The 56,830-nt window shown below is 57.0% G+C and carries 51 protein-coding genes, 1 other RNA gene, 1 pseudogene and 1 other annotated feature (1 of these 54 cut by a window edge); of the genes and pseudogenes, 30 read left to right on the top strand and 23 right to left on the bottom strand.

What is annotated here, in order from left to right:
* The 5 genes from IB212_RS05155 to amtB form a co-directional block, all read left to right on the top strand.
* Window positions 1-163 carry the end of an Lrp/AsnC family transcriptional regulator gene (locus IB212_RS05155; protein WP_008503307.1) on the top strand. The gene continues 296 nt to the left of window position 1, outside the view, so 163 of the gene's 459 nt are visible here — the last part of the coding sequence; its start codon lies off the left edge, out of view; the stop codon is at window positions 161-163.
* A gap of 30 nt (window positions 164-193) precedes the next feature.
* A complete protein-coding gene (locus tag IB212_RS05160) occupies window positions 194-1,966 on the top strand; it encodes a SmdA family multidrug ABC transporter permease/ATP-binding protein (protein WP_188245854.1) in 1,773 nt (590 codons plus the stop codon).
* The gene (locus tag IB212_RS05165; RefSeq protein ID WP_188245855.1) at window positions 1,959-3,740 is read left to right on the top strand and encodes a SmdB family multidrug efflux ABC transporter permease/ATP-binding protein; all 1,782 of its coding nucleotides are present in this window, start codon (window positions 1,959-1,961) and stop codon (window positions 3,738-3,740) included. The genes IB212_RS05160 and IB212_RS05165 overlap by 8 nt, the downstream gene beginning before the upstream one ends.
* A 221-nt stretch (window positions 3,741-3,961) precedes the next feature.
* Entirely contained in the window at window positions 3,962-4,300 is a 339-nt protein-coding gene (gene glnK / locus IB212_RS05170) for a P-II family nitrogen regulator (RefSeq protein WP_008503304.1), read from the top strand.
* A gap of 35 nt (window positions 4,301-4,335) precedes the next feature.
* Window positions 4,336-5,622, top strand: a complete 1,287-nt coding sequence (gene amtB / locus IB212_RS05175; protein WP_014882787.1) for an ammonium transporter AmtB — start codon at window positions 4,336-4,338, stop codon at window positions 5,620-5,622.
* Window positions 5,623-5,662: 40 nt separating this feature from the next.
* Here amtB and IB212_RS05180 read toward each other — a convergent pair whose 3' ends face one another.
* Together IB212_RS05180 and tesB are read right to left on the bottom strand one after the other, a co-directional pair.
* Window positions 5,663-6,655, bottom strand: a complete 993-nt coding sequence (locus IB212_RS05180; RefSeq protein ID WP_409033781.1) for an IS4 family transposase — start codon at window positions 6,653-6,655, stop codon at window positions 5,663-5,665.
* 162 nt (window positions 6,656-6,817) lie between these two features.
* Window positions 6,818-7,678 (bottom strand): acyl-CoA thioesterase II, encoded by an 861-nt coding sequence (tesB, locus tag IB212_RS05185; RefSeq protein ID WP_041911073.1) that lies wholly within the window; start codon window positions 7,676-7,678, stop codon window positions 6,818-6,820.
* A gap of 203 nt (window positions 7,679-7,881) precedes the next feature.
* Between tesB and IB212_RS05190 the strand changes: the two genes are divergently transcribed.
* Window positions 7,882-8,409 (top strand): YbaY family lipoprotein, encoded by a 528-nt coding sequence (locus IB212_RS05190; RefSeq protein WP_028012173.1) that lies wholly within the window; start codon window positions 7,882-7,884, stop codon window positions 8,407-8,409.
* Window positions 8,410-8,442: 33 nt separating this feature from the next.
* Here IB212_RS05190 and IB212_RS05195 read toward each other — a convergent pair.
* A pseudogene (locus tag IB212_RS05195) lies at window positions 8,443-8,839 on the bottom strand (MGMT family protein).
* Window positions 8,840-8,923: 84 nt separating this feature from the next.
* Here IB212_RS05195 and ffs point away from each other — a divergent pair.
* From ffs to IB212_RS05210, 3 genes are all read left to right on the top strand, one after another.
* An RNA gene (gene ffs / locus IB212_RS05200) (signal recognition particle sRNA small type) lies at window positions 8,924-9,020 on the top strand.
* Between the two features lie 258 nt (window positions 9,021-9,278).
* A complete protein-coding gene (locus tag IB212_RS05205; RefSeq protein ID WP_041911071.1) occupies window positions 9,279-9,530 on the top strand; it encodes a hypothetical protein in 252 nt (83 codons plus the stop codon).
* Window positions 9,527-9,742, top strand: a complete 216-nt coding sequence (locus IB212_RS05210) for a hypothetical protein (protein WP_028012176.1) — start codon at window positions 9,527-9,529, stop codon at window positions 9,740-9,742. Before IB212_RS05205 ends, IB212_RS05210 begins: the two co-directional genes overlap by 4 nt.
* Before the next feature lie 80 nt (window positions 9,743-9,822).
* Here IB212_RS05210 and IB212_RS05215 read toward each other — a convergent pair whose 3' ends face one another.
* Window positions 9,823-11,244 carry a PLP-dependent aminotransferase family protein gene (locus tag IB212_RS05215; RefSeq protein WP_041911070.1) on the bottom strand — a complete coding sequence of 474 codons (1,422 nt, stop codon included), beginning with the start codon at window positions 11,242-11,244 and terminating at the stop codon, window positions 9,823-9,825.
* Between the two features lie 86 nt (window positions 11,245-11,330).
* Between IB212_RS05215 and IB212_RS05220 the strand changes: the two genes are divergently transcribed.
* The 3 genes from IB212_RS05220 to IB212_RS05230 all read left to right on the top strand — a co-directional run bounded on the left by IB212_RS05220 (window position 11,331) and on the right by IB212_RS05230 (window position 16,284).
* Window positions 11,331-11,942, top strand: coding sequence for a YitT family protein (locus IB212_RS05220; RefSeq protein ID WP_028012178.1), 612 nt, complete (start codon window positions 11,331-11,333; stop codon window positions 11,940-11,942).
* Window positions 11,943-12,018: 76 nt separating this feature from the next.
* Window positions 12,019-13,089 (top strand): LacI family DNA-binding transcriptional regulator, encoded by a 1,071-nt coding sequence (locus tag IB212_RS05225; protein ID WP_041912056.1) that lies wholly within the window; start codon window positions 12,019-12,021, stop codon window positions 13,087-13,089.
* 102 nt (window positions 13,090-13,191) lie between these two features.
* Window positions 13,192-16,284, top strand: coding sequence for a beta-galactosidase (locus IB212_RS05230; protein WP_188246076.1), 3,093 nt, complete (start codon window positions 13,192-13,194; stop codon window positions 16,282-16,284).
* 33 nt (window positions 16,285-16,317) lie between these two features.
* Here IB212_RS05230 and IB212_RS05235 read toward each other — a convergent pair whose 3' ends face one another.
* On the bottom strand, window positions 16,318-17,142 hold the full coding sequence (locus IB212_RS05235) for a nickel/cobalt efflux protein RcnA (RefSeq protein WP_150142955.1): 825 nt from the start codon (window positions 17,140-17,142) through the stop codon (window positions 16,318-16,320).
* Between the two features lie 133 nt (window positions 17,143-17,275).
* On the opposite strand from IB212_RS05235, the gene IB212_RS05240 reads away from it, so the two are divergent.
* Complete coding sequence (locus tag IB212_RS05240; RefSeq protein WP_028012182.1) at window positions 17,276-17,548, top strand: metal/formaldehyde-sensitive transcriptional repressor; 273 nt, start codon at window positions 17,276-17,278, stop codon at window positions 17,546-17,548.
* Here IB212_RS05240 and IB212_RS05245 read toward each other — a convergent pair.
* Window positions 17,541-19,106, bottom strand: coding sequence for an EAL domain-containing protein (locus tag IB212_RS05245; protein ID WP_188246077.1), 1,566 nt, complete (start codon window positions 19,104-19,106; stop codon window positions 17,541-17,543). The genes IB212_RS05240 and IB212_RS05245 overlap by 8 nt on opposite strands.
* A 219-nt stretch (window positions 19,107-19,325) precedes the next feature.
* On the opposite strand from IB212_RS05245, the gene IB212_RS05250 reads away from it, so the two are divergent.
* Together IB212_RS05250 and ykgO are read left to right on the top strand one after the other, a co-directional pair.
* Window positions 19,326-19,586 carry a type B 50S ribosomal protein L31 gene (locus IB212_RS05250; RefSeq protein ID WP_006176933.1) on the top strand — a complete coding sequence of 87 codons (261 nt, stop codon included), beginning with the start codon at window positions 19,326-19,328 and terminating at the stop codon, window positions 19,584-19,586.
* A gap of 2 nt (window positions 19,587-19,588) precedes the next feature.
* Entirely contained in the window at window positions 19,589-19,729 is a 141-nt protein-coding gene (gene ykgO / locus IB212_RS05255; RefSeq protein WP_003859006.1) for a type B 50S ribosomal protein L36, read from the top strand.
* Here ykgO and IB212_RS05260 read toward each other — a convergent pair.
* Complete coding sequence (locus tag IB212_RS05260) at window positions 19,726-20,436, bottom strand: GNAT family N-acetyltransferase (RefSeq protein WP_041911065.1); 711 nt, start codon at window positions 20,434-20,436, stop codon at window positions 19,726-19,728. The genes ykgO and IB212_RS05260 overlap by 4 nt on opposite strands.
* 101 nt (window positions 20,437-20,537) lie before the next feature.
* On the opposite strand from IB212_RS05260, the gene IB212_RS05265 reads away from it, so the two are divergent.
* Complete coding sequence (locus IB212_RS05265; protein WP_041911064.1) at window positions 20,538-21,998, top strand: PLP-dependent aminotransferase family protein; 1,461 nt, start codon at window positions 20,538-20,540, stop codon at window positions 21,996-21,998.
* Here the strand turns inward: IB212_RS05265 and IB212_RS05270 are convergent.
* The 6 genes from IB212_RS05270 to acrA form a co-directional block, all read right to left on the bottom strand.
* Window positions 21,970-22,437, bottom strand: coding sequence for a YlaC family protein (locus IB212_RS05270; protein WP_041911063.1), 468 nt, complete (start codon window positions 22,435-22,437; stop codon window positions 21,970-21,972). The genes IB212_RS05265 and IB212_RS05270 overlap by 29 nt on opposite strands.
* A gap of 116 nt (window positions 22,438-22,553) precedes the next feature.
* A complete protein-coding gene (gene maa / locus IB212_RS05275; protein WP_041911062.1) occupies window positions 22,554-23,105 on the bottom strand; it encodes a maltose O-acetyltransferase in 552 nt (183 codons plus the stop codon).
* Between the two features lie 209 nt (window positions 23,106-23,314).
* Window positions 23,315-23,533 (bottom strand): HHA domain-containing protein, encoded by a 219-nt coding sequence (locus IB212_RS05280; RefSeq protein ID WP_008499287.1) that lies wholly within the window; start codon window positions 23,531-23,533, stop codon window positions 23,315-23,317.
* A 27-nt stretch (window positions 23,534-23,560) separates the two neighbouring features.
* A complete protein-coding gene (gene tomB / locus IB212_RS05285; protein WP_028012188.1) occupies window positions 23,561-23,935 on the bottom strand; it encodes an Hha toxicity modulator TomB in 375 nt (124 codons plus the stop codon).
* 509 nt (window positions 23,936-24,444) lie between these two features.
* Entirely contained in the window at window positions 24,445-27,591 is a 3,147-nt protein-coding gene (acrB, locus tag IB212_RS05290; RefSeq protein ID WP_041911061.1) for a multidrug efflux RND transporter permease subunit AcrB, read from the bottom strand.
* 22 nt (window positions 27,592-27,613) lie between these two features.
* The gene (gene acrA, locus IB212_RS05295; protein WP_041911060.1) at window positions 27,614-28,807 is read right to left on the bottom strand and encodes a multidrug efflux RND transporter periplasmic adaptor subunit AcrA; all 1,194 of its coding nucleotides are present in this window, start codon (window positions 28,805-28,807) and stop codon (window positions 27,614-27,616) included.
* Between the two features lie 141 nt (window positions 28,808-28,948).
* On the opposite strand from acrA, the gene acrR reads away from it, so the two are divergent.
* Together acrR and mscK are read left to right on the top strand one after the other, a co-directional pair.
* The gene (acrR, locus tag IB212_RS05300; RefSeq protein ID WP_023310602.1) at window positions 28,949-29,602 is read left to right on the top strand and encodes a multidrug efflux transporter transcriptional repressor AcrR; all 654 of its coding nucleotides are present in this window, start codon (window positions 28,949-28,951) and stop codon (window positions 29,600-29,602) included.
* 112 nt (window positions 29,603-29,714) lie between these two features.
* Window positions 29,715-33,062, top strand: coding sequence for a mechanosensitive channel MscK (gene mscK, locus IB212_RS05305; protein WP_188246078.1), 3,348 nt, complete (start codon window positions 29,715-29,717; stop codon window positions 33,060-33,062).
* A 1-nt stretch (window position 33,063) separates the two neighbouring features.
* Here mscK and rsmS read toward each other — a convergent pair whose 3' ends face one another.
* Window positions 33,064-33,240, bottom strand: coding sequence for a pleiotropic regulatory protein RsmS (gene rsmS, locus IB212_RS05310; RefSeq protein WP_045631461.1), 177 nt, complete (start codon window positions 33,238-33,240; stop codon window positions 33,064-33,066).
* Window positions 33,241-33,254: 14 nt separating this feature from the next.
* A complete protein-coding gene (gene priC, locus IB212_RS05315) occupies window positions 33,255-33,782 on the bottom strand; it encodes a primosomal replication protein N'' (protein ID WP_041911058.1) in 528 nt (175 codons plus the stop codon).
* A 50-nt stretch (window positions 33,783-33,832) separates the two neighbouring features.
* Here priC and IB212_RS05320 point away from each other — a divergent pair, with 50 nt between their 5' ends.
* From IB212_RS05320 to IB212_RS05365, 10 genes are all read left to right on the top strand, one after another.
* Window positions 33,833-34,210, top strand: a complete 378-nt coding sequence (locus IB212_RS05320; RefSeq protein ID WP_041911057.1) for a DUF454 family protein — start codon at window positions 33,833-33,835, stop codon at window positions 34,208-34,210.
* Between the two features lie 151 nt (window positions 34,211-34,361).
* Window positions 34,362-34,913 carry an adenine phosphoribosyltransferase gene (gene apt / locus IB212_RS05325; RefSeq protein ID WP_000127359.1) on the top strand — a complete coding sequence of 184 codons (552 nt, stop codon included), beginning with the start codon at window positions 34,362-34,364 and terminating at the stop codon, window positions 34,911-34,913.
* Between the two features lie 88 nt (window positions 34,914-35,001).
* Window positions 35,002-36,930, top strand: coding sequence for a DNA polymerase III subunit gamma/tau (dnaX, locus tag IB212_RS05330; RefSeq protein ID WP_163333618.1), 1,929 nt, complete (start codon window positions 35,002-35,004; stop codon window positions 36,928-36,930).
* Window positions 36,260-36,324 (top strand) — a sequence feature (DnaX frameshifting element). It overlaps the preceding gene by 65 nt.
* A gap of 54 nt (window positions 36,931-36,984) precedes the next feature.
* A complete protein-coding gene (locus IB212_RS05335; protein WP_003858972.1) occupies window positions 36,985-37,317 on the top strand; it encodes a YbaB/EbfC family nucleoid-associated protein in 333 nt (110 codons plus the stop codon).
* The gene (gene recR / locus IB212_RS05340) at window positions 37,317-37,922 is read left to right on the top strand and encodes a recombination mediator RecR (RefSeq protein WP_006809843.1); all 606 of its coding nucleotides are present in this window, start codon (window positions 37,317-37,319) and stop codon (window positions 37,920-37,922) included. The genes IB212_RS05335 and recR overlap by 1 nt, the downstream gene beginning before the upstream one ends.
* A 110-nt stretch (window positions 37,923-38,032) precedes the next feature.
* The gene (gene htpG, locus IB212_RS05345) at window positions 38,033-39,907 is read left to right on the top strand and encodes a molecular chaperone HtpG (RefSeq protein ID WP_041911055.1); all 1,875 of its coding nucleotides are present in this window, start codon (window positions 38,033-38,035) and stop codon (window positions 39,905-39,907) included.
* 195 nt (window positions 39,908-40,102) lie between these two features.
* Window positions 40,103-40,747, top strand: a complete 645-nt coding sequence (adk, locus tag IB212_RS05350; protein WP_006809841.1) for an adenylate kinase — start codon at window positions 40,103-40,105, stop codon at window positions 40,745-40,747.
* Window positions 40,748-40,871: 124 nt separating this feature from the next.
* Window positions 40,872-41,834 (top strand): ferrochelatase, encoded by a 963-nt coding sequence (gene hemH, locus IB212_RS05355; protein WP_041911054.1) that lies wholly within the window; start codon window positions 40,872-40,874, stop codon window positions 41,832-41,834.
* Window positions 41,835-41,896: 62 nt separating this feature from the next.
* Window positions 41,897-43,201 carry an inosine/guanosine kinase gene (gene gsk, locus IB212_RS05360; protein WP_041911053.1) on the top strand — a complete coding sequence of 435 codons (1,305 nt, stop codon included), beginning with the start codon at window positions 41,897-41,899 and terminating at the stop codon, window positions 43,199-43,201.
* Window positions 43,202-43,309: 108 nt separating this feature from the next.
* Window positions 43,310-44,638 (top strand): IS4 family transposase, encoded by a 1,329-nt coding sequence (locus IB212_RS05365; protein WP_409033779.1) that lies wholly within the window; start codon window positions 43,310-43,312, stop codon window positions 44,636-44,638.
* A 94-nt stretch (window positions 44,639-44,732) separates the two neighbouring features.
* Here IB212_RS05365 and ybaL read toward each other — a convergent pair whose 3' ends face one another.
* Together ybaL and IB212_RS05375 are read right to left on the bottom strand one after the other, a co-directional pair.
* Window positions 44,733-46,409 (bottom strand): YbaL family putative K(+) efflux transporter, encoded by a 1,677-nt coding sequence (gene ybaL, locus IB212_RS05370; protein WP_041911052.1) that lies wholly within the window; start codon window positions 46,407-46,409, stop codon window positions 44,733-44,735.
* A 232-nt stretch (window positions 46,410-46,641) separates the two neighbouring features.
* On the bottom strand, window positions 46,642-47,850 hold the full coding sequence (locus IB212_RS05375; RefSeq protein ID WP_028012201.1) for an MFS transporter: 1,209 nt from the start codon (window positions 47,848-47,850) through the stop codon (window positions 46,642-46,644).
* 164 nt (window positions 47,851-48,014) lie between these two features.
* Between IB212_RS05375 and ushA the strand changes: the two genes are divergently transcribed.
* The gene (ushA, locus tag IB212_RS05380; protein WP_041911051.1) at window positions 48,015-49,667 is read left to right on the top strand and encodes a bifunctional UDP-sugar hydrolase/5'-nucleotidase UshA; all 1,653 of its coding nucleotides are present in this window, start codon (window positions 48,015-48,017) and stop codon (window positions 49,665-49,667) included.
* A 118-nt stretch (window positions 49,668-49,785) separates the two neighbouring features.
* Here ushA and ybaK read toward each other — a convergent pair whose 3' ends face one another.
* From ybaK to copA, 3 genes are all read right to left on the bottom strand, one after another.
* Window positions 49,786-50,265 (bottom strand): Cys-tRNA(Pro)/Cys-tRNA(Cys) deacylase YbaK, encoded by a 480-nt coding sequence (gene ybaK / locus IB212_RS05385; RefSeq protein WP_008499307.1) that lies wholly within the window; start codon window positions 50,263-50,265, stop codon window positions 49,786-49,788.
* Between the two features lie 198 nt (window positions 50,266-50,463).
* Window positions 50,464-51,258 carry a TraB/GumN family protein gene (locus IB212_RS05390; protein ID WP_041911050.1) on the bottom strand — a complete coding sequence of 265 codons (795 nt, stop codon included), beginning with the start codon at window positions 51,256-51,258 and terminating at the stop codon, window positions 50,464-50,466.
* A gap of 50 nt (window positions 51,259-51,308) precedes the next feature.
* Window positions 51,309-53,807 carry a copper-exporting P-type ATPase CopA gene (gene copA / locus IB212_RS05395; protein WP_041911049.1) on the bottom strand — a complete coding sequence of 833 codons (2,499 nt, stop codon included), beginning with the start codon at window positions 53,805-53,807 and terminating at the stop codon, window positions 51,309-51,311.
* 108 nt (window positions 53,808-53,915) lie between these two features.
* On the opposite strand from copA, the gene cueR reads away from it, so the two are divergent.
* Window positions 53,916-54,326 carry a Cu(I)-responsive transcriptional regulator gene (gene cueR / locus IB212_RS05400; RefSeq protein ID WP_028012206.1) on the top strand — a complete coding sequence of 137 codons (411 nt, stop codon included), beginning with the start codon at window positions 53,916-53,918 and terminating at the stop codon, window positions 54,324-54,326.
* On the opposite strand, the gene IB212_RS05405 is transcribed toward cueR, so the two are convergent.
* From IB212_RS05405 to IB212_RS05415, 3 genes are all read right to left on the bottom strand, one after another.
* On the bottom strand, window positions 54,323-54,775 hold the full coding sequence (locus IB212_RS05405; protein WP_028012207.1) for an NfeD family protein: 453 nt from the start codon (window positions 54,773-54,775) through the stop codon (window positions 54,323-54,325). The genes cueR and IB212_RS05405 overlap by 4 nt on opposite strands.
* The gene (locus IB212_RS05410; RefSeq protein WP_008499312.1) at window positions 54,772-55,686 is read right to left on the bottom strand and encodes an SPFH domain-containing protein; all 915 of its coding nucleotides are present in this window, start codon (window positions 55,684-55,686) and stop codon (window positions 54,772-54,774) included. Before IB212_RS05410 ends, IB212_RS05405 begins: the two co-directional genes overlap by 4 nt.
* A gap of 110 nt (window positions 55,687-55,796) precedes the next feature.
* Window positions 55,797-56,654 (bottom strand): hypothetical protein, encoded by an 858-nt coding sequence (locus tag IB212_RS05415; protein ID WP_041911048.1) that lies wholly within the window; start codon window positions 56,652-56,654, stop codon window positions 55,797-55,799.
* Window positions 56,655-56,830: the final 176 nt, after the last annotated feature.

Here is a 56,830-nt window from a genome sequence, read left to right on the forward strand (position 1 = left end):
GGCCGGCGAGTACGATTACCTGATGCGCGTCCAGGTGGCTGACATGAAGCGCTATGATGATTTCTACAAGCGGCTGGTGAACAGCGTCCCGGGCTTGTCGGACGTCACCTCAAGCTTCGCCATGGAACAGATTAAGTACACCACAGCCTTACCCATTGAATAACTTCGTAAAATACCTTCAGGAACAAACCGCGTGCGATTATTTGCCCAATTAAGCTGGTACTTTCGTCGGGAGTGGCAACGCTACCTCGGTGCAGTCGCCCTGCTTATTATCATTGCCATTTTGCAGCTGATCCCGCCGAAGGTGGTGGGCTACGTCGTGGATGGCGTCACTGAACAGCATTACACCACCGCACGGGTGTTGATGTGGGTTGGCACACTGGTGCTGACGGCGGTCATTGTTTATCTCCTGCGCTACGTCTGGCGCGTGCTGCTGTTTGGTGCGTCCTATCAGCTGGCCGTTGAGCTGCGTGAAGATTTTTACCGCCAGCTGAGCCGACAGCATCCCGAATTTTATCTGCGTCATCGCACCGGGGATCTCATTGCCCGCGCGACGAACGACGTCGATCGCGTGGTCTTTGCCGCCGGGGAAGGGGTGCTGACGCTGGTGGATTCGCTGGTGATGGGCTGTGCGGTGCTGATCGTCATGTCCACGCAGATCAGCTGGCAATTAACCCTGCTCGCCCTGCTGCCGATGCCGATCATGGCGCTGGCGATCAATCGCTACGGCGAACAGCTGCACGAGCGCTTCAAGCTGGCGCAGGCGGCGTTTTCTTCTCTGAACGATCGCACCCAGGAGAGCATGACCAGCATCCGCATGATCAAAGCGTTTGGCCTCGAAGATCGGCAGTCCGCGCTGTTTGCGGCCGATGCGGCAGACACGGGGGCGAAAAACATGCGCGTCGCGCGTATTGATGCGCGATTTGATCCAACGATTTATGTCGCAATCGGCATGGCAAACCTGCTGGCGATTGGCGGCGGGAGCTGGATGGTGGTGCAGGGCACATTGACCCTGGGGCAATTGACCAGCTTTGCGATGTATCTGGGGCTGATGATCTGGCCGATGCTGGCGCTGGCCTGGATGTTTAATATCGTAGAGCGCGGCAGCGCCGCCTACAGCCGCATCCGCGCCATGCTGGCCGAAGCGCCGGTGGTCAATGACGGCAGCGAAGCGGTGCCGGAAGGGCGCGGTGTTATGAACGTCGACGTTCGCAAATTTGTCTATCCGCAAACGGAACATCCGGTGCTGGAGAACGTTAGCTTTACGCTGCGGCCGGGCCAGATGCTGGGCATCTGCGGCCCGACGGGGTCCGGAAAAAGTACCGTGCTCTCTCTGCTTCAGCGCCACTTTGACGTCACCGAGGGCGATATCCGTTTCCATGATATCCCCCTGGCGAACCTGCTGCTGGACGAGTGGCGTGGCCGTCTGGCGGTAGTCAGCCAGACGCCGTTTTTATTTTCGGACACCGTGGCGAATAACATTGCGCTTGGTCACCCGTCGGCGACGCAGGAAGAGATCGAACACGTGGCGCGCTTAGCCAGCGTACATGACGATATTTTGCGTCTGCCGCAGGGCTACGAAACGGAAGTCGGGGAACGTGGCGTCATGCTGTCCGGCGGGCAGAAACAGCGAATCTCGATTGCCCGCGCGCTGCTGCTGAATGCTGAAATCCTCATTCTGGATGATGCGCTCTCCGCCGTGGATGGTCGTACCGAGCATCAGATTCTGCATAACCTGCGCCAGTGGGGCGACGGACGCACGGTGATTATCAGCGCCCACCGTTTGTCAGCGCTCACCGAGGCCAGCGAAATTCTGGTCTTACAGCACGGACACATTGCCCAGCGCGGGCAGCATGAAATGCTTGCCGAGCAGCCGGGCTGGTATCGCGATATGTACCGCTATCAACAGCTTGAGGCGGCGCTGGACGATGCGCCGGAACAGGATCAGGAGGCCACCAATGCGTAAGCTCGGAACGATGTGGCCGACGCTCAAACGTCTGCTGGCCTACGGCGCGCCGTGGCGCAAACCGCTCTCCGTGGCCGTGCTTTTACTCTGGATAGCGGCGATTGCTGAGGTGAGCGGGCCGCTGCTCATCAGCTACTTCATCGACAATATGGTCGCCAAAAGCGACCTGCCGCTGGGGCTGGTGGCGGGCTTAGGCGTGGCCTACGTTGGGTTGCAGCTGGCGGCGGCAGGGCTGCACTATGCGCAGTCGCTGCTGTTTAACCGTGCCGCCGTGGGCGTGGTTCAGCAGCTGCGCACGGATGTAATGGACGCGGCGCTTCGCCAGCCGCTCAGCGAGTTTGATATCCAGCCGGTCGGGCAGGTGATTTCGCGCGTGACCAACGATACCGAAGTGATCCGCGACCTGTACGTCACCGTGGTCGCGACGGTGTTACGCAGTGCGGCGCTGATCGGCGCGATGCTGGTGGCGATGTTCAGCCTCGACTGGCGCATGGCGCTGGTGGCGATTACCATCTTCCCGGCGGTGCTGATCGTGATGATCATCTACCAGCGCTACAGCACGCCAATCGTGCGTCGGGTGCGCGCCTATCTGGCCGACATTAACGATGGCTTCAACGAAGTGATTAACGGCATGAGCGTCATCCAGCAGTTCCGCCAGCAGGCGCGCTTTGGCGAGCGGATGGGCGAAGCCAGCCGATCGCACTATATGGCGCGTATGCAGACGCTGCGCCTTGACGGCTTCCTGCTGCGTCCGCTGCTCAGCCTTTTCTCTGCGCTGGTGCTTTGCGGTTTACTGATGCTCTTTGGCCTGAGCTCAAGCGGTACGATTGAAGTGGGCGTGCTGTACGCTTTTATTAGCTATCTGGGGCGCCTTAACGAGCCGCTGATCGAGCTCACGACCCAGCAATCGATGCTGCAGCAGGCGGTCGTCGCCGGCGAGCGCGTGTTTGAGCTGATGGACAGGCCGCGCCAGGCCTACGGTCATGACGAGCGACCTCTGCAAAGCGGCGCCATTGCCTTTGATAACGTCTCGTTTGCCTATCGCGAAGACCGGCTGGTGTTGCAGGACATTACGCTGGATGTCCCGTCGCGCGGTTTCGTGGCGCTGGTGGGACATACGGGAAGCGGCAAGAGCACGCTCGCCAGCCTGTTGATGGGCTACTACCCGGTCACGCAAGGCGAAATCCGCCTCGACGGACGCCCGCTCGCGTCTCTCAGCCACAACGTGTTGCGTAAAGGCGTCGCGATGGTGCAGCAGGATCCGGTCGTCCTGGCCGATACCTTCTACGCCAACGTGACCCTGGGGCGAGACTACTCTCAGGAGCAGGTATGGGAGGTGCTGGAAAAAGTGCAGCTGGCAGACCTTGCGCGCGGGTTTAGCGACGGGATTAATACCCGGCTGGGCGAGCAGGGAAACAACCTCTCCGTTGGGCAAAAGCAGCTTCTCGCGCTGGCGCGGGTGCTGATTGAAACCCCGCAGGTGCTGATTCTGGATGAAGCGACGGCCAGCATTGACTCCGGCACCGAGCAGGCCATCCAGCAGGCGCTGGCCGCGGTACGCGACCATACGACGCTGGTGGTGATTGCCCATCGCCTTTCCACCATTGTCGATGCCGATACCATTCTGGTGCTGCATCGCGGACAAGCCGTGGAGCGCGGGACGCACCGTAAACTGCTGGAAGCCAAAGGGCGCTACTGGCAGATGTATCAGCTTCAACTGGCGGGTGAAGAGCTCGCGGCCAGCGTGCGCGAGGAAGAGTCGTTCAGCGCCTGATGCACCAAAACAAAGCAACGCGCTAACAGTCATTCCTGTTGGTGCAATACTGAAACGCACCGTGCACCGACATGGTGCGTTTTTTTTTCGCCGGTTCGTTAAGGAAGACGGCATAACGCTCGTCGCACCGCTTTTCTCCCTCCATTTCATTTCTGGCACACCCCTTGCAATACCTTCTGCGTGAGCTGAGGCCATTACCGAATTCTGACTGGAGGGGATCTATGAAGCTGGTTACGGTGGTAATCAAACCATTCAAACTGGAAGACGTGCGTGAAGCATTGTCCTCAATGGGTATTCAGGGACTGACTGTCACCGAAGTGAAAGGCTTTGGTCGTCAGAAGGGTCATGCCGAGCTTTATCGCGGGGCGGAATACAGCGTTAACTTTCTGCCAAAAGTAAAAATTGATGTCGCGATTGCTGACGATCAGCTTGATGAAGTGATTGATGTGATTAGCAAAGCGGCCTACACCGGCAAAATTGGCGACGGCAAAATTTTCGTTGCCGAACTGCAGCGCGTCATTCGCATTCGTACCGGCGAATCTGACGAAGCGGCACTGTAAATAACGCCTGGCACACAGTGATAGGGATCGAGAAAATGAAGATAGCAACACTTAAAACGGGTCTGGGTTCGCTGGCACTGCTGCCGGGCCTGGCGCTGGCTGCTCCTGCCGTGGCAGACAAAGCCGATAACGCCTTTATGATGATCAGCACCGCGCTGGTGCTGTTCATGTCTATCCCGGGCATTGCGCTGTTCTACGGCGGCCTGATCCGCGGCAAAAACGTTCTCTCCATGCTGACGCAGGTTGCCGTGACGTTCGCGCTGGTCTGCGTGCTGTGGGTGGTTTACGGTTACTCGCTGGCCTTCGGTACCGGCAACGCCTTCTTTGGTAACTTCGACTGGGTAATGCTGAAAAATATTGAACTGACCGCGCTGATGGGCAGCTTCTACCAGTACATCCACGTCGCGTTCCAGGGCTCGTTCGCCTGCATTACCGTCGGGCTGATTGTGGGCGCGCTGGCGGAGCGCATCCGTTTCTCTGCCGTTCTGATCTTCGTGGTGGTCTGGCTGACCCTCTCCTATGTGCCGATTGCGCACATGGTCTGGGGCGGTGGTCTGCTGGCAACGCACGGCGCGCTGGACTTTGCGGGCGGTACTGTTGTACATATCAACGCCGCGGTAGCGGGTCTGGTGGGCGCATACCTGATTGGCAAACGCGTGGGCTTCGGTAAAGAGGCGTTCAAACCGCATAACCTGCCGATGGTGTTTACCGGTACGGCTATCCTCTACTTTGGCTGGTTCGGCTTCAACGCCGGCTCCGCAAGTGCCGCAAACGAAATCGCCGCGCTGGCCTTCGTGAACACCGTTGTGGCGACGGCGGGTGCAATTCTCTCCTGGGTATTCGGCGAGTGGGCGGTACGCGGTAAACCTTCCCTGCTGGGTGCCTGTTCAGGGGCGATTGCCGGTCTGGTCGGTATCACCCCGGCGTGTGGCTATGTGGGTGTCGGTGGTGCGCTGCTGGTGGGACTGGTCGCGGGTCTGGCAGGTCTGTGGGGCGTCACCGCACTGAAACGCGTGCTGCGCGTGGATGACCCTTGCGATGTGTTCGGCGTCCACGGCGTGTGCGGCATCGTCGGCTGTATCATGACCGGCATCTTCGCCGCGAAATCACTGGGTGGCGTGGGCTACGCAGAAGGTGTCACCATGGTTCATCAGGTGCTGGTGCAGCTGGAAAGTATCGCTATCACCGTGGTGTGGTCTGCCGTTGTCGCCTTCATTGGCTATAAGCTGGCGGATATGACCGTTGGGCTGCGCGTACCGGAAGAGCAGGAGCGCGAAGGTCTGGACGTCAACAGCCACGGCGAGAATGCGTATAACGCCTAATAAAAAGCAAAACGGCAACTTCGGTTGTAATGCCAGTCAGTTAAGCAACTGACTGGCTTTTTTTCGGGGCTGTGGAGTATCTCCAGGGCCTTTCCTTTACCACCCTCGGGAAGGCCCTTTCCCTTCTTGTCGGCAACTTTACCAGTTGCGCCATGCTTTCAAGATCACGCATCAGCTCCGGGATACGCCCTGGTGAAGCGCCCTGCAGCGTCATCAGCATTCTCATGACCATGCCGCATGATTCTGAGAAGCTCAGCTGATTCGGCCAGTATCCTTTCAGATGGCCCGCCATTTTAATCATCTGATATCGCACCAGATTATACGCCAATAACACGCCCCATAACTCCTGCTCCACAAGCTCCGGCTTTTTACTCCTCAGCGTCAGCCTGCTCAGTTGCATCGTTTGTTTTATCTCCCTGTACCCCAGCTCTATTTCCCAGCGATGGCTGTACAGGTCTGCCATTTCTCCTCCGGGATAGCGCATGGCGTCCGTCATCGACGTCAGCAGATGGCTGGTCAGTTCCATCTGGCAGACCATTTTTACCTGCGGGTAGAGTGCCGGGTTTCCGCCATGCGTCTGGCGGGGAAAGGCGCTATCGTTTTCCGGCGTATCCGGTGTGCGCCAGAACACACCATCGATGGCCAGCAGGGTCAGGCCGCACCAGTGCGGATGCGGTGTGGCGTTATGCCAGAGCTGCGCTGTTTGCGTGAACACGCGGCGGACGGCTTCGCTTCCCAGCCGCTGACGGGCCTGGATCACGGCACTGGGGGCAACGAACGGACGGTTGCCGGGTAACATGATATCCAGCCGGTTAACTATCTGATGAAGCGGCTCCTTACGCTCAAGGGCCATACCGATAATGCACCAGACCATCATTTCCAGAGGAAGGCGCCGTTTGCGTAACGTGACGGTGCCGGATTCTTCAAGGCAGCGGGAAATCAGTTCCGGGTCAAGATAGTCGCCCAGAGAAGTCAGAGGGTTACGCAGAGAATCGTAACGTGATACCAGCTCAAGAGCCTGTCCAATGTGCATAAAAAATCCGGAAACGGGTAAACATTTCCGGATTCTTACACAGCCACTGGATCGGTCAACCGATCCTTAACTGATCGGCATTACTACTTCGGTTGCCGTTTTTAATGTTTATTCCCTCTCCCACTGGAGAGGGTCAGGGTGAGGGCATCAGGCCGCACACCATCACCCGCGATTACGCATTACCCCTTCCTGCACCGTAGAAGCGACCAGCACGCCGTCCTGGGTGTAAAACTCTCCACGCACAAAACCGCGAGCGCTCGACGCTGACGTACTCTCCACGCTGTAAAGCAGCCACTCGTTCATATTGAACGGACGGTGGAACCACATGGAGTGATCGATGGTTGCGACCTGCATCCCTTTTTCAAGGAAACCAACGCCGTGCGGCTGTAGCGCAACCGGCAGAAAGTTAAAGTCTGACGCGTAGCCCAGCAGATACTGATGCACGCGGAAATCTTCCGGCACGGTGCCATTGGCGCGGATCCAGACCTGACGCTTCGGCTCGGCGATGTGGCCTTTCATGGGGTTGTGGAACTCAACCGGGCGGATCTCCAGCGGTTTATCGCAGAGAAACTTCTCTTTGACCTGCGGCGGAAGCAGATGCGCCAGCGCGCGGGCGATATCGGTCTCTGATTTGAGTTCGTCCGGCGACGGTGCTGGCGGCATCACTTTCTGATGTTCATACCCCGGTTCCGGTGCCTGGAAAGAGGCGGTCATATAAAAGATAGGCTTACCGTTCTGAACGGCCGCCACGCGGCGTGCGCTGAAGCTGTTACCGTCTCTCAGGACTTCAACGTCATACACGATCGGTTTTGCGCTGTCGCCAGGACGTAAGAAATAGCTGTGGAATGAGTGTACCAGACGGTCTGCAGGGACGGTCTCCTTTGCAGCGTACAGCGCTTGTCCAACGACCTGGCCGCCGAAAACCTGACGTAAGCCGAGGTCTTCGCTCTGCCCGCGATAGAGTCCTTCCTCAATTTTTTCCAGATTCAGTAATGTCAGCAGATTGTTCAGTGCCTGACTCATAATTGTCCTCAATAAACGCCGTAGCGAAAGATAGGCAGAGTATAACGCAGAAATGAAAGTGGTCCGATGGGTAGAATAATCTGAATGTCGGCACGTTTTTAGGCATTAATCGGTGATCTGTGCCACACTTAAAAACGTTATGTGATTGAAACGACATCGGATGGGATCGATCCCGCTGGTGCATTGATGATAAGGAGACTTCAATGAAACTCGTGCCCATGCTAAGTGGTGTAGCTATTGCGGTGGCGTTGTCCGCCTGTGCCGGTAAGAGCGCCCAGGTGCCGGTACCAGCTGCAGATCCGAACGGGATTAATACCCTTTCACAGCAATCCATTCAGCAGCCTAACGTTTCCGGTACAATCTGGATTAAACAGAGAGTCGCTCTGCCGCCGGATGCGGTATTAACGGTCACGCTGTCTGATGCTTCCCTGGCGGACGCGCCGTCGAAGGTGCTGGCTCAGCGCGCGGTCCGTACTGAAGGTAAGCAGGCTCCGTTTAGCTTCGTGTTGCCGTATAACCCGTCAGACGTGCAGCCGAATGCCCGTATTCTGCTGAGCGCAGCGGTAACCATCAACGGCAAGCTGGTCTTTATCACCGATACGGTCCAGGAAGCGATTAACCACGGTGGAACCAAAATCGACCTGAATCTGGTGCCGGTGCAGCAAACCGAAGTCCCGGTTGCTCCACAGACCAATCAGCCGTCCCTGCCAACCCCACCGACCCAGATGTAACTGTTGCTCTTACCCTCTCCTTCGGGGGAGGGTTTAGTACACCCAGCGGTATTTCTGCAAATCTATCTGTCCTGCGCCCGACACCTGCACACCCTCTGAAAGCAATGCTTGACGCTGACGCTGGAGATCCGGCCCGGTCAGCGAGATAGCGCCATGACGGTTTACCACCCGATGCCAGGGCAGCGTACTGCCTTCCGGCAGCCGCTTCAGGACGCCACCGACCTGTCGCGCCGCGCGTGGAGAGCCTGCCAGCCTTGCCACATCACCGTAGGTGGTGACATAGCCTTCCGGAATCGAGGCCACGATTTGCCATACGCGCTGGGGAAAGGAGTCGCTTTCGTCCATACCTTCACCTGTGGGGATGTTTGGACCGTCATGGTAAACGAAGATCGTCCTGATTGCTGCGCCTGTTTGCGCAAGAAACCAGCATCCGGTTCCTGGTCGCTTGCAATTGGCTCTTCGCACAGGGATAATGCGCCAGCGCGTTGGTTATCAACGCTCTCAATGGGGGCTCTGTTGGTTCTCCCGCAACGCTACTCTGTTCACCAGGTCAGGTCCGGAAGGAAGCAGCCAGGGCAGACGACGTGGGTGCCGGGATGTAGCTGGCAGGGCCCCCACCCATTTGTGGCCTCATCCATCTTTCCTGTTTCCATCTCTTTTTAGCCTTTATTCCACAATAATATAATGCCTATACCGTGTAATATATATTTCATCGCTCTGAAATATTACTGTCATAAACCTGTAATAATAGACTGGCATTTTATAATTGGACGTCTATTTTCGTCAAAATTCAAAAAAATATAGATCTGGATAACAGTGATAACTTCGTGTATTAAATAAAGTACTTATTCCGAAGGGAAGTGATAAACATGGCTACTGCAGTTTTAAATGTTAAAATTGACGAAGCGCTAAAAGAAAGACTCCGCCACTATGCGGAAGTAAATAACGAAAATTTAAGCGTGACCACAGAGAAACTGCTGCTGCTGGCGTTTGAAGCAGTAGAAGAGGCGGGAGTATCGGAAGAGGATATTGATAATCAGCATACGGAAGAAGAGAGTGTTTCTCCTTTTACCCCTAAAGAAATCAAGGCCATACGTAAACTTCTGAAGAAGAGAAAATGAAACAACAACTGTCAACTGCCAGTGACTACAACGAGGCCTGCGCTCTGTTGCGTTCAGGCTACGTGAAGCATGTACGTCTTGGCTGGAATGTTGGAAGCGATGAGTTCTTTCGTATTGCGTCTGACTGGTGTGATACCGGTGCAAAAATAAAGAAAGACGGTGATAATTTCGTTATTTCCCTGAAAGGTTTCCCCATTCCTCCTCAGCACTAAATCCTGACCAGTGAAAACTGCTGACTGCATATATTACAGTCAGCAGTTTTTATTTTATGATCCAGTTCAAAATTTTAATATTAAACCAGGCGGCGTTTGACTGCTGGCGTATTTGAATTTAGCGCGAGCCATAACGGTTTAATCCGCAGCAATGCCGCTTCCAGCTCCGCTGGCTCCAGCGAAAAGGGCATACGTAAAAAGCGGTCAAACGACCCCGATAAGCCAAACCGCGTCCCGGTTCCCAGGTTAATCCCGATGATTTCTGCCCGTGCGGCAAGCTGTGTCGCCAGCATGCCAGGAAGTTCGATCCAGTAAGAGAGCCCACCCTCCGCCTCATGAAACGTCCACTCCGGGAAATGTTCTCGCAGCAGGTTACTGCATCGATCGCGCCGTTCCGCCAGCATCTTGCGGCGAGCGGGCAGAAAACGCTCGCTATTGTCGATAAGCCACAGCGTTGCCAGCTGCTCTAGCAGCGGCGAGCCTAAATCCAGCGTATCGCGCGTCTGGGCGAGCGTGGCGATAGTCCGCGAGGAGGCGCGGATCCAGCCGAGACGCAGCCCGCCCCAGAAGCTTTTTCCGGCAGAGCCTAGCGTAATCACGCTGGCCTGCGGGTTAAACGATGCCAGCGGTGGCGGCGGTGGCGAATCAAACCAGAGATCGACCATCGTTTCATCCACGACCAGCGCCGTGCGGGTCTGGGCTGCCATATCAGCGATTGCCTGACGGGTGGCGATATCCATGCATCGACCGGTTGGGTTGTGAAAATCGGGCATCAGGTAGGCCAGGCGCGGCGCGGTCTGGGCAAGCGTAGCCGCAAAGCCATCCGTATCCCAGCCCGTTTCCGGTAACGACACTCCTACTGGCCGACACTGTGCTCCCTGAATAGCGGCAATCGCCAGCGGATAGGTGGGGTGATCGACCACGACGCGATCCCCCGGTCCGGCCATCATCCGCAGCACCAGCGCGAACCCGCTGACGGCACCGTTGACCACCATCACCTCGTCTGCCCGGGTTGGAAGACCTCGCGCGGTATAGCGCGCAGCGATGGCCTCCCGTAGCGCCGGCAGCCCAAGCTGCTCGTAGCCCGTCAGCGAGAGGTGTTGAGTAATAGCCGTAAGTGCATGGGTGTAAGCCTGGTGGATCTCCGGCCCGGCGCTGAGGGCGGCAGTGGAAAGATCCAGGGCGACGCTCGCTGCGGAAAGGGTGGGAACGGCGCGTGCATCCGGGAGGATGACGCGCGACCCGCTGCCGTGGCGGCTTTCAAGATAACCCTCTTCACGCAGGTGGGCGAGGGCGCTGCTGACGGTGGTTCGGCTGACGTTCAGCGCCGTCGCCAGCTCACGCTCACCCGGCAGGCGCGTATGCAGTGCCAGCCGGCCATCAAGGATTAATAAGCGCAGCGCGTCGGCCAGCTGGCGCCAGAGCGGAGTGCGGGATGAAGTTTGCTGCCAGTGCCCTAAAAGGCGTACCAAAGACTGGCTTCTGAAGCGGCGTGATGACATAAGCAGTCCACTATTTAAAAACTGGACATTAATCTTAGTGCCATTTTAGGTCAGGATGAAAGTCGGGTTCACTGGAGAAGATAAAAATGGTACGTCGTCTGCTACAACTTTATGTCGGTTTAGGGCTGTATGGGCTTTCCACCGCGATGTTTATTCGTGCGGATCTGGGGGTCGATCCGTGGGATGTGTTTCACCTTGGCGTGGGAATACAGCTGGGGATGAGCATCGGGACGGTGATCATTTTGACCGGTGCTGCGGTGCTCTTACTGTGGATCCCACTGCGTCAGATGCCCGGTCTTGGCACGATCAGCAACGTGATTTGTATCGGTCTGGCGGCGGACGCCAGCATGGCGCTTATCCCCGAACTGAGTTCGTTATCCGTGCGCATCGCTTTCCTGGTGTCGGGCATCGTGATGAACGCGATCGCCACCAGCATGTACATCGGGGCCGGTTTCGGGCCTGGTCCGCGCGACGGCCTGATGACCGGCATTCACGCCCGGCTGGGGTGGTCCATTCGCAGCGTGCGTACCTCCATCGAAGTGTCCGTCCTGCTGATTGGGTGCGTGCTGGGTGGCTCGTTTGGGGTGGGAACCGTGGCGTATGCTCTGACCATTGGCCCGCTTATTCAGCTCTGTTTGCCCTGGTTCCGCCAGAAGCCGCGCGGTGAGAAAATGACGCAGCCGGAGCGCGTTGTTTAATTTGCGAAGCGCTCACATGTTTTAACGGCGTCGCTGTGCCAGAATAGACGCTTCGAAAATCGCGATGCCAGAACGCATGAAAGCAATCACTCTTTATGATGTCGCCCTCCTTGCGGGGGTTTCTTATCAGACCGTTTCCCGCGTGATTAACAACGCGGAGCACGTCTCTGCCCGCACGCGTGAAAAGGTGCAGCAGGCAATGGCGGAGCTGCATTACGTTCCCAACCTGCGGGCGCAGCAGCTGGCGGGGAAACGCACCCGTACGCTGGGGCTCATCACCACCGATCTGGCGCTGCACGCGCCTTCGCAAATTGTCTCGGCGGTAAAATCCCGGGCTGCAGGGCAGGGGGCGAGCGTCCTGATTTCCATGGTGGAGCAGCCGCAGCAGTGTCAGGCGGCGCTTCAGGCGCTGCTGGGGCAGCGGGTAGACGCGCTGCTGGTCAATGTGCCGCTTGACGATCCGCACGCCGAAGCGCTCAGGTCGCTGGCGATGCCCGTCCCGGTGCTGTTCCTCGACGTGTCACCGTCAGCGCAGGTAAATAGCCTCGTGTTCAACGCCGAGGAGGGGGCACGCCTGGGCGTTGAGCATCTGCTTTCGCTGGGGCATCAGCATATTGCCCTGCTGAGCGGGCCGGAAAGCTCTGTCTCTGCGCGCGCGCGTCTGGCGGGATGGAAAGCGACGCTGGCGCAGGCGGGTCTCGACGCGGCTGCGGTGGCCTACGGCGACTGGAGCGCGGCCAGCGGCTATGAGAAGGGACATGTGCTGCTCTCGGGGGCGGTACTGCCGGATGCCATTCTGGTGGCGAACGATCAGATGGCGCTTGGGGTAATGCGCGCCTGTGCGGAAAAAGGGATAGCTGTTCCTGGCCAGATATCGGTGGTCGGGTTTGACGATACGGCCGACAGCGCCTGGTTTTCTCCGCCGCTGACGACCATTCGTCAGGCGTTTCGCGAGGCTGGCGAGCGCAGCGTGGAGTGGCTTCTGTCCCCCAGCGGGGGGGAGGAATGCTGGCAGGTTCAGCTGCCGGTAACGCTGGTGACCCGCCATTCCAGCGCGCGCCGTACCCCGCAGCAGGCCGAACGCGAGGATCTGGCGCAGCAGCTCAGAAGCCTGGCCCTCCTTGCCGGGCAGCTTGCCCGCAAATAAAACTTTGTGATCGGACTCGCTACCCCGCGATTGCGTGCTTTACCGTCGCCGGGTGCCAGGGCATGTTAACCAAAATTGTGAGCGCTTCGCAAAGAGGTTAATATGCCCAACACTTTATCGCTGACTCTCAGCGCCATTCTGGCCCGACGGGACTGGGAAAACCCGGGTGTCACCCAGTGGAACCGTCTGGAGGCACATGCGCCGTTACACAGCTGGCGTCTTGAACAGCCTGCCCTGGATGATGCTGCATCCGCCAGCAGACGCTCCCTCAATGGGGTGTGGCGATTTAACTACTTTCCTGCACCTGAGCAAATCCCGGAGGCGTGGGTAACCGAAGATTGTGCAGACGCCGTTCCGATGCCCGTGCCGTCGAATTGGCAGATGCAGGGGTTTGACACGCCCATCTACACCAACGTCACCTATCCTATCCCCGTTAATCCGCCTTTTGTGCCGCAGGAAAACCCAACCGGCTGTTACTCGCTCACATTTGATGTGGATGACGCGTGGCTTCAGAGCGGGCAGACCCGCATCATCTTTGACGGCGTGAACTCTGCGTTTCATCTGTGGTGCAACGGGCGGTGGATGGGCTATTCCCAGGACAGCAGGCTGCCTGCCGAATTCGATCTCTCGACGGTTCTGCGGCCCGGTGAGAACCGCCTGGCGGTCATGGTGCTGCGCTGGTGCGACGGCAGCTATCTGGAAGATCAGGACATGTGGCGCATGAGCGGAATTTTCCGCGATGTGACGCTGCTGCATAAACCCGAAACGCAGATTGCCGATTATCGCGTGGTGACGGACCTGAATGCGGAGCTGGACCGCGCGGTGCTTAAGGCAGATGTCGCGCTGGCAGGGGCGGGCTTTGCAGACTGCGAGGTGGTCTTTACCCTGTGGCGCAAGGGTGAAAAATGCGCCAGCGTTTCCCGGCGTCCGGGGTCTGCCGTTGTGGACGAGCGTGGCAGCTGGGACGAACGCTTAACGGTGGCGATCCCCATTGACCGCCCCGCGCTCTGGAGTGCTGAAACGCCGGAACTGTATCGCCTGACGATGGCGCTTCTCGGCCCGCAGGGTGAGGTGCTGGAGGTTGAGGCGTGCGATGTGGGCTTCCGCCGCGTTGACATCAGCAACGGCCTGCTGAAGCTTAACGGTAAGCCGCTGCTGATCCGCGGGGTTAACCGACACGAGCATCACCCGGAAAACGGTCAGGTGATGGACGAGGCGACCATGCGTCGCGACATCGAAATCATGAAGCAGCATAACTTCAACGCCGTTCGTTGCTCGCACTACCCGAACCATCCGCTGTGGTACCGGCTTTGCGATCGCTACGGGCTGTACGTCGTTGACGAAGCCAATATTGAAACCCACGGCATGGTGCCGATGAGCCGCCTCGCTGACGATCCACGCTGGCTGCCCGCCATGAGTGAGCGCGTAACCCGCATGGTGCAGCGCGATCGCAATCATCCCTCAATTATCATCTGGTCGCTGGGTAACGAGTCCGGCCACGGCGCGAATCATGATGCGCTGTACCGCTGGCTGAAAACCACCGATCCCACGCGCCCGGTACAGTACGAAGGCGGCGGGGCGAATACGGCGGCGACCGATATTGTTTGCCCGATGTACGCCCGGGTCGATTGGGATCAGCCTTTCCCGGCGGTGCCTAAATGGTCAATCAAGAAATGGATCGGCATGCCCGACGAAACGCGTCCGCTGATCCTCTGTGAATACGCCCACGCGATGGGAAACAGCTTCGGCGGGTTTGCGAAATACTGGCAGGCGTTTCGCAGCCATCCTCGCCTGCAGGGTGGGTTTGTCTGGGACTGGGTCGATCAGGCGTTGACGAAGAAAGACGAAAAGGGCAACGCGTTCTGGGCCTACGGCGGGGACTTTGGCGATACGCCGAACGATCGGCAGTTCTGCCTCAATGGCCTGGTCTTCCCCGATCGCACGCCGCACCCGGCGCTGTACGAGGCGCAGCGCGCCCAGCAGTTCTTTACCTTTACGCTGGTCAGCACCTCTCCGCTGATGATTGAGGTGCAAAGCGGCTACCTGTTCCGCCCTACCGATAACGAGGTGCTGAGCTGGACGGTTGCCCGGGATGGGAAGGTACTGGCTTCGGGCGAGGTCACGCTGGCGATAGCCCCTGAAGGCGTTCAGCGTCTGGAGATCGCTCTGCCGGAATTGAAAGCCGGGCCGGGTGAAATCTGGCTGAACGTTGAGGTTCGCCAGCCTCGGGCAACGCCGTGGTCACCGGCAGGCCATCGCTGCGCGTGGGAGCAGTGGCCGCTTCCGGCCCCACTCTTTATTGCACCGCCAGCCTCTACGGGCGAGCCGCCGGTTTTAACGCAAAACGATCGCATCCTGGAGGTCACACATCGTCAACAGCGCTGGCAGTTCGATCGCGCATCCGGATACCTGACTCAATGGTGGCGAAATGGCGTTGAAACGCTGCTTTCACCCGTGACGGATAACGTCAGCCGCGCGCCGCTGGACAACGACATTGGGGTGAGCGAAGCGACGCGCATCGATCCAAACGCGTGGGTTGAACGCTGGAAAGCGGCGGGCATGTACGATCTCACCTCGCGCATGCTGCACTGTGAGGCAGAGCAGCATGCGCGTGAGGTGGTGGTTACCACGCTTAATGTCCTGGAGCATCGCGGCAGGGCGCTGTTCCTGAGCCGTAAAATCTGGCGGCTGGACGAGCAGGGGGTTCTGCATGGCGACATTCAGGTCGATATTGCGTCTGATATCCCGAAGCCCGCGCGCATTGGCCTGAGCGTTCATCTCGCTGAAACGCCAGAAAAGGTTGACTGGCTGGGGCTGGGGCCGCATGAAAACTACCCGGACAGAAAGCTGGCGGCGCAGCAGGGGCGCTGGACACTGCCCCTGGCAGACATGCACACGCCGTATATCTTCCCGACGGAAAATGGTTTGCGCTGCGATACCCGCAAACTTGTGCTGGGGGCGCATCAGCTGAATGGCGCGTTCCATTTCTCAGTGGGCCGCTATAGCCAGCAGCAACTGCGTGAGACAACCCATCATCATCTGCTGCGGGAAGAGCCGGGGGGCTGGCTCAACCTCGATGCGTTTCATATGGGGGTGGGCGGCGATGACTCCTGGAGCCCCAGCGTTTCGCCGGAATTTATCCTGCAGACGCGCCAGCTTCGCTATACCTTTAGCTGGCAGCAGACTCTTACCTGACCAGAGAGGCGGCCACCGGGCGTGGCCGCCTGCTTACGCCAGAATGCCGCTCAGGCCATGCAGGCTCATGTAAATCCCTACCACGATAATCAACGCAGCGGAGATCCACGGCGCTTTGCGGGAAAGTTCGCTAAATCCGGGCCAGCGTTTTGTCGCGTGCTTGAGGCTTAAGGCGGCAATCGCGCCGGAAGCGACCAGCGTTAACGCCAGACCGATGCTGAAGCTGAATACCAGCGTCGCGCCGAGCGCAAAATGCTTCAGCTGCAGGCAGATCAGCAGAACGGTGATGGACGCCGGGCAGGGGATAAGCCCGCCGGTCAGGCCAAACATCGCGATCTGTCCTGTCGTCACGTTTTGTCCGTTAAAACGCCGGTTGATATCCTGCGCGTGCGCGCGCTGGTGGGCGTCCTGCCACTCCTCTTCAACCAGCGGGTGTTCGTGGTGATGGTGATGATCATGGTGGTGGTCATGATCATGGTCATGATGGTGGTGGCAATCGTGATGATGATCGTGCGGCCGGCTCTCTTTCCAGGTTCGCCAAGCCATCCACAGGGCGATTGCAACGATCAACACCCCGGAGATCAGCTGGAACCAGGGTTCAGACGTATGTGCGTCCCAGCCGCGGCCAAACCATAGTCCTGCCATGGCAATGATCCAGACTACCGCCGTATGGGAAAGCGTAGCCGCCAGACCGAGCAACACCGCCTGCTTCAGCGTGCCGCGGATAGCCACGATAAAGGCAGCCATCATTGTTTTTGAGTGGCCCGGCTCCAGGCCATGCAGCGCACCGAGCAGGATAGCGCTGGGAACAAACAGCCAGGCATTACCCTGCTGCAGGAGTGAAGCAAAATCGTTCATTGAAATTTCCAGTATGGAAAGCATGCGCAAATAGTACTCCCCCCCAGTAGTTTAATACTACCCCCCAGTAGAAAAATACTCAGGGGGAGTAGAGCGTGATATGCTTCAAAAGCCAAAAATGAGGGAGACAGAGATGTCACATACCGTTCGCGATAAGAAGATGTTATTGACTCGCCTGAAGAAAATTCAGGGGCAGAGCACCGCGCTGGAGAAGATGCTCAACAGCGATCACGAGTGCGCCGAGGTGTTACAGCAGCTGGCGGCGATCCGTGGCGCGGTCAATGGCATGATGATGCAGGTGATTGAAGGGCATCTTACCGATCATGTCGTGAAAGAGCCCGAAGAGGCGCAGCGTGAAGCCGATCTTGGCGTCGTGCTGCAGGTGATCAAATCCTATCTTAAGTAGAGCGCGTGGCGAGGTTGTTCTCTGCCCAAAGGATAAATTCCGTCCTGGGCAGCGCCTTACTGTAGAACCACCCCTGCCCATACTGCACGCCGTGGCGGTGCAGCCAGGTAAGCTGCCCTTCGGTCTCCACGCCTTCCGCCACCATTGCCAGCTGCAGCGACTTCGCCATTTCGATAATGTGCGGCGTTACGTTTTTGTACTCCAGTGCATCCACGAACGATTTGTCAATTTTTAGCGTGTCGACATCGAGATGCTGCAGATAGCTGAGGCTGGAATAGCCCGTGCCAAAATCATCAATGTAGACAGGGTGGCCCGAACGGCGAAACGCGGCGATAGCCGGCGCGCTGATTTTGGGGTCGGCAAAGCCACGCTCGGTTAACTCAAGGGCGATTTGTCGGGGATGAATCTGCCACTTATTCAGGAGTTGACTCAGTAAAGGCGGCAGATTACCGGAGGTCAAATCGGCCGGGGCGAGGTTGATGGAGATATGCTGATCGGGGTGGAGCTGCAGCCAGTGGCCCATATCTTCAAACATTTTTTCCATAATTAACTGCGTCAGCTGCGAGATGAGGCCGGTTTGCTCGGCAAGCGGCACAAATATATCAGGCGAGAGACTGCTTCCGTCTGGCTGGGGCCAGCGCGCAAGCGCTTCCGCACCCACGATTTTTCCACTGCACAGCGCCACGATGGGCTGATAGTGAACCACAAAATCGCGGCTGTTAAGGGCGTCCAGCAGGCGATTGCGCGGCGACTGGATACGTCGCAGGATCCGCAGGACAAACAGTGCCGCCAGCAGGCTTATCAGGACGCCAAACGGCAGCCAGAAAAGCAGCTGTCGGTGCCAGCTTTCAGCCAGGGGGGTGAGCGCCGCCCACGTGACGACAGTAAATCCAAGCTCAGGTACCGGCTTCATCACGTACATGGAGCCCTTGTACTGAACGCTGGAGACGCCTCGATCGTTGATCCGATCGCGGATATGCGGATCAAGCGTGTTACTGCTGGCGAAAATAAGATGCGTTGCGCTTCCCACCAGAGCGGCATCAATGGCAATCGCCCCGAAAGGGATCACATCCACAAGCGAGGCAGGATCGACCAGAACAAGGTAATGGCCCTTCCCGAGCACGGCCATATAGCGGTGAAAGCCAAGATCGTTCTGTGCGGTAAGCCACGCGCTGTAGCCATCTTCGGTGATACGCATGGGGGGAGGATAAGCGGCGGATTTACTGGCCTGCTCAAGCGAAGAGCAGAGGGGTTTAAGGTTGTCGATATAGATCACCTCCTGGATATAGCGCCACGAGAACGCGACCCGACGTATTTCCCTCAAATGCAGGGGACTACAGGGAACGCCCTTAAATCCCTGCAGGTGATTTAACGCTTCTTTAGCCTGATCCACGACCCTGTCGGTGCGCATCAGCACCCGGGAAGCATAGCTATCCAGCGCATCAACAAATTTCTCCTCTGCCTGGCGATGGGCAAGCCAGATGCTGAGGCAAATGGGAACCAGCACGGAAAAGATAAGTACGCCAGTCACCAGACTGACCAGATGTCGGGTTTTCATGCTGTCGTTTCCTTTCTCATATGCCCGAATCCGGACGCTGAGTTTCCTGCCTGAAGAGAAAGATTTTACCGCGAAATGAAATAGTTATAGCACGTGGGGGCAGGGTTTTCATGTTATCTAAAGCAAATTAGAAAATATCCTCAGGAGAGAGAGGGTTGTTTTTTCAACCTTGCCTGGATATTATTTTGTTATGTTATAACAAAACACAAAGGGTTTATGATGAAACCAAACATCCATCCAGCGTATCGCACCGTGGTATTCCACGACACCAGTGCCAATGAATACTTTAAAGTGGGTTCAACCATTAAAACTGACCGTGAAATTGAGCTCGACGGTGAAACGTATCCGTACATCACTATCGAGGTTTCTTCAAAATCGCACCCGTTTTATACCGGTAAGCAAAAAACGTTTTCCACGGATGGCAGCGCAGCGCGCTTCCGCAAGCGTTTTGGCGGTTTTCTTAATGCGAAGCGGGGCTAACCATGCAGGTGCTTAACTCATTGCGCAGCGCAAAACAGCGTCACCCGGATTGCCAGATAGTCAAACGCAAGGGACGCTTATACGTGATTTGCAAATCCAATCCGCGCTTTAAGGCGGTGCAGGGACGTAAAAAAAGACGCTAGACGCGCGTTTCTCGCCAGCTTTCCAGGGATCTTTTCTGTTTGCCATCGGCAGTAAAATTGTCGGTGGCAAGCCAGCCTTCAAAGGCGCTCGCCAGCGCCGGCCACTCTTTGTCGAGAATCGAAAACCAGTCGGTATCCCGGTTACGGCCTTTTATGACCAGCGCCTGGCGAAAACGGCCTTCAAACTGAAAGCCCAGACGCAGTGCCGCTTTGCGTGATGGTTCGTTCAGGCTGTTGCATTTCCATTCATATCGCCGGTAGCCCAGGGTATCGAACGCGTACCGCATCAGCAGATATTGCGCTTCTGTTGACATGGGCGTGCGGCTTAACAGCACGGAGAAGTGAACGTGTCCCACTTCCACAACGCCGTTTTTAGGATCGATCCGCATCAGGGCCAGCGTCCCGACCGGAGCCTGGGTCTGATTATCTATAACGGTAAAGTGTATCGGGTCAGATAACTCACACACGCTTGCCACCCATTTGGCAAACTCAGCGGCCGTGGCATCGGGTTCACGCAGTAGCCACGTCCAGCTCCGGGTGTCTCCGGCCAGAGCATAGGCGGAGAACAGCGCCCCGGCATGCTCCACGCGCAGCGGTTCAAGCCGACAATAATGCCCCTGCAGTACCACCCGGGACGGATGAGGGCGAGGCTGCCAGTCGGTAAGGGCTTCGCCCACAGGTTGTCCAAACTCATTGAATGTCTTCATCTTTATTTCCGTGACGTTGAGAAGAGTTCCAGATTAGAAAATTACTGGTTCCTTAAAAAGAACCACTCCGCTATGTTTTGGTGGTACCACAAGGAGATGAGATGAACATACCGGGCGATGAACTTTATACCTTGCTCCATGCTGCGCTTAAAACGCGTGGGGAAGAGACGCTCCAGCGCGCGCTCTATCTCGCTTTGCGGGAGGCCATACTGGGCGGAAGGCTTCGGTCCGGCAGCCAGCTGTCCGGCTCGCGAACGCTGGCGCAGCAGCTTTCCGTTTCACGGAACACCGTCAATGCGGCGCTGGACCAGCTCACGCTCGAAGGCTATTTACTGCGTAACCGTCAGGGGACGCGGGTGGCGCAATTCGCCCATCGTGCCAGCCCGCGGGTTCTGACCGATCCTGAGGTCAGGCTGGCAAAACGTGTCGTCCAGCTGCCTGCGCCTGTGCCGCGCGACACCCCGGTGATGGCCTTTACGCCGGGAACGCCCGCCATCAACTATTTCCCCTTGCCGCTGTGGCGGAGATTGTACGATCGCGTCCTGCGGGAGGAGGGGAGCGCTCTGCTGGGCTATGGCGACCCGGCCGGTGAGCCGTCGCTGCGGGCAGCCATCGCCCGTCACCTTGCGCTTTCTCGCGGCATTGACTGCGACGCCAGCCAGATTGTGATAACCGAAGGGGCGCTGGAGGGCGTCAATCTGTGCACGATGCTGTTAAGCGAGCCGGGGGATGTCGCCTGGGTGGAAAATCCCGGCTACAGCGGGGCCAAAAGCGCCTTCGTCAAAACCGGCCTTGCGATGACCGGCATACCGGTGGATGACGAGGGAATGTGCTGGGAAGGGCTGCATGCGCCTTCACCTGCGCTCGTTTTCACTTCGCCGTCGCATCAGTTTCCTTACGGGAGCGTGCTCAGCGCGCGGCGGCGTCTGGCGCTGCTGGAACTGGCCCGACAGCACAAGGCGTGGATCATTGAGGACGATTATGACAGCGAGTTCCGCTATGTCGGCGAGCCCGTACCGGCGATGCTGGGCATGGTTAACAACGCGCCCGTTGTGTATCTGGGGACGTTCAGTAAAACGCTGTTTCCGTCGCTCCGAATGGGGTTCATGGTGTTACCGCCCGCGCTGGCGAAAGCGGCGCGTCCGGCCATCGGCTCGCTGCTGCGCGGCGGGCATCGCGCAGAACAGCGCACCCTGGCGCTGTTTATCGAGGAGGGGCACTATGCCCGTCATCTTGCCGCCATGCGTCGCCTGTATCGTAAGCGTTACCGCCAGCTGCGGGAGGTGCTGAGCGCAGAGCTTTATACTCCGCACCGTGTTCTTGCCGGTGAAGGGGGAATGCACCTGACATTGGCGATTGACGGTATCGACGACCAGCGGCTGGTGGAGAAAGCGAGGGCATTTCAGCTGGCACCCGCTGCGCTGAGCGGCTATTACCTGGAGACGAAGCAGGGGCAAACCGGCCTGGTTTTAGGTTACGGCAACACCTCTGCTTCGCAGTTTGCGCCGGGTATCCGACGCCTGCAGGCGTTAATTACGCAGCAGCAGGGCGGGAAAGGGTAAAAACATCATAAAAAGAGAGCTGGCCTTTCGTTGCGATCATTTTCTGCAGCTTCTCTTTGTGCACGGTTTCGACAGCCGGAGAGTGCAGGATGCTGTCGATAAGCTCATTTGGCACAAAACGCGTGTTGTACCATTCGCCGTTGTAGCAGACCCGGAAATCGAGGACGTCGATATCTTCGTAACGGTAGCGGGGATTCACGTCGAAAAAGAAAAAGGCGTTAAACACGACAAACAGCACCACCAGCAGCCAGACGGAGTCCACCAGCGTTTCGGACTTCAGCATGACAATCAGCGTTGCCAGCCAGGCGGCATACATGGCAACAAACAGCCCGGGATGTTTGCGGATAAAGCTAATGCTAAAGCGCGGGCGATTGTCTCGCTTTTCGCGGTGGTTAAGATCGTCGATGGTGGCGGTAAGCAGGCGCTGTATCTCGGTCATTTTTGGCCTTTTGAGAGTTGACAATACAGGGTATCTGCCAATTTTAGGGGAGCCATCCGACTGAAAAAAGTAACAGTCGGGCGCTAAAAGACCATAACAGTTGGCTCCCCGGATCGTTACAGCGTTTTGATGATTTTCGCCGGGTTGCCGCCCACGACGACGTTAGCCGGTACGTCTTTCGTCACGACGGCACCGGAAGCCACAACCACATTATCCCCGATGGTGACGCCTGGGTTAATGACCGCACGTCCACCAATCCAGACATTATTGCCAATGGTGACGGGCTTACCAAACTCCACTCCGCTGTTACGTTCTTGCGCATCCAGCGGATGGGTGGCCGTATAAATATGAACGCCCGGCGCGAGCATGCAGTTGTCGCCAATATGTACAGGGCAGACATCCAGCATTACGCAATCGAAGTTGGCGTAAAAGTCTTTGCCCAGAAAAATATTATATCCATAGTCACAGCGGAAGCTCGGCTCAATATACGCCCCTTCGCTTTGTCCCAGCAGTTCCGCCAGAATGTTCTGGCGTTCTATTTTTTCGTCAGGCGCGGTGTGGTTATAGCGGTGAAGCAGATGGCGCGCCCGAAGCCGGTCAGCGCGTAACGTCTCATCACCAGGGCGGTAATGTTCACCTGAAATCATCTTCTGTTTTTCTATGCTCATCGGAAACCTCTCTGGATGTTATTCCTGAAGGGTAATCGCAACAGGCGTTAAGGGGAACGTTCCCGGAAGGCCGATGTGACCACAGTCACAACATTGTTGCTGATGAGCGCGTTTAACACGGAGACCTGGCTTTCGCGCAGGGAGCATAACGGGACAGGTGAATACAGCTTATAACGTGGCGTAGAAACTCTACAGACACACTTCAAAGATTAACGGACAAATTTCCATACAGAAGTAGGGATTTTGTCATACAGCTTATTCATCGTTAGCTCTGCAAGGCGATGGTCAGCGGCTGAATAAAATACCGCCAGTTCATTATCAGAAAGCTCGTATTTATTCTTTTCAATGACGCGTTCAAGGGTGTCAATTGACTGACAACGTCGTAAGCGCATCAAATAATCGATTTTTGTGAGTGGTTTATCAGACATAAATTCACCTTAGTAATTGTAATAATTTTAACAGGAAAGACTAACCGGGTTAGCTCTGCTCACATTGACGAAACAGCGGAATAGCCGGTTTCCCGATTTACGCCATTTTTGCAAATCCTGAGTGTTAATGCCGTAACTGCTGAACAACATAAAGGTGTCGTCCAGGTATTCATCAATTTGCTCAATGAGCTTATTATCTTCATTGTACTTAATTTTATAATTAAGTGCGAAGGTAGCGATATGCTCTATCAGCTCATTCAATTGTAAATTGATGGCAGACGTTGGGTCATTTACCCAGCCATGGTTGCTTTCATCAAGATTGGCAAGGCAGTCATGGTACAAGGATTCGCAGAGAAATTTCAACTGCGCGATATCATGCCTTTTTGGCGAGTACTCGTCCATAGCGCATCCCCTTCTGAGTGATTTCTTACTCACCGAACATCATTGTCGGGATGGATACATCTGACTTAGCTACATGAGCGCTGTGTTCCTGATAACCTAACTATAAGCCACTCCTTCCTGGATTTCACCGCGCTATTACGAAAAATTACAAATAAAACCGCAGGCTGCGAGCGTCTACGCAAATGTTCATCCGAAACTGAACTTTTTTATCAGGATTAACGATAGTTTTTTCGCTTCCTTACATTTCATTGGCTTAGCTTAGAGCCATAAGAAAAGTTCACATCCGGAGTTCCGTTTGTCTTAACTTTTAATTAGGAATATTCCTAACAACTTAAGCAAGGAAATAGATTTAAAAAAATCCTGAGTTCACCTATTAAGTTATCAGTTAATTATGATATGTCTGTTTAAGATGACAGAAAATAAATAGGACCTCAATAAGCTTATTTTATGATTTTTTCTGAAAATGAAAAAGGCCGCAAATGCGGCCTTTTTATTATATGAAACCGGTATCAGTGAGGTTCTACCGAATGACTGTGCTCAACATCTTCATTCTTCCGGCTGAAGCGGCGGCGCACCACCACGAAGAACACCGGGACGAAGAAGATAGCCAGTACGGTCGCGGTGATCATACCGCCCATTACACCTGTACCGACCGCGTTCTGCGCACCGGAGCCTGCACCGGAGCTAATAACCAGCGGCATTACGCCGAGGATGAACGCCAGAGAGGTCATCAGGATTGGACGCAGACGCATACGCACCGCTTCCAGCGTCGCCTCAATAAGGCCTTTACCCTCTTTCTCCATCAGATCTTTGGCGAATTCAACGATAAGTATCGCGTTCTTCGCCGACAAGCCAATGGTTGTCAGCAGGCCTACCTGGAAGTACACGTCGTTGGTCAATCCACGGAACGTTGCCGCAAGCAGCGCACCAATAACCCCGAGTGGAACCACCAGCATAACGGAGAACGGAATTGACCAGCTCTCGTACAGCGCCGCCAGACACAGGAAGACCACAATCAGTGAAATGGCATACAGGGCAGGGGCCTGGTTACCGGACAGACGTTCCTGATAGGACATACCGGTCCAGTCATAGCCGATACCCGCAGGCAGTTTGCTGGCAAGCTCTTCCATCAGGTTCATGGCTTCACCGGTGCTTCGGCCCGGTGCGGCCTGGCCCAGGATTTCCATCGACGGCAGACCGTTGTAACGTTCCAGACGCGGAGAGCCGTATTCCCAGTGTGACGTTGAGAAGGATGAGAACGGCACCATCTGACCGTTGCTGCCGCGAACGTACCAGTTGTTGATATCGTTCGGCAACATACGGTACTGCGCTTCGGACATGACGTACACTTTCTTCACGCGACCACGGTCGATGAAGTCGTTGACGTAGCTACCGCCCCAGGCCGCGCCCAGCGTGGTATTGATGTCGCTGATGGACACGCCCAGCGCCTGCGCTTTTTCCTGATCGATGTTGATCTTATACTGCGGCGTATCTTCCAGTCCGTTTGGACGTACGCCGACCAGCAGGTCAGGGTGTTTAGCCACTTCGCCGAACAGCTGGTTACGCGCCTGCGTCAGTTTCTCGTGACCCAGACCGCCCTGGTCGATCAGCTGGAAGTCGAAGCCGGTCGCCGTACCCAGTTCAACAATCGCTGGCAGGTTAAAGGCGAAGACCATCGCATCTTTAATCTGCGAGAAGGTGCCCATGGCACGGCCCGTGATCGCTTCAACTTTATTCTCATCGCCCGGACGATCCGCCCAGTCTTTCAGAGAAACGAAGGCGATACCGGTGTTCTGACCACGACCCGCAAAGCCAAAGCCGTTAACCGCAAACACGGATTCAACGTTCGCTTTCTCTTTGGTGAGATAGTAGTCCGTCACTTCGTCCAGCACCTTCTGGGTTCGCTCTTGCGACGCCCCTGCCGGAAGCTGTGCCATCGTCAGGAACACGCCCTGGTCTTCATCTGGCAGGAACGAGCTTGGCAGACGAACGAACAGGAACGCCATCCCCACTACGATGATGATATAGAGCAGCAGATAACGACCGGTGCTGCGCAGGATATTGCCCACGCTGTCGGTGTAGTGGTGTGTGCTCTTATCAAACATGCGGTTAAACCAGCCGAAGAACCCTTTATGCTCGCCGTGACCACCTTTCTGAACCGGCTTCAGCATGGTGGCACACAGCGCTGGCGTCAGGATTAACGCTACCAGTACCGACAGCGCCATCGCGGAGACGATGGTAATGGAGAACTGGCGGTAAATCGCACCCGTAGAGCCTCCGAAGAAGGCCATCGGGATAAATACCGCGGACAGCACCATCGCAATACCGACCAGTGCGCCCTGGATCTGGCCCATGGATTTACGGGTGGCTTCCTTCGGCGGCAGACCTTCTTCCGCCATCACGCGCTCGACGTTCTCTACTACTACGATGGCGTCATCCACCAGCAGGCCGATGGCGAGCACCATCCCGAACATCGTCAGGGTGTTTATCGAGAACCCAAAGGCTGCAAGGATGGCAAAGGTCCCCAGCAGAACGACCGGCACGGCGATGGTTGGGATCAGCGTCGCGCGGAAGTTTTGCAGGAACAGATACATCACCAGGAACACCAGGATGATCGCTTCTACCAGCGTTTTAACCACTTCGTGAATCGAAATTTTAACGAACGGCGTAGTGTCGTACGGATAAACGATTTTCAGACCTGACGGGAAGAACGGTTCCATCTTCTTCAGTTCCGCACGGATCGCCGTCGCGGTGTCCAGGGCGTTCGCGCCTGTCGCCAGTTTGATACCCAGACCGGACGCCGGTTTACCGTTAAACTTCGCGATGATGTCGTAGTTCTCACCACCCAGCTCAACCCTGGCCACGTCGCGCAGACGAACCTGCGAACCGTCCTGGTTCACCTTCAGCAGAATTTTGCTGAACTCATCGGCGGAGGTCAGACGGGTTTGCGCGATAATGGACGCGTTAAGCTGCTGGCCTTTCACCGGCGGCGTACCGCCTAACTGACCGGCTGCCACCTGGGCGTTCTGCGCTTTAATCGCGTTAATCACGTCAACCGGCGTCAGCTGGAAGTTGTTCAGTTTGTTCGGATCCATCCAGATACGCATCGCGTACTGGGAACCGAACAGCTGAACGTCACCCACACCGGACGTACGGCTGATGGCGTCCTTCATGTTAGCGCCCACGTAGTCGGAAATATCCTCCTGCGTCATGGTGCCGTTGGTGTTAATAACGCCGACAACCATCAGGAAGCTGCTGGACGATTTCTCGACGCTCACACCCTGCTGTTGCACTTCCTGCGGCAGAAGAGGCATTGCCAGCTGCAGTTTGTTCTGCACCTGAACCTGCGCAATGTCCGCATCCGTACCGGATTCAAAGGTCAGGGTGATCTGAACCGTACCGGTGGAGTCACTGTTTGAGGACATGTACATCAGGTTATCGATACCGTTCATGTTCTGTTCGATAACCTGAGTCACGGTATCCTGCACCGTTTTCGCATCAGCCCCCGGGTAGGTTGCGGAGATCGTTACCGCCGGTGGCGCAATCGTTGGATATTGCGCAACAGGCAGCTTCAGGATCGCAAGTCCCCCGGCCAGCATGATGATAATGGCGATCACCCACGCAAATATGGGGCGATCGATAAAGAAATTAGGCATGTCTTAACGGCTCCTGTTTAAGTTAAGACTTGGTTTGTTCTGACTGGCCAGCGGCCGAAGCTTGTTGTTTATCGTCAGATGTCACTTCCTGTGCTTTTACCTGCGCGCCAGGACGTACTTTTTGCAAACCAGTAACAATCACGCGATCGCCATCTTTCAGACCTTCCGTCACCAGCCATTTATCGCCAATCGCCTGCGTGGCGGTGATATTGCGCGTTTCGACTTTGTTATCTGCCCCAACAACCAGTGCGCTCGCATCGCCGCGTGGCGTACGGGTCACACCCTGCTGTGGAACAAGAAGTGCGGTTGGATTCGTTCCTTCTTCCAGACGCGCGCGAACGAACATACCTGGCAGCAGATTTTTGTCAGGGTTCGGGAAAATCGCACGTAAGGTGATGGAACCGGTGGTCTGGTCGACCGTCACATCAGAGAATTCCAGAGTACCTTCCTGCGGGAACTTGATACCGTCGTTGGTAACCAGCTCCACTTTGGCTTTACCGTTTTCCTGTTTCAGGGTGCCGTTAGCCAGCTCCTGTTTCAGGCGCAGGAAATCGTTGCTGGACTGCGTCACGTCAACGTAGATCGGATCAAGCTGCTGCACGGTAGCCAGCGCAGTGGTCTGCCCGTTCTGCACCAGCGCCCCTTCCGTCACGGAAGATTTACCAATACGACCGCTGATAGGGGAGGTCACTTTGGTATAGGCCAGGTTAATGCGTGCAGTTTCGACAGCCGCTTTGGCTGCTACCACGGCCGCGTTAGCCTGCTGGGCATCTGCCAGCGCGGTATCGTAATCCTGTTGACTGATGTACTTCGTGCCGAGCAGTTTCTGATAGCGGTTCAGCGTCAGCTGAGCGATTTTCGCCGCCGCTTGTGCTTTAGCCAGGTCACCTTTCGCGCTTTCATAAGAAGCCTGATAGGTCGCGGGATCAATCTGATACAGGGACTCACCGGCCTTCACATCGCCGCCTTCGGTAAAGTTACGTTTCAGGATAATGCCGCTAACCTGAGGACGCACTTCCGCAATGCGGTAAGCGTTTGTACGGCCTGGTAATTCTGTGGTGATCTGCAGAGGTTCAGATTTGAGTGTCACAACGCCGACTTCTGGCGCCTGCTGAGCTCCTTGTTGAGCCGGTTTGTCGTCACATCCTGTAAGCGCTAAGCTGCCTGAGAGCATCAGAACGACCGCCAGAGGCGTTAACCCTCTGTTTTTGTTCATATGTAAACCTCGAGTGTCCGATTTCAAATTGATCAAGGGTCCTGAGTCTAAAAACCCATTGCTGCGTTTATATTATCGTCATGCTATGGTACATACATTCACAAATGTATGTAAATCTGACTCCTGTAAATTCACCCACCTATGGCACGAAAAACTAAACAACAAGCGTTGGAAACCCGACAACACATTCTGGATGTGGCAATACGTTTGTTCTCTCAGCAGGGTGTTTCTTCTACCTCGCTGGCGCAAATTGCTCAGGCTGCCGGTGTGACGCGGGGAGCGATTTACTGGCATTTTAAAGACAAGTCAGATCTGTTCAGTGAAATCTGGGAGCTTTCAGAGTCCAGCATTAGCGATCTCGAGAGTGAGTATCGGGCAAAATTCCCTGACGATCCACTCTCAGTATTAAGAGAAATATTAGTATATATCCTTGAAGCAACGGTAGTTGAAGAGCGTCGCAGATTAATGATGGAAATTATCTTTCATAAATGTGAGTTCGTGGGCGAAATGGCGGTGGTGCAACAGGCGCAGCGCAGCCTCAGCCTGGAGAGCTACGATCGTATCGAACAGAACCTGAACCTGTGTATGCAGGCAAAGCTGTTACCGGCCAATTTACTCACCCGCCGGGCGGCCATCCTGATGCGCAGCTACATTTCAGGTCTGATGGAAAACTGGCTGTTTGCGCCGCAATCCTTTGACCTCAAAGAGGAAGCCCGCAGCTACGTGGCGATTTTACTGGAAATGCTACAGCTCTGCCCGACGCTGCGCAGCGACGCGCCTTCGCTCACGGCCTGAGCCCTTCCAGGATTTATCTCAGAGGCTTGCGTTCTCGCTATTCTGCTTCCGACGAGCGTGATATTCTTCACGCCGGACTATTTTCGGTCATCTGCTGACATCATTCACAACTATGCTGCCCATCAATCGCTCGCAACATCCTGTATTTGCATTGCTCTTTGCTATGCTGTTTTTCTTCTCCACCGCGCCGCTTTCCTGGGCCCGCGCAGACAACAGCACTGATATTCCCTCGCGCAGCGAAATTCAGTCGCAGCTCGACACCCTGAACAAACAAAAAGAGCTCTCTCCTCAGGAGAAACTCACCCAGCAGGATCTGACGGAAACGCTGGAAAACATTGATAAGATTGAGCGCGTTAAAGCTGAAACCACCCAGCTTCGTCAGAAGGTGGCGCAGGCGCCGGAGAACATGCGTAAGGCCACGGAAGCGCTGAGCGCGCTGAGCGACGTCGATAACGACGATGAAACGCGCAAAACGCTCTCCACGCTCTCCTTACGCCAGCTGGAATCGCGCGTCGCGCAATTGCTTGACGATCTGCAAACCGCACAGTCTGACCTCGCGACCTACAACAGTCAGCTCGTCTCCCTGCAAACCCAGCCCGAGCGCGTGCAAAACGCGATGTACGCCGCGTCTCAGCAGCTGCAGCAGATCCGCAACCGCCTGAACGGCACGACGGTAGGGGAGGGCACACTGCGCCCGACCCAGCAAACCCTGCTGCTGGTTCAGCAGTCGCTGCTCAATGCGCAAATCGAACAGCAGCGTAAAAGCCTGGAAGGGAATACGGTGCTGCAGGACACGCTCCAGAAACAGCGTGATTACGTGACGGCGAATATTAATCGTCTGGAGCATCAGCTTCAGCTGTTGCAGGAGGCGGTAAACAGCAAACGCCTGACCCTGACGGAAAAAACCGCTCAGGAAGCCGTCTCGCCGGACGAAACTGCCCGCATTCAGGCCAACCCGCTGGTGAAACAGGAGCTTGAGGCTAACCATCAGCTCAGCCAGCGCCTGATACTGGCGACGGAAAGCGGCAACTCGCTGGTTCAGCAAAATATCAAAGTGAAGAACTGGCTGGATCGCGCGCTGCAGGCGGAGCGCAACATCAAAGAGCAGATCGCGGTTTTGAAGGGCAGCCTCCTGCTGTCGCGTATTCTCTACCAGCAGCAGCAGACGCTGCCCTCTGCCGACGAGCTGGAGGACATGACCAACCGCATTGCGGATTTACGTCTGGAACAGTTTGACGTCAACCAGCAGCGCGATGCCCTTTTCCAGAGTGATGCTTTCGTCGCCAAAATCGAAGAGGGGCACTCCAGTGACGTAAATCCGGAAGTGCATGACGCGCTGCTCCAGGTGGTGGATATGCGCCGTGAACTGCTGGACCAGCTCAATAAACAGCTGGGCAACCAGCTGATGATGGCAATTAACCTGCAGATCAACCAGCAGCAGCTGGTCAGCGTGTCAAAAAGCCTGCAGGAAATTTTGACGCAGCAGATTTTCTGGGTGAACAGCAACAAGCCGATGGACTGGGACTGGATTAAGTCCTTCCCGGAGACGCTGAAAACGCAGATTAAGAGCATGAAAATCACCGTGAACTGGGAGAAAGCCTGGCCTGCGGTAATGATTGCTTTCCTGGCGGGCTTACCGCTGCTGCTGATTGCCGGTCTGATCCGCTGGCGTTTGAAATGGCTGAAACAGTACCAGGCGAAGCTGGCCTCGGAAGTGGGGCAACTGCGTAACGACAGCCAGCTCCATACGCCAAAAGCGATTCTGATCGATCTCATTCGCGCGCTGCCGGTGTGCCTGATTATTCTGGCCGTGGGCCTGATCCTGCTCACGATGCAGCTTAACGTCAGCGATCTGCTCTGGGCGTTCAGTAAAAAACTGGCGCTGTTCTGGCTGGTATTTGGCGTGTGCTGGAAGGTGCTCGAAAAAGACGGCGTGGCGGTGCGTCACTTCAACATGCCTGCGCAGCTGACCAGCCACTGGCGTCGCCAGATTGTGCGCGTCAGCCTGGCGCTCCTGCCGCTGCACTTCTGGTCGGTAGTCTCCGAGCTTTCCCCGCTGCATCTGATGGATGATGTGCTGGGTCAACTGGTCATTCTGCTCAACCTGCTGCTGATTGCGATCCTGATGTGGCCGATGTGCCGCGACAGCTGGCGTGATAAAGAGTCCCACAATATCCGTCTGGCCACCGTGACGGTGCTGGCGATCATTCCGCTGGCGCTGATGGTGCTTACGGCAACGGGCTACTTCTACACCACGTTGCGCCTGTCCGGGCGCTGGATCGAGACGGTCTATCTGGTGATCGTCTGGAACCTGCTCTATCAGACCGTGCTGCGCGGCTTAAGCGTCGCGGCCCGCCGCATTGCTTACCGTCGTGCCATTGCGCGTCGTCAGCATCAGGTGAAAGAGGGGGCTGAAGGCGCGGAGCCGCAGGAAGAGCCGACCATCGCGCTGGAGCAGGTTAACCAGCAGACGCTGCGTATCACCATGCTGGTGATGATCGCGCTGTTCGCGGTGATGTTCTGGGCGATCTGGTCTGATTTAATTACCGTCTTCGCCTATCTCGACAGTATTACCCTCTGGCAGTACAACGGTACCGAAGCCGGCGCGGCGGTGATGAAAAGCGTCACCATGGGCAGCCTGCTGTTTGCGCTGGTGTCGTCGGTGGTGGCCTGGGCGCTGATTCGTAACCTGCCGGGTCTGCTGGAAGTGCTGGTGCTCTCAAGGCTGAACCTGCGCCAGGGGGCGTCTTACGCCATCACCACCATCCTGAATTACGTCATCATCATCGTCGGGGCGATGACGGTATTCGGCTCGCTGGGCGTCTCGTGGGATAAACTGCAGTGGCTGGCGGCGGCCCTCTCGGTCGGTCTTGGTTTTGGCCTGCAGGAGATCTTCGGTAACTTTGTCTCCGGCCTGATTATCCTCTTCGAACGTCCGGTGCGTATCGGCGATACCGTTACCATCGGTACGTTCTCCGGGACCGTCAGCAAAATCCGAATTCGTGCGACCACCATCACTGACTTCGATCGTAAAGAGGTGATCATCCCGAACAAAGCGTTCGTGACCGAGCGTCTGATCAACTGGTCGCTCTCGGATACCACCACGCGCGTGGTGATTCGCCTCGGCGTGGCCTACGGTTCCGATCTGGATAAAGTGAAAGAGGTATTGCTTAAAGCCGCTAAATCGCATCCAAAAGTCATGCACGATCCTGCGCCAGACGTCTTCTTCACCACCTTCGGGCCAAGCACGCTGGATCACGAGCTGCGTTTATACGTGCGTGAACTGCGCGATCGCAGCTACACCGTTGATGAACTGAACCGCGCGATCGACCGCCTGTGCCGTGAAAACAACATTAACATCGCCTTCAACCAGCTTGAGGTTCACCTGCGTAACGAGAAAGGTGATGAGCATACGGAAGTGAAGCGCGACATTAAGGGCGACGACCCGACTCCGGCTTAATCTATTTTCCCTCTCCCACAGGGAGAGGGTTAGGGTGAGGGGGAAGTTTCCCCTCAAAATCCCGCCGCACAATCTCCAGCGCTTTAAGCACCGTCTCGGCCGGGATCTCATGATTCTCCAGCAGCATAATTAAATCGACGGCCAGCTTGACCTCGTCGGGTGCATTTTCCAGTGACATAGATGTGGCTCCAGTTAACGGGTCAGGCGTGCAATCACGCGTTCAATCTCATCCAGCGCCTGACGGCAGCGGACGATGCGGCCTTCCAGCGCGCTAATCTCGCGCATCAATAGCTGCTGCTCTTCCAGCGTTTCGCTATTGTTCAGGCGGGCTTCGCGCTCGCGCTTCATCTCAAACAGACGCCGCTCAAACTCCTGGTTCTCCAGCCGCTTGCGCTGCCATTTTCCCAGCCCAGGCGAGGCGCTGTCCCACGCCCGTAGCGGCCAGGCGGCGATTTCGCGGTGCAGGGCGGTGATCTGCTCGGTAAGATGCTCCGCAAGCCACACCACCTGTTCCTGCTGTTCACTCTCAACCGCGTGGCGAAGTTCATCGAGGTTGGTCTGCATCTCAGCAAGGTAATCCTGAATGACGGTGCTGCGGGTGCGGAAAAGCTGCCGGTCAAAGCGCGGTTTCAGCGTGGCGTGTCCCATCAGCGGCGTGGCCTGCGCCCGCAGAGCGATCAGCTGATTTTGCAGCTTCTCAAGAAGCAGTGCTGTTTTCAATACGCTCTCCAGTGGTAAAGTAGCCGTTCAGTTTGATAACGATTCGCATTATGCAGCGTACTATTTTAATCATCATTGGCTGGCTCGCGGTAGTGCTGGGTACGCTAGGTGTGGTTTTGCCCTTGCTGCCGACCACCCCGTTTATCCTGCTGGCCGCCTGGTGCTTCGCCCGATCGTCGCCGCGTTTTCACCACTGGCTGCTGTATCGCTCGTGGTTTGGCGGCTACCTGCGGCACTGGCAAAAACACCGGGCCATGCCGCCCGGGGCCAAGCCGCGCGCCATTGCCTTTATCCTGATCACCTTCGCCATTTCGTTATGGCTGGTGAACATGATGTGGGTGCGTATTCTGCTGCTGGCGATCCTGGCCTGCCTGCTGATCTTCATGTGGCGGATCCCCGTGGTTGATGAAAAGCAACAAAAGCACTGAAGCCTCATCATGGCGGTTGCAATTATGGCGCGCAGCCAGTAAATTCGACCGTTTTCGAGCACAGGTGCGCCTGGTCAAAGGTTAAACAACTGTTACTTTGACCGACTCGTCGCGCGCCATGAGTAACACTGTTTCATTTAGGCACAAACCGATGACCGCAACTGCACAGCAGCTTGAATATCTGAAAAATAGCATCAAAAGCATCCAGGACTATCCAAAGCCTGGCATTCTTTTCCGTGATGTCACCAGCTTGCTGGAAGACCCGAAAGCGTACGCGCTCAGCATTGAACTGCTGGTCGAACGTTATAAAAACGCCGGGATCACCAAAGTAGTAGGTACCGAAGCCCGCGGCTTCCTGTTTGGCGCACCGGTTGCGCTGGCGATGGGCGTGGGTTTTGTGCCGGTGCGTAAGCCGCGCAAACTGCCGCGTGAAACCATCGCCGAGAGCTACGAGCTGGAGTACGGCACCGATCAGCTGGAGATCCACGTTGACGCGATCAAGCCCGGCGACAAAGTGCTGGTGGTGGACGATCTGCTGGCAACCGGCGGCACTATCGAAGCGACCGTCAAGCTGATCCGCCGTCTGGGTGGTGAAGTGACCGACGCGGCCTTCATCATCAACCTGTTCGATCTTGGCGGTGAACAGCGCCTGGAAAAACAGGGCATTACCAGCTACAGCCTGGTGCCTTTCCCGGGTCATTAATCCCGGTTTTCACAACCTCGCTCAATGGGTGAGGTTGTGATAGCATTCCCCTCCATAAATTCACCTTCCAGCGTTGCAGAGCCTGCCCATGAGTTATCAGGTGTTAGCCCGTAAATGGCGACCTCAAACCTTTGCTGACGTTGTCGGTCAGGAACATGTGCTGACGGCCCTGGCGAACGGCTTGTCGCTAGGTCGCATCCATCACGCCTATCTTTTTTCCGGCACCCGCGGCGTCGGTAAGACCTCTATTGCCCGTCTGCTGGCGAAAGGTCTGAACTGCGAAACCGGGATCACCGCCACCCCGTGCGGCGTATGTGACAACTGCCGCGAGATCGAGCAGGGGCGTTTTGTCGATCTGATCGAGATCGACGCCGCCTCGCGCACCAAGGTGGAAGACACCCGCGATCTGCTCGACAACGTGCAGTACGCCCCGGCGCGCGGCCGCTTCAAGGTCTACCTGATCGATGAAGTGCACATGCTGTCGCGCCACAGCTTTAACGCCCTGCTGAAAACGCTGGAAGAGCCGCCCGCGCACGTTAAATTCCTGCTGGCGACCACCGATCCGCAAAAGCTGCCGGTCACCATCCTGTCGCGCTGCCTGCAGTTCCACCTGAAGGCGCTGGACGTTGAGCAGATCCGCGCGCAGCTTGAGCATATCCTTGATGAAGAGAATATCGTTCACGAGCCGCGCGCCCTGCAGCTGCTGGCCCGCGCGGCTGACGGCAGCCTGCGTGATGCGCTAAGCCTGACCGACCAGGCGATTGCCAGCGGTGACGGCAAGCTCTCGACCGAAGCGGTCAGCACCATGCTCGGCACGCTGGATGACGATCAGGCGCTGTCGCTCATCGAAGCGATGATTGCCGCCAACGGCGAGCGCGTGATGTCGCTGGTGAACGCGGCCGCTGCCCGCGGTATTGAGTGGGAAGCGCTGCTGGTTGAGATGCTCAGCCTGCTGCACCGCGTGGCGATGCTGCAGCTGTCTCCGTCGGCCATCGGTGCGGACATGGCCGCCATTGAACAGCGGATGCGTGAACTGGCCCGCACCGTGCCGCCTGCCGACGTGCAGCTGTATTACCAGACGCTGCTGATTGGCCGCAAAGAGTTACCGTTCGCGCCGGACCCCAGGATGGGCGTCGAAATGACGCTGCTGCGCGCGCTGGCGTTCCACCCGCGCATGCCGTTGCCGGAACCGGAAGCGCCGCGGCAGTCTTTTGCCCCGGTCGCCCCTACGGCGGTGATGTCACCGCAGCAGGTGCCACCGCAGCCGACGCCGCCGCCACAGCAAAACGTGCCGCTGTCGGATGCCACCAGTTCGGTGCTTGCCGCACGCAGCCAGCTGCAGCGTGCGCAGGGAGTAACCAAACCAAAAAAGAGTGAACCGGCAGCGCCAGGAAGAGCGCGGCCGGTGAACAACGCCGCGCTTGAACGACTGGCCTCGGTAACGGAGCGCGTACAGTCGCGTCCGGCACCGTCCGCGCTCGAGCAGAAAGCCCCGGTGAAAGAAGAGGCTTACCGCTGGAAGGCGACCACCGTTGTTGAAACGGTCAAGGAAGTGGTCGCCACGCCGAAAGCGCTGAAAAAGGCGCTGGAGCATGAAAAAACGCCGGAGCTTTCCGCTAAGCTCGCCGAAGAGTCCATCGCGCGCGACGCCTGGGCCGCTGAGGTCAGCAAACTCCAGCTGCCGAAGCTGGTGGAGCAGGTCGCGCTGAACGCCTGGAAAGAGCAGGACGGCAATCAGGTGCGTCTGCACCTGCGTCCGGGCCAGCGGCACCTCAATTCCCCTGGCGCGCAAAAGGCGCTGGCCGAGGCGCTTGCTGCTTTACAGGGTTCACCGGTTGAATTGACTATCATTGAAGATGATAATCCGGCAGTGAAAACGCCGCTTGAGTGGCGCCAGGCCATTTATGAAGAGAAGCTCGCGCAGGCGCGCGAGGCAATTATTGCGGATAACAACATTCAGACCCTGCGCCGGTTCTTCGACGCCGATCTGGATGAAGAGAGTATTCGCCCCATTTGATCGTGAGTCTGACTTACGGTTGTAATCCTTAAACGTGAAAGAAGAGAGAAGCCTATGTTTGGTGGAAAAGGCGGTCTGGGTGGCCTGATGAAGCAGGCTCAGCAGATGCAGGAAAAAATGCAGAAGATGCAGGAAGAGATCGCTCAGCTGGAAGTCACGGGTGAATCCGGTGCCGGTCTGGTCAAGGTGACCATTAACGGTGCGCACAACTGCCGTCGCGTTGAAATCGACCCGAGCCTGCTCGAAGACGACAAAGAGATGCTGGAAGATCTGGTTGCAGCCGCGTTTAACGATGCCGCTCGCCGTATCGACGAAACCCAGAAAGAGAAAATGGCCTCTGTTTCCAGCGGTATGCAGCTGCCGCCGGGCTTTAAGATGCCGTTCTGATGCAAACCAGTCCGCTGCTCACGCAGTTAATGGAAGCACTGCGCTGCCTGCCGGGCGTTGGCCCGAAGTCGGCGCAGCGCATGGCGTTTACGCTATTGCAGCGCGACCGCAGCGGCGGGATGCGCCTGGCGCAGGCTCTGACCCGCGCCATGTCAGAAATTGGTCACTGTGCGGATTGCCGGACCTTTACCGAGCAGGACGTGTGTAACATCTGTACGAACCCGCGTCGTCAGGAGAACGGCCAGATTTGCGTGGTGGAGAGTCCGGCGGACATCTACGCCATCGAACAAACCGGGCAGTTTTCCGGCCGCTATTTCGTGCTGATGGGGCATCTCTCCCCGCTGGACGGCATTGGCCCGGACGATATCGGTCTTGACCGCCTTGAACAGCGTCTTGAATCCGAAACGATCAAAGAGGTGATCCTCGCCACCAACCCCACGGTGGAAGGGGAGGCAACCGCCAACTACATCGCCGAGCTGTGCGCGCAGTACGGCGTTGACGCCAGCCGCATCGCCCACGGCGTGCCGGTCGGCGGCGAGCTGGAAATGGTCGACGGCACCACGCTGTCGCACTCTCTGGCCGGACGTCACAAGATTATTTTCTGACCAAACGGAGGCCGCGCGCGCGGCCTCCGCTTGAAAATTTCCCCCCGTATCCCCATCTCTCACTCAACGTTTTAAAACCCCATTAAATGGCATTGTTGAGGTCGACATAGATGAAAGGACAAGAAACCCGTGGTTTCCAGTCAGAAGTAAAACAGCTTCTGCACCTGATGATCCATTCCCTGTATTCCAACAAAGAAATTTTCCTGCGTGAGCTGATTTCCAACGCCTCCGATGCGGCGGACAAGCTGCGCTTCCGCGCGCTGTCTAACCCGGATTTGTACGAAGGCGACGGCGAGCTGCGCGTGCGCGTCTCTTTCAACAAAGAGAACCGCACCCTGACGATTGCCGATAACGGCATCGGGATGAACCGCGACGAGGTGATCGACCACCTCGGGACCATCGCGAAATCCGGCACCAAAGCGTTTCTGGAGTCCATGGGCTCTGACCAGGCGAAAGACAGCCAGCTGATTGGCCAGTTCGGCGTAGGCTTCTACTCGGCGTTCATCGTGGCGGACAAAGTCACCGTGCGCACCCGCGCGGCGGGCGACAGCGCCGAGAACGGCGTGCTGTGGGAATCCAAAGGGGAAGGCGAATACACCGTTGATGACATCACCAAAGCGGATCGCGGCACCGAAATCACCCTCCACCTGCGCGAAGGCGAAGATGATTTCCTGAACGACTGGCGCGTACGCTCCATCATCAGCAAATATTCCGACCACATCGCGCTGCCGGTAGAGATTGAAAAACAGGAAGAGAAAGACGGTGAAACCGTTGTTTCCTGGGAGAAAATCAACAAGGCGCAGGCGCTGTGGACGCGTAACAAGGCTGAAATCAAAGACGACGAGTACAACGAGTTTTATAAGCACATCGCTCACGACTTTACCGACCCGCTGACCTGGAGCCACAATCGCGTGGAAGGGAAGCAGGAGTACACCAGCCTGCTGTATATCCCGGCACAGGCACCGTGGGACATGTGGAACCGCGATCACAAGCACGGCCTGAAGCTGTACGTGCAGCGCGTCTTCATCATGGACGACGCCGAGCAGTTCATGCCGAACTACCTGCGCTTTGTTCGTGGCCTGATAGACTCCAACGATCTGCCGCTGAACGTCTCCCGTGAAATCCTCCAGGACAGCACCGTTACCCGTAATCTGCGTAACGCTCTGACCAAACGTGCGTTGCAGATGCTGGAAAAACTGGCGAAAGACGACGCGGAAAAATACCAGACCTTCTGGAAACAGTTCGGCCTGGTGCTGAAAGAAGGCCCGGCTGAAGACATGGCGAACGTTGAAACCATCGCCAAACTGCTGCGCTTCGCCTCAACGCACACTGACTCCTCCGCCCAGACCGTGTCGCTGGAAGAGTACGTCTCCCGCATGAAGGAAGGACAGGAGAAGATCTACTACATCACCGCCGACAGCTATGCGGCAGCGAAGAGCAGCCCGCACCTGGAGCTGCTGCGTAAGAAAGGCATCGAAGTGCTGCTGCTTTCTGACCGCATTGACGAGTGGATGATGAACTACCTGACCGAGTTCGACGGTAAGGTGTTCCAGTCCGTTGCCAAAGCCGACGAGTCCATCGACAAGCTGGCGGATGAAGTGGACGAAAGCGCGAAAGAAGCCGAGAAGGCGCTGGAGCCGTTCGTTGAGCGTGTCAAAACCCTGCTGGGCGACCGCGTGAAAGAGGTGCGCTTTACGCACCGTCTGACCGATACTCCGGCGATTGTCACCACCGATGCGGACGAAATGAGCACCCAGATGGCGAAGCTGTTCGCCGCGGCGGGCCAGGCCGTGCCGGAAGTGAAATATATCTTTGAGCTTAATCCGGATCATCCGCTGGTGAAACGCGCGGCGGATACCCAGGATGAAGCTCGCTTTGCCGAGTGGGTTGAACTCCTGCTGGATCAGTCCCTGCTGGCCGAGCGCGGCACCCTGGAAGATCCTAACCTGTTCATTAAACGTGTGAATGCGCTGCTGCTGGCGTAACTGACCACGTCTCCCCTGGTCTTCTCCCTCTCCCCGTGGGAGAGGGCCGGGGTGAGGGCACCAGACCGCACTCTCCCAAATTATCTCCCCCCATTAACCGTTTCAGCCTTCCCGCCTTCCTTGAGCCACGCCCGTTCTGGTGGTATTGTTTAGCGCTTTTGAAAAATTGAAACGACATTTGAGGGGATTTTCGCAATGCGTATTATTCTGCTTGGCGCTCCGGGCGCGGGTAAAGGAACTCAGGCTCAGTTCATCATGGAGAAATACGGTATTCCGCAAATCTCCACCGGTGACATGCTGCGCGCCGCTGTAAAATCTGGCTCCGAGCTGGGTAAACAAGCGAAAGACATCATGGACGCAGGCAAGCTGGTAACCGACGAGCTGGTTATCGCGCTGGTTAAAGAGCGCATTGCGCAGGAAGACTGCCGTAACGGTTTCCTGCTGGACGGCTTCCCGCGCACCATTCCTCAGGCTGACGCCATGAAAGAAGCGGGCATCAACGTGGACTACGTGCTGGAGTTCGACGTACCGGACGAGCTGATCGTTGACCGTATCGTTGGCCGTCGCGTGCACGCTGCCTCTGGCCGCGTTTACCACATCAAATTCAACCCGCCTAAGGTTGAAGGCAAAGACGACGTGACCGGCGAAGAGCTGACCACCCGTAAAGACGATCAGGAAGAGACCGTGCGTAAACGCCTGGTGGAATACCATCAGATGACCGCGCCGCTGATTGGCTACTACACCAAAGAAGCGCAGGCGGGTAACACCAAATACGCCAAAGTTGACGGCACCAAAGCCGTGGCTGACGTACGTGCAGAGCTGGAAAAAATCCTCGGCTAATCACGCGCCTCTCACCCGGGTTTCCGGGTGAGAAATATTCTCATCTTACCTATTACAGCAATGGGTTTCGTTTAAACGCATTTCCGCTACAATTGACAACCTATCAAATGGTTAAGAGGCGTGAATGAGTCAGGCGAAAACCGGCATCCTGCTTGCCAATCTGGGCACCCCAGAAGCACCCACTCCAGCGGCGGTAAAACGCTACCTGCGACAATTTTTAAGCGACACGCGCGTCGTGGATTTTCCGAGACTGCTGTGGTGGCCGCTGCTGCGTGGCGTCATTCTGCCGATTCGCTCTCCGCGCGTTGCCAAACTTTATCAGTCCGTCTGGATGGAAGAGGGCTCGCCGCTGATGGTGTACAGCCGTCGTCAGGAAAAAGCGCTGGCCGCCCGTCTGCCGGATATGCCCGTCGCACTCGGCATGAGCTACGGTAAACCTTCTCTGGAAAGCGCCGTCGACGCGCTGCTGGCACAGGGCGTGGATCATATCGTTGTGCTGGCCTTGTATCCGCAGTACTCCTGCTCGACGGTGGCCGCCGTCTGGGACGAGCTGGCGCGTATTCTGAAGACGCGTCGCCGCATTCCGGGCGTGACCTTTATTCGCGATTATGCGGATAACGATCTCTACATTAAGGCGCTTGCCAACAGCGCCCGAGCATCGTTTGAAAAGCACGGCGAACCGGATCTGCTGCTGCTCTCCTATCACGGTATTCCGCAACGTTTCGCCAATGAAGGGGATGATTACCCCCAGCGCTGCCGCGATACCACCCGCGAGCTGGTCTCCGCCCTTGGCCTGCCGCCGGAGAAGGTGATGATGACCTTCCAGTCGCGCTTTGGCCGCGAGCCGTGGCTGACGCCGTACACCGATGAAACCCTCAAAATGCTCGGCGAGAAGGGCGTGAAGCACATTCAGGTGATGTCGCCGGGCTTCTCGGCGGACTGCCTTGAAACGCTGGAGGAGATCGCGGTGCAAAACCGGGAATTTTTCCTTGAGGCCGGCGGCGAAAAGTATGAGTACATTCCGGCGCTTAACGACTCGCCTGAGCATATCGACATGATGGTCTCGCTGGTGACGAACAGCCGCTGATCGCACTCCGGGCCGGGTTTGTGCTACCATTCCCGGCCCATATTCTTCGTACAGTTCAGACCATGAAATTTCCCGGTAAACGCAAATCCAAACACTACTTTCCCGTCGATGCCCGCGATCCGCTTCTGCAGCAAATCCAGCCTGAAAATGAAACCAGCGCGGCCTGGGTTGTCGGTATCGACCAGACGCTGGTGGACATTGAAGCGAAAGTGGATGATGAGTTTGTCGCCCGTTACGGTCTGAGCGCCGGTCACTCGCTGGTGATTGAGGACGACGTTGCCGAAGCGCTGTACCAGGAGCTGGTGCGCGAAAATCTGATTACCCATCAGTTCGCTGGCGGCACCATCGGCAACACCATGCACAACTACTCGGTGCTGGCAGATGACCGCTCGGTGCTGCTCGGCGTGATGTGCAGCAATATCGAAATCGGTGGCTACGCCTACCGCTACCTGTGTAACACCTCCAGCCGCACCGATCTTAACTATCTCCAGGGCGTAGACGGGCCGATTGGCCGCTGCTTTACGCTGATCGGCGAATCCGGCGAGCGTACCTTTGCCATCAGCCCGGGCCACATGAACAAGCTGCGCGCGGAAAGCATTCCCGAAGAGGTGATCGCGGGCGCGTCTGCGCTGGTGCTGACCTCCTACCTGGTGCGCTGCAAGCCGGGCGAGCCGATGCCTGAGGCGACCATGAAGGCGATTGAGTACGCGAAAAAGTACGACGTGCCCGTCGTTCTGACGCTGGGCACCAAATTCGTGATTGCCGATAACCCGGAGTGGTGGCAGACCTTCCTGAAAGAGCACGTCTCCATTCTGGCGATGAACGAAGAAGAGGCCGAGGCGCTTACCGGTGAAAGCGATCCGCTACTGGCGTCCGACAAAGCGTTGGATTGGGTGGATCTGGTGCTCTGCACCGCGGGTCCGGTTGGGCTGTATATGGCGGGGTTCACGGAAGAAGAGAGCAAGCGCAAAACCCAGCACCCGCTGCTGCCGGGGGCGATTGCGGAGTTCAACCAGTACGAGTTCAGCCGCGGCATGCGCCACAAAGACTGCGTGAATCCGCTGCGTATCTACTCCCACATTGCGCCGTATATGGGCGGGCCGGAGAAGATCATGAACACTAACGGCGCGGGCGACGGCGCGCTGGCCGCGCTGCTGCATGACATTACCGCGAACGCCTATCACAAAACTAACGTGCCGAACTCCAGCAAGCACAAGTTCAGCTGGCTGACCTATTCGTCGCTGGCGCAGGTGTGCAAGTACGCGAACCGCGTGAGCTACCAGGTGCTGAACCAGCATTCTCCACGCTTAACGCGTGGACTGCCGGAACGAGAAGACAGCCTCGAAGAGTCGTACTGGGACAGGTAAAAGCAAAACGGCAACCTGTGGTTGTAATGCCGATCAGTTAAGGATCGGTTGACCGATCCAGTGGCTGTGTAAGAATCCGGAAATGTTTACCCGTTTCCGGATTTTTTTATGCACATTGGACAGGCTCTTGATCTGGTATCACGTTACGATTCTCTGCGTAACCCTCTGACTTCTCTGGGCGACTATCTTGACCCGGAACTGATTTCCCGCTGCCTTGAAGAATCCGGCACCGTCACGTTACGCAAACGGCGCCTTCCTCTGGAAATGATGGTCTGGTGCATTATCGGTATGGCCCTTGAGCGTAAGGAGCCGGTTCATCAGATAGTTAACCGGCTGGATATCATGTTACCCGGCAACCGTCCGTTCGTTGCCCCCAGTGCCGTGATCCAGGCCCGTCAGCGGCTGGGAAGCGAAGCCATCCGCCGCGTGTTCACGCAAACAGCGCAGCTCTGGCATAACGCCACACCGCATCCGCACTGGTGCGGCCTGACACTGCTGGCCATCGATGGTGTGTTCTGGCGCACACCGGATACGCCGGAAAACGATAGCGCCTTTCCCCGCCAGACGCATGGCGGAAACCCGGCACTCTACCCGCAGGTAAAAATGGTCTGCCAGATGGAACTGACCAGCCATCTGTTGACGGCAGCGGCCTTCGGCACGATGAAAAACAGCGAAAATGAGCTCGCGGAGCAACTGATAGAGCAGACCGGCGATAACACCCTGACGTTAATGGATAAAGGCTATTACTCGCTGGGGCTGCTGAATGCGTGGAGCCAGGCGGGAGAACACCGTCACTGGATGCTCCCGCTCAGAAAGGGAGCACAGTATGAAGAGGTCAGAAAGCTGGGTAAAGGCGACTATCTGGTGAAGCTGAAAACCAGCCCACAGGCACGAAAAAAATGGCCGGGTCTGGGAGATGAGATGACAGCCCGCCTGCTGACCGTAACGCGCAAAGGGAAAACCAGCCATCTGCTGACGTCGATGACGGACGCCATGCGCTATCCCGGAGGAGAAATGGCAGACCTGTACAGCCATCGCTGGGAAATAGAGCTGGGGTACAGGGAGATAAAACAAACGATGCAACTGAGCAGGCTGACGCTGAGGAGTAAAAAGCCGGAGCTTGTGGAGCAGGAGTTATGGGGCGTGTTACTGGCGTATAATCTGGTGCGATATCAGATGATTAAAATGGCGGGCCATCTGAAAGGATACTGGCCGAATCAGCTGAGCTTCTCAGAATCATGCGGCATGGTCATGAGAATGCTGATGACGCTGCAGGGCGCTTCACCAGGGCGTATCCCGGAGCTGATGCGTGATCTTGAAAGCATGGCGCAACTGGTAAAGTTGCCGACAAGAAGGGAAAGGGCCTTCCCGAGGGTGGTAAAGGAAAGGCCCTGGAGATACCCCACAGCCCCGAAAAAAAGCCAGTCAGTTGCTTAACTGACTGGCATTACAACCTGTGGTTGCCGTTTTTAGTATTTGTTCCCTCTCCCTGTGGAGAGGGCCAGGGTGAGGGCATCAGGCCGCAGCAAACTTACCCCGTAACCGCCTCTTCAACTGGCGGCTTCGTCAGCAGCGTCAGCATGGTGTTCGCAATCTCACGCTCGCCCATCACCACCTGATTCGCGCCGCGCTCGGTAATGTACTCCACCTCGTCGTCATAGTGCGCTCGGGCAATGATCTCAATACCGGGGCACTTCTCACGCGCGGAGGCCACAATCTCACCCGCTTCATAACCGTTTGGAATGGTCAGCAGCAGCCAGCGGGCGCAGTCCAGATGCGCCAGCTCCATGATCTCTTCGTTCGCCGCATTGCCCAGCACCGCACGAATCCCGCGCTCGCGAAGCTCATCCACGCGGGTGCGTGACGTCTCAATCACCACCAGCGGGATCCCCTGCGCCATCAGCTTCTCGCCGAGCAGGCTGCCGACGCGGCCAAAGCCCACCAGCAGGGCGTGATTACAAATATCCACCGGGATCTGCTTCTCTTCTTCCGTTGCCTCTTCCAGCGTCTGCTCTTCGAGGGTTTCGGTCTTCTCGAGGTATTTTTCCAGCAGGGCAAACAATACCGGGTTTAGCATGATGGAGAGGATTGCCCCCGCCAGCACCAGATTTTGCCCCGCCTGTGGCAGCAGGTTTAGGGCCATGCCCAGACCGGCCAGAATAAAGGCGAACTCGCCAATCTGCGCCAGGCTGGCGGCAATGGTCAGCGCCGTGCGCGGGGAGTGGCCGAACATTCGCACCAGGAAGAAAGCCGCGAGCGACTTACCAAAAATAATGATCGCCAGCGTGCCCAGCACGGCCAGCGGCTGCTGGATCAGCACCAGCGGATCGAACAGCATCCCGACGGAGACGAAGAACAACACGGCAAACGCATCGCGCAGCGGCAGGGTATCGTGCGCCGCGCGGTGGCTCAGCTCGGACTCGTTCAGCACCATCCCGGCGAAGAACGCCCCCAGGGCAAAGGAGACATCAAACAGCTCAACGGCGCCAAAGGCGATGCCCAGCGCCAGCGCAAGGACGGAGAGCGTAAACAGCTCGCGGGAGCCGGTCGCCGCGCTGCGGGACATGATCCACGGCACCAGACGGCGGCCCACCAGCATCATGATGGCGATAAAGGCCACCACCTTACCGATGGTGATGCTCATATCCAGCGCCAGCGAGGCGAAGCCGATGTTCTCTTTTTCCATCATCCCGGCGACGGCAGGCAGCAGCACCAGCGTCAACACCATCACCAGATCTTCTACAATCAGCCAGCCAATCGCGATTTGCCCGCGCTGGCTGTCTATCAACTGCCTCTCTTCAAGCGCGCGCAGCAGCACCACGGTACTGGCGGTGGAGAGGCACAGCCCAAAGACGATGCCGGTCATCAGCGACCAGCCCAGCACTGCCGAAAGCGCCATGCCCAGCAGCGTCGCCACCCCTATCTGGGCGATCGCTCCGGGTATGGCGATCGACTTTACCGCCATCAGGTCCTTCAGCGAAAAATGCAGACCGACGCCAAACATCAGCAGGATCACGCCCAGTTCCGCCAGCTCTGGCGCCAGTTTGGTATCCGCCACGAAGCCTGGCGTGAAAGGCCCCGCCAGTACACCCGCTAACAAATAGCCGACAAGAGGAGAAATACGCAGCTTATTGGCAATCATGCCAAGGATAAAAGCGAGCACAAGTCCACCAACAATGGTGGTAATAAGCGGTGTGGCGTGGTGCATTCCGTCTCCTTTCGTGGTGAGTGTTCCATTTTTGGCGTGAATACCAAAAAGCCAGGTAATAGTTTATGACAATTTTTGCCCTTATGTTTATGAATAATTGTTGAAGTTTGAATAAAACGGCAATATGCGATTAAAAAGGCGCATATTGATAAATTCAGAGTGGGGATGAAGAGGAAACCCTTATCGCATAAGGGGGGAGGGTAGCCAAAGCATAACTTTAGCTACCCGTAAATCACGCTTTATGACGATTATCAGGCAGGAATATGGTCAACATCCCAAGAAGCGGCAGGAAAGCGCAAATTTTGTAAACCAGGAAGATGCTGGTGTGATCCGCAACCATCCCTAATACGGCTGCGCCAAGGCCGCCCATCCCAAAGGCGAAACCGAAAAAGAGCCCGGAAACCATACCTATACGGCCCGGCAGCAGCTCCTGAGCATAGACCAGGATGGCGGAAAACGCGGAGGCGAGGATAAAACCGATTATCACGGTTAAAATCCCGGTCCATTCCAGACTTGCGTACGGCAAAATAAGGGTAAACGGCGCCACCCCGAGGATAGAGCCCCAAATGACATATTTACGGCCAATTTTATCCCCCACCGGCCCGCCAATGACCGTTCCTGCGGCCACCGCGAAGAGGAAAGCAAACAGGTGAAACTGCGCGTTTTGTACCGATAATCCGAATTTTTGCATTAGATAAAAGGTGTAATAGCTGCTAATGCTCGCCATATAGAAGTATTTGGAGAAAATCAGCACCAGCAGCACGGAAACCGCAAGAATGACCTTATTACGAGGCAGGGGATTGATAACCTTCGCTTTAGGTTTCCCCTTGTTCACGCGATGCTGGGCGGCGTACCAGCGGCTGATTTGTGCCAGCACGACAATGGCGAGCAGGGCGGCCAGCACAAACCAGGCCACATTGCCTTTGCCATACGGGGCGATAATCACCGCCGCCAGCAGCGGGCCGAGGGAGCTACCGAAGTTGCCCCCTACCTGGAAGAGTGACTGCGCCAGCCCGTGACGGCCACCGGAGGCCATACGCGCCACGCGGGACGATTCCGGATGGAAGACGGACGAGCCGGTTCCCACCAGCGCGGCGGCGAGCAGAACCGCTTCAAAACTGCCTGCCATGGCCAGCAGCACCAGCCCGCTTAAGGTAAAGCACATGCCTATCGGCAGCGACCACGGCATCGGGTATTTATCCGTCCAGTAACCCACCACCGGCTGCAGCAGCGACGAGGCCAGCTGGAAGGTCAGGGTGATCATCCCGATCTGTACGAAGGTTAACGAAAACTCGGACTGCAGCAGCGGGTAGATCGCCAGAATCAACGACTGGATCATGTCGTTGAGCAGGTGCGAGAGGCTGATTGCGCCTAAAACTTTAAAAGAGGTGCGCGACGCCGGCGCGCCCGGAGCGGGCTGGGTTGATTCACTGATTGCCATAAATACCACGTCAATTTGTTATTAGAGATGCAGGGAGTAATTATTATCCGACTAACATACTCGTCCGTGACATTTGAAGAAAGTCGCAATTCTGAAAACTTATTTGTCTATTCTTGTTAGTCACTGTAATTTTTGCCTTTGTCTATTGGTCAGGGAGAGAGAAGATGAAGTTAATGAAGCGGGGCGTCGCGCTGGCGCTTATTGCCGCATGGGGCCTGGCAAGCCTGCCCGCGCAGGCGTATGAAAAAGATAAAACCTATAAAATCACCATTCTGCATACCAACGATCATCACGGTCATTTCTGGCGCAGTGAATACGGCGAGTATGGTCTGTCGGCGCAAAAAACGCTGGTGGACGGCATTCGCAAAGAGGTGGCGGCCCAGGGCGGCAGCGTGCTGTTGCTCTCAGGCGGGGATATTAATACCGGCGTGCCGGAATCGGATTTACAGGATGCTGAACCCGATTTCCGCGGCATGAATTTAATCGGTTACGACGCGATGGCCGTCGGCAACCACGAGTTTGATAATCCGCTGAGCGTGCTGCGCCAGCAGGAGAAATGGTCCAAATTCCCGTTCCTCTCCGCCAATATTTACCAGAAAAGCACCGGCGAACGTCTGTTTAAACCGTGGGCGCTGTTTAAGCGTCAGGGTCTCAAAATTGCGGTCATCGGCTTAACCACCGACGATACGGCAAAAATCGGTAACCCTGAGTTCTTCACCGATATCGAATTCCGCAAACCGGCAGACGAAGCGAAGCTGGTGATTCAGGAGCTGCAGCAGAACGAAAAGCCGGACGTGATTATCGCCACTACCCACATGGGACACTACGATAACGGCGAGCACGGCTCCAATGCGCCCGGCGACGTGGAGATGGCGCGCAGCCTGCCAGCGGGCTCGCTGGCGATGATTGTGGGCGGTCACTCGCAGGATCCGGTGTGCATGGCGTCGGAGAACAAAAAGCAGGTGGACTACGTGCCGGGCACGCCGTGTGCGCCAGATCGTCAGAACGGGATCTGGATTGTGCAGGCCCACGAGTGGGGTAAATACGTGGGGCGGGCGGACTTTGAGTTTCGTAACGGTGAGATGAAGCTGGTGCGCTATCAGCTCATCCCGGTGAACCTGAAGAAGAAAGTCACCTACCCGGACGGGAAAAGCGAGCGCGTACTTTACACGCCAGAGATTGCTGAAAACCAGCAGATGCTCTCCCTGCTGACGCCGTTCCAGAACAAAGGCAAGGCGCAGCTGGAGGTGAAAATCGGCACGCTGAACGGTCGTCTGGAAGGGGACCGCAGTAAAGTCCGCTTCGTGCAGACCAACATGGGCCATCTGGTGCTGGCGGCGCAGATGGCGCGCACGAATGCGGACTTCGGCGTGATGAGCGGCGGCGGCATTCGTGACTCCATCGAAGGCGGAAACATCACCTATAAAGACGTGCTGAAGGTGCAGCCGTTCGGCAACGTGGTGGTGTATGCGGATATGAGCGGGAGAGAGGTCGTTGACTACTTGACCGCCGTGGCGCAGATGAAGCCGGACTCGGGTGCCTATCCGCAGTTTGCCAACGTCAGCTTTGTGGCGAAGGACGGCAAGCTCAACGATCTGAAAATCAAAGGCGAGCCGGTCGATCCGGCGAAAACCTACCGTCTGGCGACGTTAAGCTTTAACGCCACCGGCGGCGACGGCTATCCGCACATCGATAATAAACCGGGCTACGTAAACACCGGTTTTATTGATGCGGAAGTGCTGAAGCAGTACATCGAGCAGAATTCGCCGATTGACGTGAATGCCTATGAGCCGAAAGGTGAGGTGAGCTGGCAGTAGTGTTGTGCGGCCTGATGTCCTCACTCCAACCCTCTCCCACCGGGAGAGGGCGCGAACACAAAAAACGGTAACGCCTGTTACCGTTTTGCTTTTACCTCGTAGCCGCCACCCGGCTTTTTTACTCCCGGCGGGCAATATCCGCAAACTTCGCATCCAGCATTTTCGCCAGATCGCCCGCGGCCAGTTCAATATCCAGCCCGCGTTTACCGCCCGAAATATAGATCGTCTCAAATTCCTGCGAAGGCGCATCGATCAGCGTCGGCAGGCGTTTTTTCTGTCCGAGCGGGCTGATCCCGCCCACCAGATAGCCCGTGGTGCGTTGCGCAACCATCGGGTCCGCCATATCGACCTTTTTCGCCCCCAGCGCTTTCGCTACCTTTTTGAGATCGAGCTGTCCGGCAACGGGCGTTACCGCCACGGCGAGGTGCTTCATATCGCCATTCACCGCGACCAGCAGCGTTTTATAGACCTGGTCAGCGTTCAGCCCCAGCTTGCGCACCACTTCATCACCAAAGTTGGTTTCGTTCGGATCGTGATCGTAGGTATGGATCCGGAAAGAAATATTGTTTTTTTCGAGTAATTTAACGGCGGGAGTCATAGCTATCCTTCTTACGACAGACAATTCATGCAGCCAGCATACGCCTGACGTTTGTCTAAAAAATAGCACCATCTTGCGCAATAGTGTTGGCAGTGATGGTCACTTTGAGCGACAATCGGCTCAGCCGAAGGTCACTTCGGTATAATAAAAACGATGAAATTCCTCTTTGACGGGCCAATAGAGATATTGGCCATTTTTTTATTTCAACAGCGACGGCAAATTCCCTTCGCCGTATAAATGCAGCGCCCCGACCGCGACCACGTACTCCCCCGCAGGTAAAGCATGCAGCGTCTCTCGCCAGGCTTTGTTGCGCGCATTCATCAGCACATCATAAAGCGATTCACTGAACGTCGACGGTAGCGCCAGCTTACCGTCCGCGGGCGGCGCATCCAGCCACCAGCCAATCATGGTTTGCAGCAGACGCGCGTTGGTGTGCCAGTGGGTCAGGGTATCATTCAGCAGCATCAGACCGTCGTCAGGAAGCTGGCGCAGGAGCGCAATCTGGCTGTCCGTCCCTTCAAGCTCGATGATGGGCATACGGCGCGCCCGCGCCACGTTCAGCAGCTGGTAATCAATGCCGTAGTCACCGCGCAGGCCCAGACGCTGCGCCTGCGTGGCCTGCAGCACCATTGCAATTTGCCACAGCGGCAGGGTGTCAATCATGGAGAGCGACACGCCGGTTTCTGCCGCCACGCGCCTCAGCTCCGCGAGCTGGTCGTCGTTCAGGCGCTCCGCCAGCGGGAGATCGCTTTCAAGCCCGGCAAACGGCGACTCGTGGCCGGAAATGTCCGCCTCGACGACCAGCGCGTCGGCGCGCTTCAGGCGTTTTATCAGACCGGATGGCAGAGGAGACATTCCCTGCGTGCCCATATGGATGCTGCCGACCAGGTGCAGGTGTTGCCCGCCAGGAAGCGAAATATCCAGGCCGGGCCAGGCATAGCGGCGGGGGAAGAGGGCGCGAAACGATGCTTTTATACGATTAAACAGACTCATACGCGCTCCATGACCGGAAAGGGTCATGCTAGCGCGTACGAGAACAAGGTTCAATCCTTCGGTTTAAACCGCAGCAGACGGTTGGCATTGCTCACCACGGTAATGGAGGAGAGTGCCATCGCCGCACCCGCAACCACCGGGTTCAGCAGGGTGCCGGTCAGCGGCCACAAAATGCCGGCAGCAACCGGAATACCGAGCGAGTTATAGACGAACGCCCCGAGCAGGTTCTGCTTCATGTTGCGCAACGTAGCTTTCGAAATGGCCAGGGCGTCGGCCACGCCCATCAGGCTGTGGCGCATCAGCGTGATGGCCGCGGTTTCGATGGCGACATCGCTCCCGCCCCCCATGGCTATCCCTACGTCCGCCTGGGCCAGCGCCGGGGCGTCGTTGATGCCGTCGCCCACCATCGCCACCTGGCGACCCTGGCTTTGCAGGTTCTTGATGGCATCCGCTTTGCCGTCCGGCAGCACGCCCGCAATCACCTCATCAATACCGGCCTCTTTTGCGATGGCGTTGGCGGTGGTCGGGTTATCCCCGGTCAGCATCACCAGGCGATAGCCCGCGCGGTGCAGGCGCTGTAAGGCATCCACGCTGTCCTGGCGAAGCGGATCGCGCACGGCCAGCAGCGCGGCGGCTTTGCCATCCACCGCCAGCAGAACCAGGGTGGCGCCCCGAGACGCCTGTGCTTTCAGCTCTTCTTCCAGCGCGGACGTATCAACACCGTTTTCATTCAGCAGCGCCTGGTTACCCAGCAGCAGCGCGTGGCCGTCGGCTTCACCGCTGACGCCAAGCCCGCGCAGGGTACGGAAATTGCTGACCTGCGGCAGGGCTGCATTGCCCGCTTTGTCGAGAATGGCGCGGGCCAGCGGGTGGCTGGAACCTTGCTCCAGCGCGGCGGCAAGGCGCAGCGCATCCTCTTGCGCAATGCCTGCGGTGCTCACGGCCACTACCTGCGGTTTGCCTTCGGTCAGCGTACCGGTTTTATCAAAGACAATCGTATCCAGGGTGCTCGCCCGCTGCAGGGCATCCGCATCACGGACCAGCACGCCAAACTCGGCGGCACGGCCCACGCCGGAGATAATCGACATCGGCGTCGCCAGGCCAAGAGCGCACGGACAGGCGATGATCAGCACCGTGGTGGCGATGACCAGGGTGTAGACAATCTGCGGTGCCGGGCCGAAGAAATACCAGATCGCCGCGCTCAGCAGAGCAATGCCGATCACTACCGGCACAAAAATGGCCGAGATTTTGTCAGCAAGCTGGCCAATCTCCGGCTTGCTGCTCTGGGCCTGGCGGACCATGCGGATAATACGCGACAGCGTGGTGTGGCTACCGACGGCACTGGCGCGGAACAGCACGCTGCCGTCCTGCACTACCGTACCGGCATGAACCGCATCGCCCTGTGATTTTTGCTGGGGGATCGGCTCCCCGGTCAACATCGCTTCATCCAGCCAGGCGTCGCCCTGATTGATTTCACCGTCGACGGGCACCCGGTCGCCGGTGGTCAGGCGCAGCGTCATGCCCGGCTGTACCTCAGCCAGCGGGACGCTTTTTTCCCCATCGTCCGTGACCACGCGGGCCGTCGGCGGGGTTAAATCGAGCAAGCGTTCCAGCGCTTTCGAGGAGCGCTGACGAGCGCGCGCTTCCAGCATGTGGCCCAGGTTAATCAGGCCGATAATCATGGCGCTGGCTTCATAATAGAGATGGCGGGCTTCCATCGGGAACCACTGGGGCCAGACGTTCACGCTCATGGAGTAAAGCCACGCCGCGCCGGTACCGAGCGCAACCAGCGTATCCATCGTCGCCGTGCGGTTTTTCAGGCTCTTCCAGGCGCTGGTATAAAAATGCCCACCCGCAAAGACCATGACCGCAAGGGTAACTAAACCAATCACCAGCCACAGCGTGCGGTTGTCTGCGGTGACCATCATGTTGTCACCCATCATGCCCCACACCATCACCGGAATACCGACCAGCAGGGCGACGATCGCCTGCCAGCGGAAGCGCTTCATGGTGGCAATAGCCGTTTCCTGCTGGCGTTCGCGGCGCTCGGCATCATCTTCGATGGCCTCCGCCCCGTAGCCCGCTTTTTCCACGGCCTGCACTAAATCTGCGGCGGAGGCACTGCCCATCACCAGCGCAGTACGCTCCGCAAGGTTGACCCGTGCCTGTGCGACGCCCGGTACCGCCTGCAGGGCGTTCTGCACGCGGGAGACGCAGCTGGCGCAGCTCATGCCGTTGATCAGCAGCTGTTGGCTGTCATCAATATCATCCGCTGCCGGAAGCTCAGGAGTGGCCGCTGTCAGTGCTTCCGACGGGGATGATGACTCTGCCAGCGGGTTAGCCTTTGGGTGGCTTAACTCCGCCCCATAACCGGCCTGTTTAATAGTATCAATCAGCGCGTCCGCGCTGGCGCTGCCGGTCACGGCGGCATGGTCGATAGTCACTTCAGCGCTTTCAACGTCAGGACGCTGTTCCAGGCTTTCTTTAACGCGTTTGACGCAGTGGCCGCAGGAGAGGCCGTCCAGCGTCAGGTCGATAGTGTGAGACATAACAAAACTCCCGTATAATATATTGGTCAGTTGTTGACCGGAGTAACGCTTTTCGCTAACTGTTATGAAGGTTAAACCTTCCATCAAGGGGAAGGTCAAGGGGGAAATGTGAATATCAGTGACGTGGCAAAAAAAACCGGCTTAACCAGCAAGGCGATCCGCTTTTATGAAGAGAAGGGGCTGGTAACGCCACCGCTGCGCAGTGAAAACGGCTACCGCAGCTACACGCAGCTGCATCTCGATGAGCTGACGCTGCTGCGCCAGGCAAGACAGGTGGGGTTTAACCTGGAAGAGTGCGGCGAGCTGGTTAACCTGTTTAACGATCCGAAGCGCCACAGCGCGGACGTGAAAAAACGCACGCTGGAAAAAGTGGCGGAGATCGAGCGCCACATCATCGAGCTACAGGCGATGCGCGAACAGCTGCTGCAGCTGGCGGAATCCTGTCCGGGTGATGACAGCGCCGACTGCCCGATTATTGATAATCTTGCCGGCTGCTGCCATCGCAAAACCCACGTCTAGCAGGCTTTTACCCGCAGCGTAATCCCTTCCACCGCAATGACCTCAACCTGCGTTCCGGCGCTGAGGTCGTCGTCGGCCACCACCGGCCACGAGCTGTCGCCCACGCGCATGTGCCCGCGCCCGTTCACCAGCGCGGCGTCAAGCGTAAAGCGCTTGCCGACAATCTGCTGTCCGCGCTGGTTGAGATGCGCGTCCAGCGGTTTCTGCTCTTTGACCTGACGGTTAAGCCAGCGCCACCACAGCCAGGCGGCAACCAGCGTCAGCACGGCAAACAGCGCGCCCTGCCACGCCCAGCCCAGAGGAAGGATCCAGACCAGCAGGCCCGTAATGACAGCGGCAACACCGCTCCAGAGCAGGTAGCCGTTGCCGCCAAGCATCTCCGCCGCCAGCAATAAGCCACCGAGGCTTAGCCAGAAGGCATGAGGATGTGCAACGATGAGCTCAATCATTTTTTACGCTCGTTTCCGCTGTCTTTGATCAGTTCGGCGATCCCTGCGATAGAGCCCATCAGGCTGCTGGCGTCCAGGGGCATCATCACCACTTTGCTGTTGTTCGCGGAGCCGATCTCTTTCAGCGCATCGGTATATTTTTGCGCCACGAAGTAGTTCACGGCCTGGATATCACCGGCGGCAATCGCCTCGGAGACCATCTGTGTCGCACGGGCTTCCGCTTCTGCGGAACGTTCACGCGCTTCCGCCTGTAAGAACGCGGACTGACGGTCGCCTTCGGCTTTCAGGATCTGCGACTGTTTTTCCCCTTCCGCTTTGAGGATCTCCGCCTGACGGACCCCTTCGGCTTCCAGAATATAGGCACGCTTGGTACGCTCGGCCTTCATCTGCGCGTTCATGGAGGCGATCAGCTCTGCCGGTGGGCGCACGTCGCGGATCTCAATACGGGTGACTTTGATCCCCCACGGGTTCGTTGCCTCGTCAACAATGTGCAGCAGGCGGGTATTGATGCTGTCGCGCTGGGAGAGCATTTCGTCCAGCTCCATCGAGCCGAGCACGGTACGGATATTGGTCATCGTCAGGTTGACGATCGCCAGCTCCAGGTTGCTCACCTCATAGGCCGCTTTCGGCGCATCAATCACCTGAATAAAGCAGACGGCATCAATGGTAACGTTGGCGTTATCTTTGGAGATCACTTCCTGAGAGGGGATATCCAGCACCTGCTCCATCATGTTGATTTTGCGGCCAATCCGGTCCATGAACGGAACAATCAGGCTCAGGCCGGGCTGCAGCGTGTTGGTATAGCGGCCGAAGCGCTCGACGGTCCACTGGTAACCCTGAGGGACAATTTTGACACCTGCGCCCACGATAACCAGCGCAACGAATATAAGGACGGGAACAACGATGAGCATAAAAACCTCCTGTTTTGCATGCTTTGATGAGAAAAAGCGCGTGTTTGCTATTCGTAAGTATATCGGCTAATGGGCTAAAATTCGCCCCGTCCGACGGGCGGGGCAGAGCGTTAGTGATAGCTGTAGGTAAAGTCAGCGATCAGCGCATCGTCACCCGCATCGGCGATGGCTTTCGACAGGCCGTGATAGAAGGTCTCCAGCCCAATCTCTTCGACCTGGCGCAGCTGCTCGCGGATCGGCGCGCAGAACAGTTCCGCATTGCCCGCGCCCACGCGCTTGTTGTTCGGCGGAAGCTGACCGGTGATCCCTTTAAACCAGGTGCGTACCGCGCCCTTCAGAGAGGTGGGTGCGTCGTTGACGGCGTCGTGTCCCGTCAGAATTTGAAGCGTCGGGAACTGGTCTGCACAGACTGCCGTTTTCATACGCGCATAAAACTGGCTGAAGAGTTCGAAAGACTGCAGATCGGTGACTTTGGGTTTGGTCGTTTTGCCCTGAACGTTGCCTGTCTTTTTCGCCGCGGGCTGCGCGGGCGCCAGCTTATTGAGCTGCAGATCGAACAGCAGGTTCGCGTGTTCGCGTCGTTTGCTTACGTCCGGGAAGCGTTCGATAAACGCGCGGATAAATTCCGGCGTCATCAGGTCCGCAAAATCATGGTTGACCAGCCACTGGCCGCGGGCAAACTCACCGGGAGACTGGAACCAGGCCGGAACCTTGCCCGGCTCGAACTCTTTGACATTCCCTCTGCCGTCGATTTCAACGAAGCGAGTGCCGTTATCAAACGCAAAGCGGCAATTCTTCAGCTGAATGACCGGCTTCATCTTCAGCAGGCCCTTAACGAACCGGACAAGCTCTCCCCCGAACACATAAGCCGTAACGGATTCTGAAGCAATGGCGGCAAGAAGCTGATCGATGGTTTTCACGCCGGGTTCAAGTTCAGAGAACTCATAAAAAGTGTGAATATTAGACATTCTTGTACTTCCTTATTGTGTTGCGGGCAGAGCTTAACACCACTTTAACGAATGTTCTAAACCAGGGATACGGAAGTGTCGCTAAGGTCACGGCGTAAACTGTAAAGCGAAAGTGTAAAGCATGTCTAATGAATGCACGGTAAACACAATCGGAAGTCTTGGTGGCGAAAGGGGGC

This window comes from Enterobacter sp. E12 (assembly GCF_014596715.2).
Lineage (GTDB): Bacteria > Pseudomonadota > Gammaproteobacteria > Enterobacterales > Enterobacteriaceae > Enterobacter > Enterobacter bugandensis.

Excerpts from the sequence above, each read along its gene's own strand:
- IB212_RS05165 (WP_188245855.1), top strand. The coding sequence starts at position 1,959 with ATGCGTAAGCTCGGAACGATGTGGCCGACGCTCAAACGTCTGCTGGCC.
- glnK (WP_008503304.1), top strand. The coding sequence starts at position 3,962 with ATGAAGCTGGTTACGGTGGTAATCAAACCATTCAAACTGGAAGACGTG.
- amtB (WP_014882787.1), top strand. The coding sequence starts at position 4,336 with ATGAAGATAGCAACACTTAAAACGGGTCTGGGTTCGCTGGCACTGCTG.
- IB212_RS05180 (WP_409033781.1), bottom strand. The coding sequence starts at position 6,655 with ATGCACATTGGACAGGCTCTTGAGCTGGTATCACGTTACGATTCTCTG.
- tesB (WP_041911073.1), bottom strand. The coding sequence starts at position 7,678 with ATGAGTCAGGCACTGAACAATCTGCTGACATTACTGAATCTGGAAAAA.
- IB212_RS05190 (WP_028012173.1), top strand. The coding sequence starts at position 7,882 with ATGAAACTCGTGCCCATGCTAAGTGGTGTAGCTATTGCGGTGGCGTTG.
- IB212_RS05205 (WP_041911071.1), top strand. The coding sequence starts at position 9,279 with ATGGCTACTGCAGTTTTAAATGTTAAAATTGACGAAGCGCTAAAAGAA.
- IB212_RS05210 (WP_028012176.1), top strand. The coding sequence starts at position 9,527 with ATGAAACAACAACTGTCAACTGCCAGTGACTACAACGAGGCCTGCGCT.
- IB212_RS05215 (WP_041911070.1), bottom strand. The coding sequence starts at position 11,244 with ATGTCATCACGCCGCTTCAGAAGCCAGTCTTTGGTACGCCTTTTAGGG.
- IB212_RS05220 (WP_028012178.1), top strand. The coding sequence starts at position 11,331 with ATGGTACGTCGTCTGCTACAACTTTATGTCGGTTTAGGGCTGTATGGG.
- IB212_RS05225 (WP_041912056.1), top strand. The coding sequence starts at position 12,019 with ATGAAAGCAATCACTCTTTATGATGTCGCCCTCCTTGCGGGGGTTTCT.
- IB212_RS05230 (WP_188246076.1), top strand. The coding sequence starts at position 13,192 with ATGCCCAACACTTTATCGCTGACTCTCAGCGCCATTCTGGCCCGACGG.
- IB212_RS05235 (WP_150142955.1), bottom strand. The coding sequence starts at position 17,142 with ATGAACGATTTTGCTTCACTCCTGCAGCAGGGTAATGCCTGGCTGTTT.
- IB212_RS05240 (WP_028012182.1), top strand. The coding sequence starts at position 17,276 with ATGTCACATACCGTTCGCGATAAGAAGATGTTATTGACTCGCCTGAAG.
- IB212_RS05245 (WP_188246077.1), bottom strand. The coding sequence starts at position 19,106 with ATGAAAACCCGACATCTGGTCAGTCTGGTGACTGGCGTACTTATCTTT.
- IB212_RS05250 (WP_006176933.1), top strand. The coding sequence starts at position 19,326 with ATGAAACCAAACATCCATCCAGCGTATCGCACCGTGGTATTCCACGAC.
- ykgO (WP_003859006.1), top strand. The coding sequence starts at position 19,589 with ATGCAGGTGCTTAACTCATTGCGCAGCGCAAAACAGCGTCACCCGGAT.
- IB212_RS05260 (WP_041911065.1), bottom strand. The coding sequence starts at position 20,436 with ATGAAGACATTCAATGAGTTTGGACAACCTGTGGGCGAAGCCCTTACC.
- IB212_RS05265 (WP_041911064.1), top strand. The coding sequence starts at position 20,538 with ATGAACATACCGGGCGATGAACTTTATACCTTGCTCCATGCTGCGCTT.
- IB212_RS05270 (WP_041911063.1), bottom strand. The coding sequence starts at position 22,437 with ATGACCGAGATACAGCGCCTGCTTACCGCCACCATCGACGATCTTAAC.
- maa (WP_041911062.1), bottom strand. The coding sequence starts at position 23,105 with ATGAGCATAGAAAAACAGAAGATGATTTCAGGTGAACATTACCGCCCT.
- IB212_RS05280 (WP_008499287.1), bottom strand. The coding sequence starts at position 23,533 with ATGTCTGATAAACCACTCACAAAAATCGATTATTTGATGCGCTTACGA.
- tomB (WP_028012188.1), bottom strand. The coding sequence starts at position 23,935 with ATGGACGAGTACTCGCCAAAAAGGCATGATATCGCGCAGTTGAAATTT.
- acrB (WP_041911061.1), bottom strand. The coding sequence starts at position 27,591 with ATGCCTAATTTCTTTATCGATCGCCCCATATTTGCGTGGGTGATCGCC.
- acrA (WP_041911060.1), bottom strand. The coding sequence starts at position 28,807 with ATGAACAAAAACAGAGGGTTAACGCCTCTGGCGGTCGTTCTGATGCTC.
- acrR (WP_023310602.1), top strand. The coding sequence starts at position 28,949 with ATGGCACGAAAAACTAAACAACAAGCGTTGGAAACCCGACAACACATT.
- mscK (WP_188246078.1), top strand. The coding sequence starts at position 29,715 with ATGCTGCCCATCAATCGCTCGCAACATCCTGTATTTGCATTGCTCTTT.
- rsmS (WP_045631461.1), bottom strand. The coding sequence starts at position 33,240 with ATGTCACTGGAAAATGCACCCGACGAGGTCAAGCTGGCCGTCGATTTA.
- IB212_RS05320 (WP_041911057.1), top strand. The coding sequence starts at position 33,833 with ATGCAGCGTACTATTTTAATCATCATTGGCTGGCTCGCGGTAGTGCTG.
- apt (WP_000127359.1), top strand. The coding sequence starts at position 34,362 with ATGACCGCAACTGCACAGCAGCTTGAATATCTGAAAAATAGCATCAAA.
- dnaX (WP_163333618.1), top strand. The coding sequence starts at position 35,002 with ATGAGTTATCAGGTGTTAGCCCGTAAATGGCGACCTCAAACCTTTGCT.
- IB212_RS05335 (WP_003858972.1), top strand. The coding sequence starts at position 36,985 with ATGTTTGGTGGAAAAGGCGGTCTGGGTGGCCTGATGAAGCAGGCTCAG.
- recR (WP_006809843.1), top strand. The coding sequence starts at position 37,317 with ATGCAAACCAGTCCGCTGCTCACGCAGTTAATGGAAGCACTGCGCTGC.
- htpG (WP_041911055.1), top strand. The coding sequence starts at position 38,033 with ATGAAAGGACAAGAAACCCGTGGTTTCCAGTCAGAAGTAAAACAGCTT.
- adk (WP_006809841.1), top strand. The coding sequence starts at position 40,103 with ATGCGTATTATTCTGCTTGGCGCTCCGGGCGCGGGTAAAGGAACTCAG.
- hemH (WP_041911054.1), top strand. The coding sequence starts at position 40,872 with ATGAGTCAGGCGAAAACCGGCATCCTGCTTGCCAATCTGGGCACCCCA.
- gsk (WP_041911053.1), top strand. The coding sequence starts at position 41,897 with ATGAAATTTCCCGGTAAACGCAAATCCAAACACTACTTTCCCGTCGAT.
- IB212_RS05365 (WP_409033779.1), top strand. The coding sequence starts at position 43,310 with ATGCACATTGGACAGGCTCTTGATCTGGTATCACGTTACGATTCTCTG.
- ybaL (WP_041911052.1), bottom strand. The coding sequence starts at position 46,409 with ATGCACCACGCCACACCGCTTATTACCACCATTGTTGGTGGACTTGTG.
- IB212_RS05375 (WP_028012201.1), bottom strand. The coding sequence starts at position 47,850 with ATGGCAATCAGTGAATCAACCCAGCCCGCTCCGGGCGCGCCGGCGTCG.
- ushA (WP_041911051.1), top strand. The coding sequence starts at position 48,015 with ATGAAGTTAATGAAGCGGGGCGTCGCGCTGGCGCTTATTGCCGCATGG.
- ybaK (WP_008499307.1), bottom strand. The coding sequence starts at position 50,265 with ATGACTCCCGCCGTTAAATTACTCGAAAAAAACAATATTTCTTTCCGG.
- IB212_RS05390 (WP_041911050.1), bottom strand. The coding sequence starts at position 51,258 with ATGAGTCTGTTTAATCGTATAAAAGCATCGTTTCGCGCCCTCTTCCCC.
- copA (WP_041911049.1), bottom strand. The coding sequence starts at position 53,807 with ATGTCTCACACTATCGACCTGACGCTGGACGGCCTCTCCTGCGGCCAC.
- IB212_RS05405 (WP_028012207.1), bottom strand. The coding sequence starts at position 54,775 with ATGATTGAGCTCATCGTTGCACATCCTCATGCCTTCTGGCTAAGCCTC.
- IB212_RS05410 (WP_008499312.1), bottom strand. The coding sequence starts at position 55,686 with ATGCTCATCGTTGTTCCCGTCCTTATATTCGTTGCGCTGGTTATCGTG.
- IB212_RS05415 (WP_041911048.1), bottom strand. The coding sequence starts at position 56,654 with ATGTCTAATATTCACACTTTTTATGAGTTCTCTGAACTTGAACCCGGC.